Consider the following 44,536-nt stretch of genomic DNA (forward strand, 5'->3'; position numbering starts at 1 on the left):
ACGGGGGCGCCTCCGAGCGAACAACTCACACAGAGAGCTTTCGCGTGCCAAGGCGCGCCAACTTCGGGGGAGAGCAGCAATGAAAATGCGACGCTTGTGGGGAATCGGTGCGGGGCTGGTGTTGGCGCTGGGATCAGCGATCGCCGGTGCGGCGGACAAACCGGCGCTGAAGATCGGCTATGTGGATGGCTGGTCGGACAGCGTGGCCACCACCCATGTGGCCGCCGAGGTGATCCGGCAGAAACTCGGCTACGACGTCGAGCTGCTGCCGGTGGCGACCGGCATCATGTGGCAGGGTGTGGCCAAGGGCCAGCTGGACGCCATGCTTTCCGCCTGGCTGCCGGTCACCCACGGTTCCTACTATGAAAAGCTCAAGGACGAAGTGGTCGACCTCGGCGCCAATTTCAACGACGCCAAGATCGGCCTGATCGTTCCGGAATATGTCACGGCCAAGAGCATCGCCGACCTGCAAGGGCAGAAGGATGCCTTCCGCGGGCGCATCGTCGGTATCGACGCCGGCTCAGGGGTGATGCTCAAGACCGACCAGGCGATCAAGGACTACGGCCTGGACTACAAGCTGCAAGCCAGCTCCGGCAGCGCCATGACCGCCGAACTGGCGCGTTCGATCAACGCCAACAAACCGGTGGCGGTGACCGGCTGGATTCCGCACTGGATGTTCGCCAAGTGGAAGCTGCGCTTCCTCGAAGATCCGAAGGGCGTCTACGGCGATGCCGAACATGTCGACAGCATTGCCAACCCCGGCCTGGAAGCCAAGGCGCCACCGGTGGTGGCCTTCCTGCGCAAGTTCTCCTGGCAGCCGAGTGAGATCGGCGAGGTGATGCTGGCCATCGAGGAGGGCGCCAAGCCCGCCGAAGCGGCGCAGAAGTGGGTGCAGGCCAACCCCGAGCGCGTGCAGCAATGGTTGCAATGACCCGCTTCCGAGGCTGACGACGCCGCCCGATGCAATGTCGGGCGGCCGAGCGGAGGTGCTGCTCGAATTCCGGCTGTTCCTTCCATCGAACAGCAGGCTATGCTCCCTGGCTCGGTCCGTATCCAGGGAGCAATCCATGTATCTGCTTGCCGAGCAACACATCGACATCGAACGACCGGTCGCGGTCGCCTTCCAGTACATGACCAACCTGGAGCGATTTGGCGAATGGTTTCCCCAGGTGATCGCCATGCAGTCCGGCGACGACCTGCCCCATGGCCAGGTCGGCAAGCAGTACCTGGAAACCGTTGCCGTGCCCCTGCGCGGCCAGCGCCAGATACCGATCAGCGTGTGCGAGGTCCTGGCCAATCGGCGCTTCGCTAGCGAGGGTCGCTTCGCGCCGTTGCTGCCGCGGATGGAAATGGACTTCAGCGAGCGCGGTGCCGGTGCCTGCCGCGTGGTCTGGCGCATGTTCAGCCGCAACCGCAGCCCACTGGCGCGCCTCACCGTGCTGCCCCTGGCACGACGAGTGCTGGCGAGGCGAGCCGAGGTCGCTGCCCGACGCGTGAAGATCCAGCTCGAAACCCAGCCCTGACAAAGGAAACGCGATGCAACTCAATGACATTCCCTTCGGCACCACCGACTGGTCGGCCCTCGAGCCCAGCGAGCATCGCGGCGAGCGCGGCGTGGCGCTGTGGCGCACCTGCCAGTTCGGTGCGCTGCGGGTGCGCATGGTGGACTATTCGCCGGGTTACCTGGCCGATCACTGGTGCGTCAAGGGCCATATCCTGCTGTGCCTGGAAGGCGAGCTGCATACCGAACTGGCGGATGGCCGTCGCTTCGTGCTCACGCCGGGCATGAGCTACCAGGTGGCGGACAATGCCGAACCCCATCGCTCCTTCACCGAAGTGGGCGCCCGGCTGTTCGTGGTGGACTGACATGCTCTATCGCCTGGCCGCCGATAGCGTGGTGGTGCTTCATCTGCTGTTCATCCTGTTTGTCCTGCTCGGCGGCCTGCTGGTGCTGAAGTGGCCGCGCCTGGCCTGGTTGCACCTGCCGGCGGTTGCCTGGGGCGCGGCGGTGGAGCTGTTCCATCTCTACTGCCCGCTGACGCCGTGGGAAGTCAGCCTGCGCCAGGCCGCCGGGCAGGCCGGCTACGAGGGCGGTTTCATCGAGCACTACCTGATCCCGCTGATCTACCCGAGCGGGCTGACCCCACAGCTGCAGCTGTGGCTGGGGGCAGTGGTAATTGCGATCAACGGGCTTGCCTATCTCATGCTGGCGATCCTCTGGCGTCGCTCCCGGGGCTGAGCCCGAGCCCGGTTTGCCCCGATCATTCAGCGGCCTGATGGAGCCTCGGGGCGCGCTGTTCCTTCGCTACACTTCTCGCAACCTCACCGCATTAGAAGGCACAGCACGATGCAAAACCGCATGATGATTACCGGCGCCGGTTCCGGTCTGGGTCGCGAGATCGCCCTGCGCTGGGCGCGCGAAGGCTGGCGCCTGGCGCTGTCGGACGTCAACGAGCCGGGCCTGGCGGAAACCCTGAAGCTGGTGCGCGAGGCCGGTGGCGATGGCTTCACCCTGCGCTGCGACGTACGCGACTACAGCCAGCTCACCGCGCTGGCCCAGGCCTGCGAAGAGAAGTTCGGCGGCATCGACGTGATCGTCAACAACGCCGGGGTGGCCGCAGGTGGCTTCTTCTCCGAGTTGTCCCTGGAAGACTGGGATTGGCAGATCGCGATCAACCTGATGGGCGTGGTCAAGGGCTGCAAGGCCTTCCTGCCGTTGCTCGAGCGCAGCAAGGGCAAGATCGTCAACATCGCCTCCATGGCCGCACTGATGCAGGGTCCGGCGATGAGCAACTACAACGTCGCCAAGGCCGGCGTGGTGGCTCTGTCGGAAAGCCTGCTGGCCGAACTCAAGCAGCTCGAAGTGAGCGTGCACGTGGTCTGTCCGTCGTTCTTCCAGACCAACCTGCTGGATTCCTTCCGCGGACCGACCCCGGCGATGAAGGCCCACGTCGGCAAGCTGCTGGAGGGCTCGCCGATCAGCGCCACGGATATCGCCGACTACATGTACCAGCGCATCGCCGAAGGCGAGTTCATGATCCTGCCCCATGAGCAAGGTCGTGCCGCCTGGGCGCTCAAGCAGCAGAACCCGCAGGCGCTCTACGACGAGATGGCCGCCATGGCCGAGCGCATGCGCGCCAAGGCGGCCAAGCAGGGCTGATGCCTGACGCGGCACGCGTCTGTCGTGCCAACGGAGCGGGCGGGCCCGGAGCGCAGTGGCCGACGGCATGACCCGCCGGCTCCACGTGGCTTGCCCGCCTGCCTGCCAGCGGTTAGGGTGGTCCGCCCGGCCTGCCGCCGCCGTCCCTCTGGAATATGTCTGTGAAAGCCGTATCCCGGCCGTTGGCCATGCTGGCCCTGGTGTTGGCGGCGATCAATCTGCGCCCCGGCATCACCTCCCTGGCACCGTTGATCGAACGCATCGCCAGCGAGCTGGGCCTGGGCCGTGGCCTGATTGCCCTGAATACCGCCCTGCCGGTGCTGTGCATGGGCCTGCTGGCGCCGTTGGCGCCGCGGCTGGCGCTGCGCTTCGGCCTGGAGCGCACCGTCGCGCTGTGCCTGGCGTTGATCGGCGCGGCGCTGCTGGCGCGCCTGGCAGGCCAGCACAGCGTGGTGCTGATCGGCAGCGCGGTGCTGCTCGGTGCGGGGATCGCGGTGGCCGGCCCGCTGTTGTCAGGGTTCATCAAGCGGCATTTTGTCGAACGCATGGGCAGCGTGGTCGGCTGGTACTCCTTTAGCATGGCCATGGGCGGTGCCGGCGGTGCGGTACTGACGCTGCCCGCCAGCCGTCTGCTGGGTGGGCATTGGACCGCAGGGCTGGCCATCTGGGCGCTACCGGCGCTACTGGCGCTGCCGCTCTGGCTGCGGTTGCCGAACCGGCGCGAAAGCGCCGAGGACGCGACCGCTGGCGCCTTGCCCTGGCGCGAGCCGCGGGCCTGGCTGATCAGCTTTTTCTTCGCCATCCAGGCCGGGCTGTTCTATGCCCTGGCCACCTGGGTGGTGGCGCGTTACCACGAGGCGGGCTTGAGTCTGCTGCACAGCAATGCGCTGTTCAGCACCTCGATGCTGGTGGGCCTGCCGAGTTCGTTCCTGCTGCCCTGGTTGGCGCAGCGCTTCCATAATCGCTACGGTCTGCTGCTGTTCTGCGGGCTCTGCGCAGCCCTGTGCCTGGGCATGATCACCTTCGCGCCGAGGGTGCTGCCGGAGCTGTGGGCGGTGCTGGTCGGCGTCGGCCTGGGCGGCTCGTTCGCGCTGTCGCTGGTGCTGCCGCTGTACGAGGCGAAGACGCCGCTGGCGGTGAGCCGCTGGACCGCGATGATGCTCTGCGCCGGCTACAGCATGGCGTGCCTGACGCCGATCCTGACCGGCCTCGGGCGCGATCTGGCGGGCAGCTACCAGGTGCCGTTCATGGTGCTCACCGGCCTGGCGCTGGTGATGTGTGCCCTGGCCTGGCGTTTGCGTTCGCACTGAACGTTGTGCGGCGGATCACCCCCGCCGGTCGTAGAGGTTTCCCCGACGGTGCCCCTGTGTTAGAAGGCAGCCTGAGTTTTATGGAGTGCCCGCGTGGAGTCCGAATCCATCGTTTATGGCTGTATCCGCGATTGGCCCTCCGGCGATCCGGCAGAGCGCCGGTTGCGGCGGGGCACCAACCGCCAGGTGCTGGCTGCGTTGCCCGCAGGCGACGCCTGGCCCTTTCTTGGCCGCGAGATGTTTTCCTTCTGCGAGCAGAGCAGCGGCGGCCTGTATCGCACCCAGGTGATCCACTTCGGTGCCAGCTATCGCGTGGTGGAATACGAGTGGGCGCTGTGGGTCAAGGAGTTCGAGACCCTGCTCAAGCGGTTGTACTGGGCCAGCGCGGTGGTGCACCTGGAAACCGAACTGAACGGCACTCATACCTTTCGCTGGGAGTCGGAGAGCGGCTTCCACAGCCCCGCCGAGCACGATCTGCGGGTGCGCTGCGCCTGGGAACGCGAGGGTGGGCTGCACGTTTAGCCAGCGTGCCGCTACTCCAGCCACTCCTTCGGCACGTCATGCCTGGCCAGCAACTGGCATTGCTGGCTGTCTGGATCGAAGACGATCATCGCCTCGCCTTTCCCCAACGCCCTGCGGGCCTGGGCGATCCGGGTTTCCAGTGGGGTGTCGTCGCCATTGTCGGTGCCTTCGCGGGTGACGAAGTCTTCCAGCAGGCGGGTCAGGGTGTCGGCTTCGAGCATCTCGGGCGGAATCAGCATGGGTAGTCTCTGCGAAACGGCGGGCGATGCTAGCGTGCTGGCAGGGTTCTGGCCATCGCCGCCGGTTATTCCTGTTCGGCGGCCTGGCTGAGCAGGTAGCGGTCGAGCGTCTGGTAGAGCAGCTTGCAATCGAGCGGCTTGCCGAGGAAGTCGTCCATGCCGGCGTCGATGCCGCCCTGGCGGTGTTCGTCGAGGATGTGCGCGGTCAGCGCGATGATCGGCACCGGCGTCAGGTTGTGCCTCTGTTCCAGGCGGCGGATCTGCCTGGTCGCCTCGAAGCCGTCCATTTCCGGCATTTCGCAATCCATCAGGATCAGTTGCACGGCCGCCGGGGCACGCTCGTACTCGGCCACCGCGGCCTTGCCATCGGCCACCAGGCGCACGGTGTAGCCGCGCTTCTTGAGAAAGCCCTGTACCACCAACTGGTTCACCTGATTGTCTTCGGCGACCAGGATGCAGGGGCTGGCACCGCCGTCGCTGCGCATGTCGCCGGCGGGTGTCGGCGCGGTGCGCGGTGCCTCCGCGTAGAGCGTCAGCAGGGCCTGCCGTAGCGGCGTGACCGCCAGCGGCTGGGCCAGACTGTGCAGGCGCAGGTCCTCGGTGCCGGTCAGTTGCTGGCACTGTTCCGGCGGGCACAGCAGCAGCACCCGCTGGCGTGGCTGCAGGCGCGGGCGCAGGCTGTCCAGCCAGTGTTCGGCGCTGCCCGGCCAGGGCGACATCAGCACCAGCAGCGGCGGCGAGGTGAACTCGTCGAGCACGTCGAGCAACCGTTCGGGGTTCTGGCAGCGCTCGGTGCGCATGCCCCAGCGGGCAAGCATGTGGCTGAGAGCGTCCAGGCCGAGGCCGTCGAGCGAGCAGAGCAGGGCACTGCGGCCAGAAAGCAGTTGCAGCAGTTCGTCCGGCTGGTCGCCGGCGGTCTGCAGGGATATGTCGAAGGCGAAGCGGGTGCCTTGCCCTGGCGTGCTCTGTACTTCGATGCGACCTCCCATCATTTCCACCAACTCCTTGCTGATCGCCAGGCCCAGGCCACTGCCGCCGTAGCGGCGGGTGGTGCTGGAATCGCCCTGGGCGAAAGATTCGAACAGTTGCGCCAGCGCTTCGTCGCGAATGCCGATGCCGCTGTCACTGACCGCAAAGACCAGATGAGGTTCGCCGAGCGAGTTGTTGCGCCGGCACACGTTGAGCGATACGTAGCCCTCGGCGGTGAATTTCAGCGCGTTGCTGAGCAGGTTCATCAATACCTGCTTGAGCCGTGTCGGGTCGCCCTGAATGCGCCGGGGCACACCGCCCTCCAGGCTGATATGCAGGCGCAGCCGCTTGGCCAGGGCCTGGGCGGTGAACAGGGTGAGGGTGTCGGAGACCAGTTCCTCCAGATCGAACTCGATGTGTTCCAGGCTGAGCTTGCCGGACTCGATGCGCGCGTAGTCGAGGATGTCGTTGATTACCGCCATCAGCGCGCCGCCGGAGCTGGAAATGGTGTCGACGTAGAAGCGCTGGCTGCGGTCGAGCGGGGTTTCCCGAAGCAGTTGCAGCATGCCCAGCACGCCGTTCAGCGGGGTGCGGATCTCGTGGCTCATCTTGGCCAGGAAGCGGCCCTTGGCCTTGTTCTCGATGTGCGCCTGCTCGGCCGCCTGGCGCGAGCGGTAGCCTTCTTCCTTGAGCTGGTTGATGCGGTTGGCCAGGCCCATGGCCAGGGTGATCAGCTCGAAGGTGACGCCGACCTTGATCACCGTCGCGCCGTAGATGCCGAGGAAGTCGATGCCCAGCGAACCGGAGGTGGCGATGATGAAGGAAACCAGCAGCACGCCCCAGGCGAAGATGTAGTAGGAGCCGTAGCGCAGGCCCTTGCGCCAGATGTAGACGCCGCAGACCAGCAGGGTCAGGGACACCGCCAGCACCGTCAGGCTGGCCAGCATGTTCCACGCCTGCAGGCCGATCAGCGGCACCGATACCAGGCAGCCGAGCGCCGCCAGCATCATCAGGCGCAGTCCCATGTCCAGGCGGGGGAAGTGTTGGCGGGTGTGCAGGAAGTGGCGGCTGAACTGGGTGGCGCTGAGGCAGTGCAGGTACATCAGGATGTAGATGCTGACCGACTGGAAGGCCACGTGTTCGGGCAGCAGCTTGAACAGCAGGCCGTCGAAGCAGGCGGCGAACAGACCGATGTTCAGCGTGTAGTTCAGGTACCAGAAGTAGGCGGCTTCGCGTAGCGAAATGAACAGGAACAGGTTGTAGCAGAACATGGCGAACAGCACGCCATAGAACGCGCCCTGGATGCCCATCAGGTTTTCCTGGGCCGCCGCGCTGGCATCGTAGGTGCTGAAGAACAGCGGCATGAACACCGTGCTGGTGGTTTCCACCCGCAGCAGCAGGGTGTTCTCGCCGGGCGCCAGGCGCAACGGGAACCAGAAGTTGCGCACCTGCACCGGGCGCTGGGAGAAGGCGAAGCTGTCACCGCTCTCCAGTTGCTGCACCTGGCCGTCCGGGCCGATCAGGCGGACCTGTACATGGTCGAGCAGCGGGTAGTTGGCTTCCAGGTAGCCGGCCAGTTCATGGTCGCGGGTGTTGTTCAGGCGGACCTTGAACCACCAGACCGAGTCGTTCTTGCCGAGGTTGATGTGGTCGCCGTGGATGGCTTGGAAGGCGTCGTCCGGACGCGCCTGGACCTGGTCGAAACCGAGGTTGCCGTCGGCGTCTTCGAGGTATGCGACGTAGCTGCCGAGGGACAGGCGCAGATTGTCCTGGTCCAGCGTCGCGGACGGCAGCGCCCAGGCCGATCCGCTCAGCCAGAACAGCAGGAACGTCAGACAAGTGCGCAGCATCCGGCAGTCTCGGTGGTGTTTGCGGCCAGCCGCTCACTGGTTCGCTATTGGGTCACTTTGCCCGGATGCGCGCGGCCCTTCAAGCGTCGTTTTCCCGTTGTCCCAGCAGGCTGTCCACGGTCGGCACGCGGGTCTCGCTTTCCAGTTGGGCGTCGTGCTCCAGCTGGTGGCTGAAGCGGTCGAGGGAAGTCTGGTCGGATTGCGCATCGCTGGCGAACACCGGCGGGCTGAGCAGGTAGGCGCCGAGCAGCCGGGTCAGGGCGCCGAGGCTGTCCAGGTGGGTACGCTCGTAGCCGTGGGTGGCGTCGCAGCCGAAGGCCAGCAGCGCCGTGCGGATGTCGTGGCCGGCGGTGATCGCCGACTGGGCGTCGCTGTGGTAATAGCGAAACAGGTCGCGGCGCACCGGGATGTCCTGTTCGCCGGCCAGGCGCAGCAGGTGGCGCGACAGGTGGTAGTCGTAGGGGCCACCGGAATCCTGCAGGGCCACGCTGACGGCGTGCTCGCTGGATTGCTGGCCGGGCGCTACCGGGGCGATGTCGATGCCGACGAACTCGCTGACGTCCCAATGCAGGGCGGCGGCCGCACCGGAGCCGGTCTCCTCGGTGATGGTGAACAGCGGATGGCAGTCGATCGGCAGCTCCTCGCCGCTTTCCACCACGGATTTGAGCGCGGTGAGCAGGGCGGCGACGCCGGCCTTGTCGTCCAGGTGGCGAGCGCTGATATGGCCGCTCTCGGTGAATTCCGGCAGCGGATCGAAGGCGACGAAATCGCCCACCGCCACGCCCAGTACTTCGCTGTCGGCGCGACTGGCGGTGAGCGCGTCGAGGCGCAGTTCGACGTGGTCCCAGCTGATCGGCAGCTTGTCCACCTCGGTGTTGAACGCATGCCCGGAGGCCATCAGCGGCAGCACGCTGCCGCGCAGCACGCCGGTGTCGGTGAACACGCTGACCCGGCTGCCCTCGGCGAAGCGGCTCGACCAGCAGCCCACCGGCGCCAGCGCGAGGCGCCCATTGGGGTGGATCTCGCGGACGATGGCGCCGATGGTGTCCAGGTGCGCCGAAATCGCCCGGTCGGGGCTGCTGCGCCGGCCCTTGAGGGCGGCGCGAATGGTGCCGCGGCGGGTCAGTTCGAAGGGAATGCCCAGTTCTTCCAGGCGCTCGGCGACATAGCGCACGATGGTGTCGGTGAAGCCGGTGGGGCTGGGAATGGCGAGCATCTCCAGCAGCACGCGTTGCAGGTAGTGGAAGTCGGGATCGGGCAGTCTGGCCATGGGAACTCCGGAAAAAGCGAGTGGCGAGTCTGGTGCGCAGCAAATGGAAGGGGCGGCCTGTGGGTCCGCTCGTTGGGCTTCGTTCCTCCACCCTACCGACTGGCCCTGCCTGGCCCAGTCGGTAGGCTCCGAGCCCAGCGAGGGAGCGCGACGCGCTCCTGTCTCAACTGGGCGTATGACTCAACGGAAACAGCAGATCGATGAAGCGCTCGGCGGTCGGATGCGGCTCGTGGTTGGCCAGGCCGGCGCGCTCGTTGGCCTCGATGAACACGTAGTCTGGCTGGTCGGCGGACGGCACCAGCAGGTCCAGGCCGACCACCGGAATGCCCAGGGCGCGGGCGGCGCGCACGGCGGCATCCGCCAGGGTCGGGTGCAGGATGGCAGTCACGTCTTCCAGGGTGCCGCCGGTGTGCAGGTTGGCGGTGCGGCGCACGGCCAGGCGGGTGCCGGCCGGTAGCACGCTGTCATAGTCGTAGCCGGCATCGCGCAGGGTACGCTGGGTTTCGCCGTCCAGCGGGATCTTGCTCTCGCCGCCGGTGGCGGCCTGGCGGCGGCGGCTCTGGGCTTCGATCAGCGCGCCGATGCAATGCCGACCGTCGCCGACCACTTCGGCGGGGCGGCGAATGGCGGCGGCAACCACTTCGTAGCCGATCACCAGGATGCGCAGGTCGTGGCCCTCGTGAAAGCTTTCCAGCAGCACACGGCTGTCGAAACGGCGGGCGTGCTCCACCGCGGCTTCCATCTGCTGGGCATCGCGCAGGTCGACCGCCACGCCCTGGCCTTGCTCGCCGTTCACTGGCTTGACCACCACGCGGCCATGCTTGGCGAGAAATTCGGCATTGTCCTGCTCGCTGCCGGCCAGTTGCTGGGCGGGCAGCGCGATGCCCGCGCGGCTCAGGCAACGATGGGTGAGCTGCTTGTCCTGGCAGAGCGTCATGCTCACGGCGCTGGTCAGGTCCGACAGCGATTCGCGGCAACGCACCCGCCGACCACCCTGGATCAGGGTGAACAGTCCGGCCTTGGCGTCGTCCACCTGCACCTCGATGCCACGCCGGTTGGCTTCGTCGACGATGATGCGGGCATAGGGATTGAGCTCGGCCTCCGGCCCCGGGCCGAGGAACAACGGCTGGTTGATGCCGTTCTTGCGCTTGATGGTGAAGGTCTGCAGGTCGCGAAAGCCGAGCTTGGCGTAGAGCCGCTTGGCCTGTTTGTTGTCGTGCAGCACCGACAGGTCGAGATAGGCCAGGCCGCGACCCATGTAGTGCTCGATCAGGTGCCGCACCAGCGCTTCGCCGACGCCGGGCCGCGTGCATTGCGGGTCGACCGCCAGGCACCAGAGGCTGGAGCCGTTCTCCGGGTCCTGGTAGGCCTTGCGATGGTTGACGCCCATCACGCTGCCGATGATCTGGCCACTTTCCTCGTCCTCGGCCAGCCAGTACACCGGCCCGCCCAGGTGGTGCGGCGTGCAGCGTTCCGGATCGACCGGCAGCATGCCGCGGGTCTGGTAGAGGCGATTGATGGCATCCCAGTCGGCAGGGCTCTGGGCCCGGCGCACCCCGAAGCCGCGAAAGGTTCGCCGGGCCTGGCGATAGTCGCTGAACCACAGGCGCATCGTGTCGGACGGGTCGAGGAACAGCTGTTGCGGGGCCTGGGCCAGTACCTGATGCGGCGCCGCCACGTAGAGCGCGATGTCGCGCTCGCCGGGGGCCTCGTCCAGAAGGTCGGCGGCCAGGCCGGCCGGGTCGGGGTAGGTGTGGCCGATCAGCAGCCGCCCCCAACCGCACTGCAGCACCACCGGGGCTCGCTGCTCCTCGCGTCCATCCTCGGCGAAGCGAGCCTGCAAGCGTTGATAGGAGGGAGGTTGCCCGCGTAGCAGGCGTTGGCCGTAGGCTTGGGATTTCTGCATGACTTAGAGTCCCTGTTCGCTCATCCAGAGGTTGAGTGCCGCCAGTTGCCACAGTTTGGAACCGCGCAGCGGCGTGAGCTGACCGTCGGGATCGCTGAGCAGGCGGTCCACTTCGGTCGGGTTGAACAGGCCGCGGTCCTGGCTCGGGTCCAGCAGCAGGTCGCGTACCCAGTCGAGCGTGGCGCCTTGCAGATGCTTGAGGCCCGGGACCGGGAAATAGCCTTTCGGCCGGTCGATCACTTCCGCGGGAATGACCAGGCGTGCCGCTTCCTTGAGCACCTGCTTGCCGCCATCCGGCAGCTTGAAGCGCGCCGGAATGCGCGCCGACAATTCCACCAGGCGGTGGTCGAGGAAGGGCACCCGCGCCTCCAGCCCCCAGGCCATGGTCATGTTGTCCACCCGCTTGACCGGGTCGTCCACCAGCATCACCGTGCTGTCCAGGCGCAGGGCTTTGTCCACCGCGGCAACCGCGCCGGGCCGGTCGAAGTGCTCGCGCACGAACTCGCCGGCGTAGTCCTCACCGAGCCATTGCGGCTGCACGGTGGCGGCGTATTCCTCGGGGCTGCGGTCGAAGAAGGCGGCGCGATAGGCGGCATAGGGATCGGCCGCGCCATCCACCAGCGGATACCAGTGGTAGCCGGCGAACAGCTCGTCGGCGCCCTGGCCGCTCTGCACCACCTTGCAGTGCTTGGCGACTTCCCGCGACAGCAGGTAGAAGGCGATGCAGTCGTGGCTGACCATCGGCTCGCTCATGGCGCGGAAGGCCGCCGGCAGTTGCTCGAGGATCTCGCGCTCGTCGATGCGCAACTGATGGTGGCGGGTGTTGTAGCGCCGGGCGACCAGGTCGGAGTACTGGAACTCGTCGCCGCGCTCGCCGCCGGCGTCCTGGAAGCCGATGGAGAAGGTGGACAGCTGTTCCACCCCGGCTTCCCGCAGCAGGCCGACCAGCAGGCTCGAATCCACCCCGCCGGACAGCAGCACGCCGACTTCCACGGCGGCGCGCTGGCGTATCGACACCGCCTCGCGCATGCCGTCGAGCACGCGGTCGCGCCAGTCGGTCAGCTCGAAGGTCACCTCATCGCGGCGGGGGCCGAATTCCAGTTGCCACCAGGTGTGCTGTTCGCAGCGACCCTCGGCGTCCAGGCGCAGCCAGGTGGCCGGCGGCAGTTTCTCGACGCCCGCCAGCAGGGTGCGAGGCGCCGGCACCACCGCATGGAAGTTCAGGTAATGGTTGAGTGCCACCGGGTCGAGGGTGGTATCGATCTCGCCGCCCTGCAGCAAGGCCGGCAGGCTGGAGGCGAAGCGCAGGCGCTGCCCGGTGCGCGACAGGTACAACGGCTTGATGCCCAGGCGGTCGCGGGCGAGAAACAGCCGCTGCGTGTCGCGCTCCCAGATGGCCAGGGCGAACATGCCGTTGAGCTTCGGCAGCATCGCCTCGCCCCAGGCGTGATAGGCCTTGAGCAGCACCTCGGTGTCGCCGCCGGAAAAGAAGCGGTAGCCGAGCGCTTCCAGCTCGCCGCGCAGTTCCGGATAGTTGTAGATGGCGCCGTTGAAGACCATGGAGAGACCGAGATCGCTGTCGATCATCGGTTGGCCGGAGGCTTCGCAAAGATCCATGATCTTCAGCCGCCGGTGGCCGAGGGCAATGGGGCCCTGGCTGTGAAAGCCGTGGGCGTCCGGCCCGCGGGGGGCGAGGTGATGGGTGATGCGTTCAACCGCTGCCAGGTTGGCCGGTTGCTTATCGAAACGTAATTCTCCAGCTATGCCGCACATAGATTCCTTACCGGTGTTGCCGTTGGGGATCCGCGCTCGACATCGGCATCGGTACTCTGCTCAGACAGGGCCAGTGGATGTCGAGTCGGCTTTTAAAGAAAGCAAATAAATGCTTTGATGTCAAAGTTTTGCTATGAATCGGTTCCCAATAAATGTCAGAAAAATTACTTTCTACTGAAATTAATCAACCGTCCGTGGATGGCTTCGAAATGCCATTGTTCCAGGCCCTGCGTCGATTGCAGCAGGCCGGGGAAGTCAATGCCAAGCGCCTGGCCCGCTATGGAGGTTTGACACCCATGCAGCTATTAATTCTCCGGGTGTTGGCCAGCGAATCACGATTGACCGCCAGCGCCCTGAGCGGGCGGGTCAGCCTCAGTGCGGCGACCCTGTCCGGAATGCTCGATCGCCTGGAGGAGCGCGGCCTGCTGCAGCGCCAGCGCGACCATGAGGACCGCCGCCGTCAGTGGCTGCTACTCAGTGACGCCGGCCGCGCATTGCTGGACGATGCACCGCCGTTGCTGCCGCCGGAGTTCCGCGCGCGCTTCGCCGCCTTGCCCGACTGGGAACGCCACGGCCTCACCGCAGCGCTACTACGTGCCGCTGAGCTGTGCGGGGAGGCGGAGTAGGGGCATGGGAGCACCGGCATAGGCCATTCGCGCAATTCACAGCCACGCCGAGCGGCGGGGTGCGTCCGCCCTACGCCTGATCCGCAACAAGAATTTTCCTATCCCCTCAGCCGTTGCGAATCAGCTTACGCAGCATGAAGCGGTTGGGGTGGCAGGCCTCGGCGACCGTGCGTGGCAGGGGCAGCGGTTCGTCGTCCAGCCAGGCGGCCAGCAGTTCGCCCGACAACGGCGCGCTGATCAGGCCGCGCGAGCCGTGGCCGCTGTTCACATAGAGGCCGTCGAGCCAGGGGCAGGGCTGCTCCGGTACCTGGCGTGCGTCCTTGCCGAGCACTGCGTAGGCCTCGGCGAAGGCATCCGCATCGGCCAAAGGCCCGACGATGGGCAAGTAATCCGGGCTGGTACAGCGAAAAGCGGCCCGGCCTTCCAGAGTGGCGGGGTCCAGGTCGTCAGCGTGCAGGCGCTTGGCCAGATCGGTGGAGATTTCCCGTAGCAGCTCCAGGTTGCCGGCATGCTCGGCGGCGCTCGGGGTCAGGTCATCGCTGTCGAAGTCGAAGCTGGCGCCCAGCGTATGTTCGCCGTCGCGTGGCGGGGCGACGTAGCCTTCGGCGCAGACCACGGTGCGCAATTCGGCACTGCCAACGGTGGCCGGCAGGCGGCTGATCTGCCCGCGGATGCGCTTGAGCGGCAGCTCGGCGGCGGGGGGGAAACGCTTGATTTCGGCCGCCCCGGCCAATATCGCCACCGGTGCCTGGGCCAGCAGCGCTTCGCCGGCCCAGGCTTGCCAAAGACCCTCGGCTCGGCGCAGTTCCAGCGCCTCGCTATGGGCCAGCAGATGGATATTCGGATTGCTGGCCAGCCACCGGCACAGTGCCGGCGGATGCACCCAGCCGGCCTCCGGATAGAACAGCCCGCCGGCCGTCAGGCCGACACCGGCAGCGGCTTCGGCCTGTTCGCGGTCGAGCGGCTGCAGCAGGTCGTCAGGGAACGCCTCGGCCAGCTTCGCCTGGCGCTCTGCCTCCTTGGCGTCGAAGGCCAGTTGCAGCACGCCGCACGCCTGCCATTCCCTGCCTTGCTGCAAGTGTTCCAGCAGCCGGCGGGTATGGCCGAAGCCGCTGACGATCAACCGGGACAACGCCGTGCCATGGGCCGAGAGCTTGAGATAGAGCACGCCCTGCGGATTGCCGGATGCCTCCTCGGCCACCTGCCCGTGACGCTCCAGCAGTGTCACCCGCCAGCCACGGGCCGCCAGGCTGGCGGCGCTGGCGCAACCGGCAAGGCCGGCGCCGATCACCAGCGCCTCGCGGCGCTCGGGTCGCCAGGCGGGGCGGGCGAACCAGGGCTTGGCCTCTTCGGACGACGCTCCCTCGTAGCGACCGCGCAGAATCTCGCGCTTGTGGCCGAAGCCCGGCACCTTCTGCATGGCAAAACCGGCCTCGATCAACCCCCGGCGCACGAAACCGGCGCAAGTGAAGGTACCCAGGGTGGCGCCAGGGGCGGACAGCCGGGCCATTTGGTTGAACAGCGCGGGCGTCCACATCTCCGGGTTCTTCGCCGGGGCGAAGCCATCGAGGAACCACGCGTCGATGCGCGCATCCAGCTCCGGCAGGCACTCCAGCACATCCCCCACCAGCAGCGTCAGCACCACCCGCCCGCCGGCGAACAGCAGCCGCTGAAACCCTGGATGGATGGCGTGGTACTGCGCCAGCAACGGCTCGGCGAACGGTGCCAGCTCCGGCCACAGCGCCAGCGCGCGGACCATATCGGCGCGCGTCAGCGGAAACCTCTCCACGCTGACGAAATGCAGCCGCGCGCCCGCCGGCGCCACCTGCTCGAACAACTGCCAGGCGCAGAGAAAATTCAGGCCCGTGCCGAACCCCGTCTCGCCGATCACCAATCGTCCTTCCGCCGGCAACTCGGCGAAGCGCCGCGCCAGCTCGTTCTGCGCCAGGAACACATGGCGCGTCTCCTCCATGCCCGAAGCTCGGGAGAAATACACATCGCCAAAGCTGCGCGACAGCGGCTGGCCTTGCTCGTCCCAGTCGAGCTGGGCGTGGGGGGAGTCGGTCATGGAAGGAATACCAGGGTACCAGGGTGGAGCGGGGTGGCGATTGTAGCGTGGTGCGCTGAACCTGCCTGCCGAATTGTCGATGGGATCGAGGGGCGAGATACAGCAGGCATGCGGGTTGCCGGGCATCGTCGATGCCATTGGCATGGAGGATCTGTTGACTCATGCCGGTGCGTCTGGCGGGTTTCGTTGCACGGTTGGCTGCAAGCCCGGTCATAGAAAACGAGCAAAACAGATCTGGAGGATGTTGGATGACGAACCAGGAGCAACTGGCGCTGCTTGAAGAACTCTTGCTCGCCCGCGGCCCCGCTGGCCAGGAAGAAGAGGTCAGGGCAATCTGCCGGTGCCAACTGGAAAAATGCTGCGACCACGTCTGGCAGGACCCTGCGGCTAACCTCATCGGTCGCATCGAGGCGACTGGAGTCCCCCGCGACGAAGCGGAGTGCCGATCCACTCGCGTCATGGCTCATCAGGACGAGATCGCCATGGTGGTCAAGCGCATCGACGCCGACGGTCGCTTGCGCGTCGTGGTGCTGGGCGGGGCATTCCCGGTCAATTTCGGCATGTGTCCGGTAGACGTTCTTGGGGAAACGCAAACGGTTGCCGGAGCGTTGTCCTTCGGCACCATGCATGGCACGAGCGAATCGAGCCAGTCGATGCACGTACTCAAGGGCGATGTGCAATGGAACGATGTGCACGTCATCACCCGTTACAGCAAGGCGGAACTCGGCGAACTGGGCGTGCGCGCTGGCACCCGGGTGGTGCTGAGCCGGCATTGGCGCAAGCCATTCCCGATACGCGACTGCATCGCAGGTCACTTCCTCGACGATCGCGCGCCCGTCGTCGCCGCGCTCGTGGCCGCCAAACGCCTGGCCGAGCGGCGGGATGAACTGCGTGGCGACGTGCTGATCGTACTGACCACCAACGAAGAGGAAACCAACTCCGGCGCGCAGTACGCAGCCCGGACCCTGCCGGGCTCGCTGTGCATCGCGCTTGAAGTGGGCCCGATAGCCGCCGAGTACGACATTCGCCTGGCGCTCGATCCCATCGTGCTGACCGGTGACGAGAAAGGCTACTACTCCAAGCAGGTGTCCGATGGCCTGCTCAAAGCGGCCGCGCGCTGCGGCTATTGCCCACAACCCGCACTGATGCCCGGATTCGCCTCGGACGCCAGTGCGGTGCTCGGCTCGGGATCATCGCCCCGCGCGGGCTGCCTGGCTATTCCGACCGAGAACACGCACGGCTATGAAGTCATCATGCAAGAGGGTATGGAGGCGTGTGCCAGGACGCTGGTGGAATATTTGGTTTCGCGGGACAACTAAATGCTGCCTACAAGAGACCGTTCACCGAAACTGAAGAAGCCATACCTTCTGCGAAAGCGAAGTGTCCTGCCATTCGCGTAGCGGAAGTGTTCTAGCCGGCGCGGGCGGAGTCATTCATTGATGCTCGCCGAGGTGACCAAGAGCCGGTAGTTCTTTGCTAGAGACAGAGTAAGCAGTAACCGATAAAGACAGGATATACGCAATCGCGCGGAGGACAGTTATGGAGAGCCTTGCTAATTACTTGTCGGGAGAGTGCGTATGTGCTTTGTTAGATACCGCCCTCAGGATTTTGACTATCTCCTTATGCTCTAGTAGATCGGCTAGCTCGGTTGGTGTGTGGCCGTCTGAATCCTGCATGATTTCCGCGCCTAGCGATACGAGCAATGCCACTGCGTCGGTGTGATTTTGCTCAGTTGCACAATGCAGTGGAGTAAACCCAGTTTCTCCTCGCGCATTTATATCTGCGCCAGCCTCGATGAGAATTTTTATAGCCGCGCAATCGCCCCAGCAGCTAACGATGTGAAGAGGTGTGTCTCCCCAGCCGTTTTTGTAGTTAACCGACGTGGCTTTATGATAGTAATAGTCTGGTACTGATTCGACTGCACGGAGTATTTCTTCAAGGCTGCGCATAAGTCTCTCGTGGTTCTAAGATCAAGATAAGGAACGGGCTTTAGCCTGTCCCAGCGAGCGAAGCGAACGACTTGAGCCAGTTGCTAGGCTGTGCTCTATAGCGCTTCTACTCGGCCTCGATAGACTCAAGGCTCCTAGGGTATTTCTTTCGTCTAGACCATAGAGCAAATGCTGGCATTGCTGCGTAAAACAGACCAAGTGTCACATAGAAAGCCGGATGGTCGCTTATGGAATCACCACCTTGCGATAGAGAAAGGGAGCGCTGAATATAATTGCGAACCTCTTCTGGCAATAAGCCAAATATAGCAAGTGAAAGCCCTATGGCTATGGCTAGTAAAAGAATAAACCGATGGTTGTTAAGTATTTTCCCGATGCGCCCTTTTGATTTGAAGTTTTTTGCTTCATAAACTCTGCCGAGATCCGAAAAGCAATTTTTTAATCCTTTTATTGATCCTGTTATTCTTGGGTATCTTTTTTCGCTGTCGTGCAGAATTTCTAGAACGATGCCATCTTTTGGGTCAAGATAATCGAAGTGCAATGCCAGATGGTTTTGCTTTTCTTCGTCTTTTGTAGCATTGAAGTTATTCACGGGCTTGGTGCGCTTTAATATTTTGTAGCTGAGAATATTTGTGTTTTCAGGGAAAGCAATGGTTATAGGGTCTGACTTTACTACGCTACCCCCATCAAGTGTTTCAGTCCCGTCATTCCAAAAGATTAATTTTGTCTTGGTGAGTCGATCAACTTTTTTACCTTTATATGTTACCTCTACCTCGTCAGGTAGATTGTCTTCTTCTCGGCCGATTAGTTGCAATGAAGATTTCTGATAAACAGGTCTTGCAATACTTTTAGATATTCTGTAGGAAAATATCCCTATGGCACCTAATATGATGCCTATGAGACCTATCAGTGAGCCGACCCATCCTTGATTGAAAAAGCTTAGTATCTCTTGCATCTGTTATTTATACCCTTTAGTGGGTCTAGTTATAATTAGGCCCACTAAATGGGCATTGATTACCCCAAGATGGTCTCTAATTGCCATTGCTATAGCCTAAGCCCATGAAAAATATAACAGTATCGTGTTATGGGCTTGGCCGCGCAGGGTATTAGTTGCCTCTGAGTCGAACCAAAGCTAGCCGCCCCGCTGTGCTTTGTCAGCAGGGCAATAGCGATTTGTCTCTGTACGGTGCCGTTGGGGCGGCCTGTTCTTTGGGGGCGGAAGGAGCGCTCCCTCGCTTTAAGCCTAGGTAGGGCAACCACCGAAGGGTATCTCTGTGCTCGACCGCATCCTGCGACGGCATTCTTGCCTTTCTGTGACGCCACTTCCGCTAGGATGCACCTATCAATCCCAGGAGCCGCTTATGTTCGAATCCGCCGAAATCGGTCATTCCATCGACAAGGACACCTACGAAGCCGAGATACCGGCGCTGCGCGAGGCGTTGCTGGAGGCGCAGTACGAGTTGAAGCAGCAGGCGCGGTTTCCGGTGATCGTGTTGATCAACGGGGTGGAGGGCGCCGGCAAGGGGGAGACGATCAAGCTGCTCAACGAGTGGATGGACCCGCGGTTGATCCAGGTGAGCACGTTCGACCGGCAGACCGACGAGGAGCTGGCCCATCCGCCGGCGTGGCGCTACTGGCGGCAGTTGCCGCCGAAGGGGCGCATGGGCATTTTCTTCGGCAACTGGTACAGCCAGATGCTGCAGGCGCGGGTGCATGGGCGGATCAAGGATGCGGTGCTGGACCAGGCCATCGACGAGGCGCAGCGGTTGGAGCGCATGCTCTGCGACGAGGGCGCGTTGCTGTTCAAGTTCTGGTTCCACCTCTCCAAGCAGCATATGAAGGCGCGCCTGAAGACCCTGCAGGACGACCCGCTGCACAGCTGGCGCATCAGCCCGCTGGACTGGCAGCAGTCGAAGACCTACGACAAGTTCGTGCGCCACGGCGAGCGCATCCTGCGCCGTACCAGCCGCGACTATGCGCCCTGGTATGTGGTGGAGGGCGTGGATGAGCACTATCGCAGCCTGACGGTCGGCCGCATTCTGCTGGAGGGCATGCAGGAGGCGCTGCGCAGCGGCGAGCACCAGCAGCGCAGTGCCCACGCCGCGCCGCTGGTGGCGAGCCTGGACCATCGCGGGTTGCTCGGCAGCCTGGATTTGAGCCAGCGCCTGGAAAAGGATGCCTACAAGGAGCAACTGGCCGCCGAGCAGGCGCGCCTGGCCACGCTGCTGCGCGACAAGCGCATGCGCCGGCATGCGCTGGTGGCGGTGTTCGAAGGCAACGATGCGGCCGGCAAGGGCGGCGCCATTCGCCGGGTGGCGGCGGCGCTGGACCCGCGTCAGTACCGCATCGTGCCGATTGCCGCGCCCACCGAGGAAGAGCGTGCCCAGCCCTATCTCTGGCGCTTCTGGCGGCACATTCCGGCGCGCGGGCAGTTCACCGTGTTCGACCGCTCCTGGTATGGGCGGGTACTGGTGGAGCGGGTCGAGGGTTTTTGCAGTCAGGCCGACTGGCTGCGGGCCTATGGCGAGATCAACGATTTCGAGGAGCAGCTGACGCGCGCGGGCGTGGTGCTGGTGAAGTTCTGGCTGGCCATCGACCAGCAGACGCAGCTGGAGCGCTTCCAGGAGCGCGAGAAGATTCCCTTCAAGCGCTTCAAGATCAGCGAAGAGGACTGGCGCAATCGCGAGAAGTGGAACGACTACGCCGATGCGGTGGGCGATATGGTCGACCGCACCAGCACCGAGATCGCGCCCTGGACACTGGTGGAGGCCAACGACAAGCGCTTTGCCCGGGTGAAGGTGCTGCGCACGATCAACGAGGCGCTGGAGGCCGCGTTCGCCAGAGACTGAGTCCCGCGCACCTTCGTCTGTCTGAAGCAGCCGGCTGGCGGGCCGGCTTGCGCTTTCTGACAACCTGGTCAACTCTCAATTGCTATCGTGGCAATGGCGTTTTGCCTTGGGCGAAACGCCTGTCATCGAGCGATCCGCAGAGCAACCAGGGGACCGGAACGCCGTACCGGTCCGCCCGATCGACACGCTGCACCCGCCGGGGCGGCCATCAAGGAGGAAACGGCATGCTTAGGCAATTGAACATCGGTGTGCGGTTGGGCCTGGCGTTTCTGATTCCCGTGATGTTCCTGCTGGTCAACGGCCTCGTCGGCCTGCAGGCGCTGCGCGAGGTCAATGGAGGCCTGGAGGAGGTCTACCAGGATCGGGTCGTGCCGCTGCGCGGACTCAAGCTGATTGCCGACGACTATGCCGTCAATGTGATCGACGCGGTGAACAAGGCCAACGCCGGCGTGGTGGATGCCGAGTCGGCGCTGGCCGGTATCCGCCAGGCCGAACAACGCATCGCGACCGAATGGCAGGCCTACCGGGCGACTCGCCTGACCGCGGAGGAAGCCCGCCTGGTCGAGGAGGCCGAGCAACTGTTCGGTCCGGCCAATCGCGATATCCGGCGCGTCGGCGAGTGGCTGGCCGACCGCAATGGTCGTGTCGCCGGCCAACTGGGGGCCTTCGACGGCCCGCTCTATACCAGCATCGACCCCATCAGCGGCAAGATCGCCGAGCTGATCGATCTGCAGCTACGGGTGGCCAAGGAGCTTCGTGATGCGGCCCATGCGGACTTCGCCCGTACCCTCGCGGTGAGCATCGCCCTGAGTCTGGTGGCGCTCCTGGTTTCGGTACTTGTCGGGTTTCTCGTCAGTCGCTCCATCACCCGTCCCCTTGGCGTGGCCGTGCAGGTCGCTGAGCGTCTGGCCGACGGCGACCTGAACAGCGAGATCACGGTGACCAGCCGCGATGAGACCGGCCGCCTGCTGGGCGCCATGCAGCGCATGCTGGAGCGGCTGTCCCACACCATCGGCGAGGTACGCAACGCTGCCGGCATGCTCGGCAGCGCCGCCGAGCAGGTCAGCGCCACTACCCAGGCGCTCAGCCAGGCTGCCAGCGAGCAGGCCGCCAGCGTCGAGCAGACCAGCGCCGCGGTCGCCCAGGCGGCCGCTTCCATTGGCCAGAACAGCGACAACGCCAAGCTCACTAACGGACTGGCCACCCAGGCCGCCAGCCAGGCCAGCGAAAGCGGCACGGCCATGCGCGATACGGTAATCGCGATGCGGAGCATTGCCGAACGCATCGGCATCATCGATGACATTGCCTACCAGACCAACCTGCTGGCGCTCAATGCCGCCATCGAGGCCGCGCGGGCGGGCGACCACGGCAAAGGCTTCGCAGTGGTTGCCGACGAGGTGCGCAAACTGGCCGAACGCAGCCAGGTGGCGGCCCGCGAGATCGGGGACCTGGCCAGTGGCAGCGTGGCCACCGCCGAGCGCGCCGGGACGCTGTTGCAGGAAATGCTGCCGAGCATCCACAGGACTTCCGACCTGGTGCAGGAGATTTCCGCCGCCTCGGCGGAACAGGCCGGTGGAGCGTCGCAGATCAGCGGTGCCGTGGAGCAACTCAACCAGGCCATCCAGCAGAACGCCTCGGCCTCGGAGGAACTGGCCGCCACGGCCGAGGAAATGAGCAGCCAGGCCGAGGAGTTGCAGCGGTTGATCGGCTTCTTCCGCCTGGGACCCACGGCTGAGAGGCAGCCCGAAGCCGGCAGGGGCGGACAGCCTTCGTTGCTGCAACTGAAGGTGTTGCGGGCCGGTTAGCCGCCGTTCTGCAGGCACTCGAGGCCGACGAAATCCAGGCGTACCTCGTTCAGGCGTTGCAGCAGGCGCTTGCGTTGCTGGTCGTTGGCCATGTCCATCAGGTCCACCAGCAGGTCGATGGCGGCATCCTCGGCATGTGTGAAGGCGGCGCGGTATTCCTCGGTCCACAGTCGTTCGCGATCCTGTAGCAAGCGAGCGATGCGCTCCGGGAAGGCGGCCGTGCCTCGCTCGGCAAGGGCTTGGCGCAGTTCCGCTTGCCAACGGGCACGGTTCTCCAGTTGCAGGCGATTCTGCTCGCCGAGGCTGCGCGACCAGGCCGCGATGCGCTGGCGTTGCGCCGGCGTGAGGCGTCCCAGCCAGGGCGACAGGCGCTTTTCCATGCGCGCGGCGCGTTCGTCGACCTGTTTTTCCAGGGCTGGCGCCAGCAGCTTCTCGCGGCGCTGGCGCATGTCCTTGTCCAGCGCTTCGCCCAGTTCGCGCACCTGGCGGTCGGTGAGCTCGCGCAGCAGCTTGACCGTGGAAGGGGTGATCTCCTCGGCGATCTGGTCGATGGCAGCCTTGGCCTCGTCGAGTCGCTTCTGCAGGCCCTCATGGGTCACGCGGCGGTTGCCCACCATGTCCTGTACGCGCCCGAGCCAGTCGAGGTACTTCGGCATCTGGGTGCGGCAATGCCAACTCAGATGTTCGCTGAGCAGCAGGTCGAAGTCCCGCTGCTGTTCGGTGGTCATGTCCAGATAGTCGTTCAACGACCAGTGGATCAGCACGTCGAGATTGCGATAAGCCAACCCCAGCCGGGTGCAGGCGCCAAGCGAGAGCGCCAGGATCAGGAGCAACAGTACGAACATGCCGCGTGGGCGAGGGGACTTCTGCATGGGCGGTGCCTCTGCCTTGTCATGTCTTAATAGAGGCGAATGGCCGGCGGTGGTTCGCTGGCGGCAACCGACCGCTGGCCCGAGCAAAGCGCCATGGCCGCTGTCGACTCCATACAACGCGCGAACGAACACCGCTCCAACCAGTCGTGCCGCGTGGCGCCGGAGCGTTTGTCGGTTTGCGCGGGACTCGGCTCAAGACAGAGGAGCAAGCGCTATGAAACCTCAAGTGATCCATATTTCCGGCGATCAGCTGCCCGCCGTCTGGCGGCCGGCGTGGGAAGCCTGCTGGGCGGTGGTACTGGATGGCACCCTGGTGGCTGGCCCCTTCGCCACCGAGGCCGAAGCTCGAATGGCGGCGGAACGACCGCGCTCTTGAGTGTGAGGCTTGGGCGTTGGGCGGGTTGCTGCGGGCTGCCGGGCTGGCGGCAAGATGCAGTCCACCGGCAGCGCTGACGCTTCGTGCGAGCGCCCTGGGCCCCGGCGTTAGGGGATGGGCACCTGCCTAATGGCCGGCAAGGCGCTTGTCGTGGCCTCGTCCTGCCGGCGAAGGCGATGGCCAGTAGCTCGAAGCAGCAGGCGTGTCGACCGCAAGCGCTGCGAGGTCGTGGTCGTTACCAGTTCTTGTCCCGGTAGCCCTTGAGACAGGCGCGGACTTCGTCGTCGATCAGGTTGTCCGGCTTGATGCACTCGTTCAGTGTGCGGGGGCTGTCGCTGTGCTGGCCCGGTTTGGCACCGTCGACCACCGGCTGGCGCCAGCCCAGTTGCACCTGCAGCTCGTGCCAATGACGCTGCACCTGCAGGTTGATCTCCGCCTGCTGCATGGCATACCAGGCCCCGCCGGCCAGCAACGCGACGAGCACCAGGCAGGTGCCGAGCCGGCGTCCCCAGGTGCGCCAGTCCGGTCGCCAGCGGCGGCGTTCGGGCGCTGCACTTGCCTGGTTCTGTTGCTTGACCTGTTCCCAATACCAGTCGCGGTCTCTATCGGACATGTGGCGCTACTCCGGGGTGCTATGCGCTCAATCTACCCCCCGCCGCGCTACTCGTCATTGGGAATGGGGTCCGGATTGCGATCCATGCCCACCAGCAGCAGGGTGGCGATCACACCGATCAGCAGGCCGACCCAGGGCTCGAAGAAGGCCAGCGAGGCGCCGATCAGCACCACGGTGCCGCGCGAGGTGTTTTCCCGCGGGATGGACATGGCGATGTAGGCGCAGGCGAAGCCGGTGAGGATCAGCGTCAGCGACAGGGCGATGCCCAGCAGCGGCTTGAGCCCGGTCAGCAGCGGCAGGCAGAGGAACAGCAGCGGCAGGCCCATCATGTAGTAGGACGCCAGGCCGCTGTGCAGGCTGTCCATGGTCTTGGCGCCCTGTTTCCAGCGTTGCACGACGATGACGTGCACGCCGGTCCAGAGCGCGCCCTGGGTGGGAAAGAAGGGCGCGACCACGGCCATGGCGGCATTGCGAATGGCCAGCGACAGGTGCGAGCGATTCGGGTCGATATCGATGTGCTCGTCCTGGCGGGTCTGCAAGCCTTCGCGCAGCACCTCGTTGCCGGTCACCAGATCCCCGAACAGGATGATGTAGGTGATCAGCGCCAGCGGAATGCCCTGGATGAACATCTGCGCGCTGGGCCAGCCGATGGCCAGCGGCGATACCTTGTCCCAGGCCGCACCCAGCGGCGGCAGCAGGAAGCCCCACTGGATGTCGTAGGCCACCTCGCCCACCAGCGGTCCGACCACGGCGGCGGCGAGAAACCCTGGCAGCAGGCCCAGAGCGCCGAGGATGAAGAAGAAGCGGTACCTGGCCTTGAGCTTCTGCATCGGCAGGGAAAAGGTGAACACCAGGCAGATGGCGCAGGCCACCGCGGTGGCGATCGGCTGTTGCAGCAGGAAGCGCTCGGCGTCGTCGATGAACACGCGCTTCAGTGCGGCGATGGCGGCACCGAGGATGATGCCCGCCTTGAGCGTGTCCGGCAGCCACTCCATGAACTTGCGGCCGAGCCCGGTGATGCCGAGGGCGAACACCAGCAGGGCGAAGTTCAGGGTCAGTGCGGTCATGGCCTGGAAGCGTTCGCTGGGCTGCTCGTAGCCACCGATGACGAAGCTCAGCACCAGCGGCAGTGCCGGTGTGATCCAGCCGGGCGCATAGGGCTCGCCGAAGACGATGACCGCGGAGGCAATCAGCGCCGAGTGGATCAGCGAAATGGCCACCGCTTCCTCGAAGCTGAGACCGAAGAACCCCATCATCACCGGCACCAGCGCCAGCCCGGTGGCGGCGGCGACGAACAGCCCCTGGAGGAATTCCGGCCAGTACAGGCGCGAGTGATAGAAGGGAAGGCGAAAGGTGAACGGTCCCCAGCGCCAGCCGGGTTGTTCTCTGTGGGACATGGCTGCTGTCTCCTGCTTGATTGTTGTTATGGTTCGGCCGACCCTCCGGGCATGGCCGGCGCTGCCGCGCCAGGTTCGGCGCGTGCTCGACAGTGCCAGCCAATGTAGACGTTCGCCGCCAGTCCGCGCCCATCAGCCATCGGCTGAATGATGCGCTATCAGTCAGTGGGTGGCGGCGGGCGGCGGAGGCCGTACTGCGTCAGCAGGGCCTGCCAGTCGCGGTCTTGCGGCAGGTCGGCGACCGCCTGCTGGAGAAACTCCCTGGCCTCCGTCGGCAGGCTGGGCTGCATCAGCAATTGCCGGGCATAGCGGCTGAGCGGGGTCGGGGAAATGTACAGGCGGTCGTCCAGGTGCCTCTGCTTGGCATAGAAGCGCGTGGCGGAATGCGGGATGAGGATGATGTCGATTCGCCCGGATAGCAGCTTGTCCAAGTTCTGTTCGTCCCGCGGCACGTCCTCGCGATGGATCAGCCCCTTGGCCAGGTCATCCTCCAGGGGTGGGTAGCGGTGCCCGAGCACGCCTCCCAGCGTTCGGCCGTGCAGCGACGCCGGGCCGTGATAGTCGAATGGTTTGTCCGGGCGGGAGAGAAAGTCCTGGCGGTCATGCAGCAGCGGCGACGTCCAGCGATACTGGTCCCTGCTCTGCGGGCCGAAGAAATCCGGGTTGACCCAGAGCACCAAGCCGATGCGGCCGCTGTCGAGATACATGTCCAGGCGCTTGCGGGGCACATAGGAGAGACGGAAGTGGAAGCGACCGCGATTCTCCGGATGGCGGTTGAGCCAATCGATGAAGTCGTAGGACAGGCCCCGGTGCGTCTCGCGTTCGAGAATGAACGGCGGTGCCAGGTGATAGGTCCATGCGGTCAGTTCCTGCTGGGCATGTCCCGTCAGCGGGAGAAGGCACAGTAGCAGCGGTAAAACGCCTTTGCGCATGCAGGCTCGTCATGGGTGCGGTGGATGAATCTAAAGCCTAGTCCCTCGGCTGGCGAGCATCTGGAAAGCGTCCCGCCATTGTGATGATGGTCTCTTCGAGACCGTGGCGGACGGTCGATGGCCTGCCGCGAAGGAGAGCATAGAGCATGAATGACACGATTCGAGGGTGGACCCTGGGCCTAGGGCTGCTGGCCTGGCAGGTGCAGGCCGAGGCGCTGCAACTCGACAGCGAGCAGGGAACGATCAGCGTCGACGAGGTGGTCGCCGGCCTGGAACATCCCTGGGCGGTGGCGTTTTTGCCGGCCGGCGGCATATTGATCACCGAGCGCCCCGGTCGCTTGCGGCGCTTCGATGCCATGTCTGGACTTTCCGCGCCTCTCGGTGGTCTGCCGCCGGTCTACGATCAGGGGCAGGGTGGGTTGCTGGATGTGGTGCTGTCCCCCGATTTCGCCGAGGATCGCCTGGTCTACCTGTCCTATGCCGAGGCGGGAGCCGAGGGTCGCGCCGGTACGGCAGTGGGGCGCGGAACGCTGCCGGCCGCGGGTGATCGTCTGGAGGACTTCCGGGTCATCTTTCGCCAGCTTCCCAAGCTGTCCACCGGCCATCATTTCGGCTCGCGGCTGGTATTCGACCGCTCCGGCCACCTGTTCGTCGCTCTGGGCGAGAACAACCAGCGCGCCACCGCCCAGGCGCTGGATAAATTGCAAGGCAAGGTGGTGCGGCTGTTGCCGGATGGCCGGGTGCCGGCGGACAACCCCTTCGTCGACCGCCCCGATGCGCGTCCGGAGATCTGGTCCTACGGCCATCGCAACCAGCAGGGCGCTGCCCTCAATCCATGGACCGGTGCGCTCTGGACCCACGAGCATGGTCCGCGTGGCGGCGACGAAATCAACCTGCCGCAAGCCGGCAAGAACTACGGCTGGCCGCTGGCGACCCATGGCATCGACTATTCCGGCCAACCGATTCCCGAGGCCAGGGGCGAGTGGGTTCCCGGCACCGAGCGGCCGCACTACGTCTGGGAGAAGTCGCCGGCGATCAGCGGCATGGCCTTCTACGACCATGGGCGATTCCCCGGCTGGCAGCACAACCTGTTCGTCGGCGCACTGGCCGGCCAGGCGCTGATCCGCTTGCAACTGGACGGCGATAATGTGGTGCACGAGGAACGACTGCTCGAGTCCCTGGGCGAGCGCATCCGCGATGTGGCCGTCGGCCCGGACGGGTTTCTCTATGTGCTGACGGACGAGGCCAATGGGCGATTGCTGAAACTGGGGCTGAAGTAGCCCGCATCTCGCCTGGCCAGATTGCGCGCGCAGCCGGGGCCAACCCCGGCTAGAATGCGCGCCAGCCAATCAGGGGAGCGCACATGGCAGTCATCGGCCGTTTCAACAGCATGCAGATCGTCAAACACACCGACTTCGGACTGTATCTGGATGGCGGCGCGGACGGCGAAATCCTCCTGCCCAAGCGCTACATCCCCAAGGACTCGCCCTGCGAGGTGGAAGACTGGCTGAACGTGTTCATCTATCTGGACAGCGACGACCGTCTCATCGCCACCACCCAGAAGCCCAAGGCCCAGGTTGGCGAGTTCGCCAGCCTCAAGGTGGCGGAGATCAACCGCGTCGGGCTGTTTCTCGACTGGGGGCTGCCCAAGGACCTGCTGCTGCCCCATTCGGAAGAGAAGCGTCCGCTGCAGGTGGGCGATTACTGCGTGGTCTACGTCTACCTGGACAAGCGCACCCGCCGCATCACCGCCACCGCGCGGCTGGATCGACACCTCGACAACGTTCCGGCCGCCTATCAGGTCGGCCAGCAGGTCGACCTGCTGGTGGTGGAGCCCACCGATCTCGGCTTCAAGGCCATCATCGACGGCAAGCACTGGGGGCTCATCCACAAGAACGAGATATTCAAGTTCCTGCGCGGTGGCATGCGCGAGACTGGCTACATCCGTGAACTGCGCGCCGACGGCAAGATCAGCCTGAGCCTGCAGCCCATCGGCGCCCAGGCGGCCAGCGGCCTGGCCGAACAGATTCTCGCCGCGCTGCGCGACAACGGTGGCACCCTGGCGCTCAGCGACAAGAGCCCACCCGAGCTGATCAGCAAGCGCTTCGGGGTGAGCAAGGGCAACTTCAAGAAGACCATCGGCACCCTCTACAAACAGGGCTTGATCCGCATTCACGAAGATCGCATCGAACTGGTCTAGCGCAGGCTATCCAGCTTACCCTTTTGTGAGCGTGCAAGCAGTCTAGCTCGGGGTTGTGGCTATAGCCGCCGCCCCTCGAGCCAGGAGCTGCTCCGTGACGTTTTGCCGTGCTTGTCTCGCGTGTTCCCTGTCCATTCTGGCGGCCGATAGCGCTCTTGCTTCCAGCCTCGACCAGCGCGTCGACCTGGCCCTTTCGCTCACCGCGACGCTGGCGGTGGGTTATCTCACTGGCGAGTCCCATGAGTACGTATATGACCATGGCGCCAAGCTCAGTCAGCTCAACTGGAAAATCGACAATGCAGCCATTCTCAAGGGCGACCTCGATTGTCGGGTACTACCTTGGCTCAATCTCGGCGTGGCCGGCTGGAGCAGGGTGGATTCCGGCAACAGCACCATGGACGACTATGACTGGACCGACCCCAGCCGCTCGGAGTGGACCGACTGGTCTCATCATCCGGATACGAAGTTGCTGCGGGCCTATCAGGCGGAAGCCGATTTCACCGCTTGGGTGTTCGAGACGCCGAGATACCGCGTGGGCGTGCTCGCGGGTTACCAGCGCAATGTATTCAAGTGGCGGGCGCAGGGCGGCCGCTATATCTACAGCGAGGCAGACTTCCGCGACACCATCGGCTTGTTCGAGCCCGGGCAGGCGCTGATCACGTATGAGCAGGAGTTCGAGGCGCCCTACCTGGGTGTGGTCGGTAACCTTCGGTTCGGTGATTGGGCGTTCAATGCGCAGCTCAAGGGAAGCCGCTGGGTAAAGGCACGAGATCGGATAACCATCACCTGCGCATTCTGGTGTTCAAGGACACCGGGGAGGGCGCGCGACTCTACAGTGCCTCCCTCGAGGCGGCCTACGGGTTCATGAAAACGCCGCCGCCGAGCTTGCTGTCGTACACCAAGGGTAAGGCCAGATGGTCGCCTATGACGGCGATACTGGCGCGGACATGAGCGAGGAAGATGCCGCGGGCCCGGATAATCGCAGCGTGCAAGCCAGCCTGGGTCTGCGATACCGCTTCAACTGAGACGCGGCCTTGCACGCTGCCCCGGCGAATACCGGGGCAGAGTGCAGCTTGCCGGTTCCGGTACTAGATGGTGCGCTTGAACTGGTGCCACTTCTGCTGCCAGAACACCATCCAGTAAGGCGCCGCCGAACCGGTGCCCGCCAGTTCCAGACGCGGATGGTGGCTCACCACGCGATCCAGCAAGGCCTCTTGCGGCGGCTCCACGTCGACGAAGAATACATGCTTGCCTTCGCGCAGCTTCTGCTGGAAGCGGCGGAAATAGTTGTTCGGCGTCTGGAAGCCGAAGAAGCCGCCTTCCCAGACGGAAAAGCCGAACAGCACGATGGCCAGGAAGACGAAAGGCGTCCAGCCGGCCAGGGTTTCGGTCCAGCCGCTGTAGTAGGCGATGGCCAGCGATAAAGCCGCCAGGATCAGGCCGACGATGATGCCTCGGGCGCCGGAATGCACCACGTCGGTCTTCATGAACGACGGAACGCTGTTCAGATGGTGCTGTTCGATATCCGCATCCCTCTCGCTGAGCACGTGGATCTGCTCGGTGGAGATGCCGCTGGCTTCCAGTTCCCTTTCTACGCTTTCGAGTTCGTCCAGATCGTCGCTGATGTAGTAATGCCGGTTCATGTGTCACCTCCGGTACAGAGTTGCCGATCCCCCTTATGCCCTAGATCAATGGTGAATTTCGCCGAATAGGCGGCGAAGCGGTAAACAAACGCTGGTTATTAGAACGAGAGTATAGCAGCGCCCCGGCACCGCCCCGTGGCGGTGCCGGCTTTGCATAGTGACCTCGCAGGGCATCAATCCTTCCCGCCCCAGACCTCTTCCAGGCGACGATCGCGGCCGCAGCCGGCGCGGTAGTACAGGTAGCGCAGCGGATTGCGGCTAGCGTAGTCCTGGTGGTAGTCCTCGGCGGGATAGAAGGTGGACGCCGGCAGTATGTCCGTGGCGATCGGCCGATCGAAGCGCTTCGATGCTTCCAGCGCCGCCTTGGATTGCTCGGCGACGCGCCGCTCCTCCTGGTTGGCATAGAAGATCGCGCTGCGGTATTGCGGGCCCCGGTCGCAGAACTGGCCCTTGGCATTGAGCGGGTCGATGGTATGCCAGAAGGCGTCCACTAGCTGGGCGTAGCTGGTCTTGCTGGGGTCATAGCGCACCAGCACCGACTCGATGTGGCCGGTGGTGCCCGAAGAGACCTGTTCATAGCTGGGGTTGGCCAGGTCACCGCCGGTGTAGCCGGAGGTGGTGGAGAGCACGCCGGGCATCTTGTCGAAGTCCGACTCGGTGCACCAGAAGCACCCGCCGGCGAAGATCGCCTGGGCCGTTGGCGTTTCGTCGGCCCAGGCGTGACCGGCCAGCAGGCCGAACAAGAGCAGGGCCAGGGTGCCGCATCGCAGGCGTAACGTCAGGTAGCGCATGATCAACTCCGTAGTTCAGGCAGGGGCTCGCTCTGCGGCACGAAGCGCAGGGCCAGGCCGTTATTGCACCAGCGCTCGCCGCGTGGTGGCGGGCCATCGTCGAAGACATGGCCCTGGTGCCCGCCGCAGCGGGCGCAGTGGTACTCCGTGCGCGGAAAGATCAGTTTGAAGTCGCGCTTGGTCGCTACGTGGCCGGCGATGGGTTGGGTAAAGCTGGGCCAGCCGGTGCCGCTTTCATATTTGTGCTGGCTTTCGAACAGGGGAAGAAAGCAGGCTGCGCAGACGAAGGTTCCGGCGCGTTTCTCCCTGTTCAACGGGCTGCTGCGCGCCGGTTCGGTCGCTTCCTCGAAGAGCACGGCGTAGGCATCGGGGTCCAGCAGGGCGCGCCATTCGGTGTCGGTCTTTTTCAGCGCGGCGATTGCTTTGCCGGGATCGCCGGAGCTATCAGCCGCCCAGGCCCCGAGCAAGGGCAGGGCGGGAAGCAGGGCGAGGCCCCGGAGAAGATTGCGGCGGTGCATGTCGGTCTCCCATGAGTGCAAGGACAGTCAACAGACTAGCCACTATGCCCGGCGTTACAGAATGGCGGGACAAATTAACGACGTCATATAAATGGCGATATTTGGCAACTTATACCTTTGCCGGTTCTTGAACCAACAGGCACTTCTTATTGCTAGCCGATCACAAAACGCAATTTCAACCGATATTGTGTGCGCCGGTTATCGCCGCTCTTCGATAAAGCCACTAACAATGCCCCCATCGAGAGTGGCACTAGCCAATTACAAGAGGCATACATGCAAACTAAAAATAAAATTGCACTGGCCGGTGGTTGCGTACTTGTTGGCGCGATGTCGGCGATTGTCCTGGTCAATAGTTCATTGTTCGACGCGAACAACGAGGCGGCTGCCGAAACAACTCAGGCAACCGGCCATTCCGTTCAGCAGTCCCTGACGACGTCCGCACCGAAGCAGTCGACGGTTGCTGCCCAAGCGAACAAGCCGGCCGTTGGCGCATCCGCTGGACCGCATGTCGACAGCCTTCTGCAACTGCCCGACAGCAATCCGGACTACGCCACCCTGGGTGATCGGGCCAATGAAATCTCCGCTCGGCGCAACGGCCAGCCGGTGGATATCAAGGCGCTGCAGGCCGCCATTGCTCAGGATTCCGCCTGGCGCCCGCTGGATAGCGCCCCGGCCGGCTTGCAGCTCTCGCTGGAAGATCAACTCGACGGCCGTGAGTTCATCCAGATCAACCCGATGAAGATCGAGTCGCTGGTGCCTGGCGATACCTTCGAAATGGATATCGCCCAGCTCAATCGCAGTTTTACCGCGGTCATCGACGATGTTCAGGTGGGCGACAGCAACAACGTCACCTGGGTCGGCCACCTGAAAGACCTGGAAAACGATTCCCGCGTGGTATTCACCCGTGGAGAAAACCTGATAGTTGGCGGTATGACGACGCCGAACGGGCACTTCGAAATGGAAACCCGTGGTGAATATGGCTGGATCGCCAATAGTGCGACCTTGTTCAAGTCGCCCGATGTTCTTGTGAAAGTTCCCGCCGATGAGTTGGCCAAGACTCCGGCAACTTTGCCGGGCAGCCCGGAAGTTGAGGGCACCTTGTAGAACCGAGCGCTCGACTGGCCGTTTTACCGTCAGGTGGCCGTAACGCTTATCGATAAATCCTTCCAATAAAAAAGGAAACTTTCCCGATGTCCTGTATTCAGGCGAACGCTACTCTTTTGTCCCGGCTGAAGCGCTGGGCCGGCGGCGCGGCCCTCGGCCTGGCGCCACTGGTCACCCACGCGGCCACCGTCGACGTGCTGTTCCTCTATGACAGCTACTCCAATCAGCATTTCAGCGGGCAGACCAGTACGGCCTTGCAAAGCTGGGTGACCCAGGCAAACGGCATGTACCGCGACAGCAAAGTGGACATTCAGCTGCGCATGGTGGGGGCGCTGCCGTCGGAGATGGCCGGCGCCGACATGGGGCAGGTGCTGGGCAACTTGCGCACCAATAGCTGGGTGGCGCAGAAGCGCAACGAGCTGGGTGCCGACTTCGTGGTGCAGGTGCATGCCAAGGGTGCCTGCGGCATCGGCTATGTCGCCGTGCATCGGGACTGGGCGTTCAACGTCACCGGGCCGACCTGCGGTGCCCAGGTGCTCGCCCATGAACTGGGCCACAACATGGGCCTGACCCATTCGCGGGCCCAGGGTGACCAAAGCGGCGCGCGCTATCGCTACGGCATCGGTCATGGCGTCTACGGTTCATTCGCCACCATCATGGCCTATCCGCAGGTGTTCAATGCGCCCTGGCTGTCCAAGTTCTCCAGCCCCAACCTGACCTGCAACGGCCTGCCCTGCGGCGTGCCGGCCGGACAGGCCAACGAGGCGGACTCCGCCCGAGCCCTGCAGAACGTCGCCACTGAAATTGCCAACTTCATGCCGACCCGCACCAACGGCGGCGACAACGGCAACAACAATGGCAACAACGGCGGGGAGGCCGGCACCAATGTCGGTACCTACCTGGTTCGCGCCAAGCAGAGCGGTCGTTGCGTGGATGTCACCGGGGGCTCCAGTGCCGACGGCGCCAATGTCATCCAGTGGACTTGCCACAGCGGCAACAACCAGCGCTGGACGTTGTTCCAGATGAGCGATGGCTATTACCAGCTGAAATCGAAGCTGAGCGGCAAGTGCCTGGAAGTGGCCGGCGGCTCGACCTCGAACGGCGCCAATGTGCAGCAGTGGTCCTGCAACGGTGGCAACAACCAGCGCTGGAAGTTCGACTGGCTGGGCGACAGCTACATGCTGACCAACAAGCAGAGCGGCAAGGTGCTGGACATCACCCCCGACCCTTACCTGAACGGCCAGAACGTGCGCCAGTGGGCCTGGGTGAACGCCACCAACCAACGCTTCACCGTGCAGCGCGTCGAATGATCTGATGCGGCATGAAAAAGGCGCGCCCATTGCGATGGGCGCGCCTTTTTTGGTTTCTGGGGTAAAGAAAGCCCGCGGGGCGAAGGTGACCCCGCGTTGTCGGGCTCGATGTTCGGCGGTTACTTGCCGAGGCGGATCTGTCGGTTGCTCGTCCAGACCTGGCCGCTGACGCCCTTGGCGATCTGCTGGATCTCGCCACCGTCCTGCAGGAAGGCGGCGACGCGAGCCTCGAGGGACTCACTGGTTACCACTGCCGGTTCTGGTTTGCTCTTGGTGCTGGAGCCTTTAACGCGCATGGCAACGTCCTCCGTTAGTGACTGCCACGGGGCAACAGACGCCCCGGTAAGGTCCCGTTCGGGCATGAACGCCCGCTGCGGGCCGAGCCTGCTGGATGGCGTCGACCGGCTGCCGGACGTATATCCGGTGACAGGCTCGAACGCCTCCTCCGGCGCCGTCGGAATCGATCCGGGGCGCATTGCGGGCCGTCAACGCTGCGCCTGCACTGGGCGGGGCGACGGCCTGCAGGCAAAGACGGGCAACTGCATCTGCCCGGAATTGCGCAAAGCAAAAAACCGGCCTTTGGGCCGGTTTCTTCGACGCGGTGGGTGATCAGATCACCTGCACGTCATCCGCTTGCATGCCTTTCTGACCCTTCACGGCCATGAAGGAGACCTTCTGGCCTTCCTGCAGGCTCTTGAAGCCGGTGCTTTGGATCGAGCGGTAGTGAACGAAGAGATCGGGACCGCTTTCGGGAGTGATGAAGCCGAAGCCCTTCTCATCGTTGAACCACTTGACGGTGCCGGTTTGGCGAGTAGACATGACTGTCTCCTTGAACAAAGTAAACGCGGCATGGAACAGCCCAGGCCGTGACTGAGTGCAAAGAACAGGAAACCGAGGGAATGAATGGACCGGGGATCTAAACAGGTCGATTTACGGTGACACATGCAACACAGTGCGACCACTGTACGCTTGATCCTGTGATTCACCTAACGTTTTCTGCGCCCTGGCCCAAATGGGGTTGCGGGCGCAGGGCCTGGTCCCGGCGTTCAGCGATTGCTCTTGGCGTTGCATACACTGCGGATTTTCTGCACCGCGGCGCTATGCTCGACGCCGGGCAGATGGTCCAGCAGGCACTGGTAATAGTTCTTCTCGCGGGTGAACAGGAAGGAGCCCTGGTTGTGCAGCTTGTCGCAGGCCTGTTCAATCAGATAGACGGCCTGGCCCTCCTTGGCGTCTTTCTGGTGCTCGAGAATGCATTCCTGGTATGCCTCGCGGTCGGCGAGCGCGGGTGTGCTGAGCAGGGCGATAAGCCAGAGGTAGCGGGTCATGGGAACTGCCGTGGCGATTTCGATAGGGTGTTGGGGCGAGTTTAGGTAGCTTGGACGACGCAGGCCAGGGGGCCGTTCCCGCTTCCTTCGCAACCCCGTCGAGGAACTGTGCCGGGCAGTCGACTGGTTAACATTTTTCGCGCAAAGCACGGGTGACCGATGACAGTGAACGGTAGGCGGTCGCATCATGCGCGACTGTCGTGAAGGTCATAGAGAAACGGGAAATGACGCTCACCGAGGATATTCTGGTTTACGCCTCGCAGACCGATGCCGGGCGGACTCGCGATCACAACGAGGACGCGCTGCTGTGCTGCGCGGAGCCGAAGCTGTGGGCGGTCGCCGATGGCATGGGTGGACACCAGCGCGGCGAGGTGGCTAGCGCCATTGCTCTGGCCAGCCTGCGCGAGGCGGTTGGCCAGGGCGAGAGCCTGCGCACGGCGATCCACATGGCGAACGTCGCGGTCATCGCCGCTGGCGAGCAGGACCCCGACAGCCGTGGCATGGGCACCACGCTGGTGGCGGTGCGCTTCACCGATGCCTCGGCTTTCGAGCTGGCCTGGGTCGGCGATAGCCGCGCCTACCGGGTCGGCGCCGAGCGCATCGAGCGACTGAGCCATGACCATAGCTGGGTGCAGAGCATGGTCGACGCCGGAGAAATGAGCGAGGAGGAGGCTCGCCGGCATCCGCGCCGCAACATCGTCCTGCAATGCCTCGGCCAGGCGGGCCAGGCGCTGGAGCCTGGCCAGCTGCACGGCACGCTGGAGGCCGACGAACTGCTGCTGCTGTGCAGCGACGGCCTGACCAACGAGCTGACCGATGCACAGATCCAGCAGGTGTGTGCCTCGGCCGCTACTCTGGAGGAGTTGGTGGCGCAACTGATCGAACAGGCCAATTGCATGGGCGGCAACGACAACATTTCCTGCATCGTGCTGGGGCGTCTGGCCGCCGAGCAACCGACGACGGTGGAAGCCCGCCCGCGTGGCTTTTTCAGTCGACTGCTGAGCCCGCGCAAGTCATGAACAGCGGCACGCCAATCACCTTGAACGATGCCTTTCCCGAGATTCCCGGCTACAGCGTGCACGCCCGGCTGGGCAAGGGAGGCATGGCCGAGGTTTACCTGGCCACCCAGCAGTCGCTGAACCGCAAGGTGGCAGTGAAGGTCCTGAGCAAGGCCGACGACGAAGCGTACAGCAAGCGCTTCATCAAGGAGGGGCATATCGTCGCGGCCCTGCGCCATCCCTCTATCATCACCATCCACGATATCGGCCGCCTCGCCGACGGCCGTCATTACCTGGCCATGGAGTTCGTCTCCGGCGGCGATCTGGCGCGATACAAGGGCGAGGTGTTCGAGCCGCGGCGGGCGCTGGAGATCACCCGGCAGGTCGCCGGCGGCCTGGCGGTCGTGCACGAAAAGGGCCTGGTGCACCGCGATATCAAGCCCGCCAATATCCTCTTCCGCGACGACGGCACGGCGGTGATCACCGATTTCGGCGTAGCCAAGGAAGTGGAGGTGGACAACGAACTCACCCAGTTCGGCATCGCCGTCGGCAGCCCGGCCTACAGCAGCCCCGAGCAGGCGCAGTGCCAGCCGCTGGATGCGCGCAGCGATATCTACAGCCTCGGCGTGATCCTGCTGGAAATGCTCACCGGAGCCAATCCGTTCCGCGGGGGCAACTACACGCATACGGTGATGAATCACCTGCAGATGGCCGTACCGCGCCTGCCTCGGCCGCTGGGGCACTATCAGCACCTGCTCGACTGCATGTTGGCGAAGAACCCGGACGAGCGTTTCGCCGACTGCCAGGCCTTGCTCGCCAGCCTCGACGAACTGCACGAACCGGACGATCTGGACAGCACGCGCATCGCCCCGGCGCCACAACTGGCCCCGCGCCAGCCCGGCCGGCACCGCCGCTCGCTGTTGTCATGGGTGCTGGTCGGCGTGCTGCTGCTGGGCGTTGCGGTGGCGGGCGGCTACCAGATTCAGCGGCACCTGAAGGTCGTCGACCTGCTCGAGCGTGGCGAGCAACGCCTGGCTGAAGGCAAGCTGCTGGAGCCGCCGCAGGACAATGCCGATCACTTCTTTCGCGAGGCACTGGCCCTCGACGAGCACAATGCCCGGGCCCTGGAAGGTCTGCAGCGCGTGCTGCAGGCGCGCATCGTCGACTACCTGCTGCTGGCGGGCCAGCGCTTGGCGGAAGGGCGCCTGCTGCTGCCCGAAGAAGACAGTGCGGTGTACTACTATCGGCGGGTGCTCGGCTGGGAGCCGCAGAACGAGCAAGCGTTGCTCGGCCTGCAACAGGTGGCCCAGCGTTTTGCCGCGATGAGCGAGGAGGCCTTCGCCCATCGGCGGTTCGCCCAGGCGCTGGAATACATCGAGCGGGGACTGGACGTGCAGCCGGACGATCCGACGCTGCTGCAGATGTATGCAGACCATGACCGGCGGGTCGAGGCGGCGAAGGCGGCACAAGCCGCCAGGGCGAGTAGCACGCGCCGTGGCAGCGGCTCGGGCTCCAGCCAGGAGCGGCAGAACCCGGTCAAACGGCTGTGGAACCGAATTTTCAACTAGTGCAGGTGGATGCCGAACATGCTCAGGATTCACTTCATGGACAATCGCCAGGCCCCCATCTGGCTGGTCGACGAACGCTTCACCATAGGCCAGGACAGCCGCAACAACTTGGTGTTGCCCGACCCCGGCATCACGGCCTTCCACGCGGAGATTCGCCAGGAACATGGCCTCTACTACCTGACGGACTGCGGCAGTCAGGCCGGCACCTACGTCAACGACGAGCGGGTCGGCGCGCGCTACCAACTGAGGGCCAATGATCGCTTGCGCCTCGGCGCGCTCGAACTGCTGCTGGTCGACCCGGCCAAGACGCGCGCGAAGACCGAAACCTCGACGCGCTGGTTCCTGCAGGTGACCAAGGGCGAGAACCAAGGCAAGAAGTACCACGTCAGTGGCTCGATGACCTTCGGTCGCTCGGTGAAGTGCGAGCTGTGCTTCAGCGATGCCGAACTGTCGCGGCGGCACTGCGAGTTCTTCCTCAAGGACAACATCCTGGAGGTGAAGGACCTGGCCTCCGCCAACGGCGTCTACGTCAACCAGCAGAAGGTCGGCACCGCGGTGCTGCAGCCGGGCGACCAGTTGCAGATGGGCTCGGTGACCTTGCTGGTGATCGGTCCCAAGGTGGACGTGGCGCAGAGTGAGGACGAGGATGCCACGGTGTTCGTCCGTGCGGTCGATCTGCCCAAGCCTGCGAAAGCGCCGGCCGCGAACCGGCCCGCCGCGATCAACCCGTTGCGTGCAGCGGCGATGGCCAATGGCGCGAAGCCTGCGGCGCCGGCCGCTGCCGCCAAGCCGTCGCTCAATCGACTGCTGTGGCTGGCGACAGCCATGGCGCTGGCGGTGGGTGTGGCTCTGGCGGTCACGGCATTGCTCTGATCTAGCGGGCGAACCACGGGGCCAGCAGCGGCACGCCGAGCGCCAGCCATAGCAAGCCGGGCAGCAGCACGAAGCAGAGCAGGTTGTTCAGTGCCCAGCTCAGGCGGGTCTCTCCGGGGTACTGTTTGTGGATATGGGCGAAGCTCTTGCCGCTCAGCGCCTCATGCCCGCCCCAAGCCATGAGGGCGAATGCCAGTGCGTGGGGTATCAACCCCCAGAAGCTGTGGCGCGCGGCGAAAGCGGCCGCCAGCAAAACCGAGAACACCACCAGGATGGCGGCATAGGGAAACGACGGACCGAGCGCGACGGCGTGTTCTTCCTGGCTGCGCATGGTGGTTGGTGCGGGGGCGCGTCGCCGCGCCCCCGCAGCGCTCCGGTCAGGCGTTCGGCGCGTGGCTGCCGAGCAGCGAATGGCCGGACTTCTTGTCGCGCTTGGCCATGCGCTTCTCATGGGCGGTCTTCTGCGGCTTTTTCTTCGCCTCTTTTCGGGTTTCCATCGACTTGCTCATGATCGTTGCCTCATGTGGGAAGTTGTCGGGTGTTCGTCGTGCCTGGATACCTGTCTGCCATTCCCCCTCCCAAGCTGCATGAGCCTGCATGGATGTGTGAGGTTAAGCGTAGCTCGCCGGTGGCAACTTGCCGGCGGCGGTTCATGGGCAGAGCAAACGTCGACTGCCTTGGGAGGGCGCCGTGACAGTGGAGTGTACGGGCGGAGCCGAGCCCGGGCGGGCACTGGCCGATGGACGAAACGTGTTGGCCGAGGTAAGGCGCGAACGATTCGAAAGGCTGGAAAGCCGCAGTGCGACGGCTTAGCGTGCAGACCCTGGCGGGGGTGCTCCGGCTGCGGCGCGCGGAATGGCTTGGCGTATGTGGCAGGGGGGGCGAGCAGGCGCTGGAAAGTCGTCCAGCGCCAACTGCATCAGTCCTGGGCGGGGGTGGAGAAGACCTCGACCTGGCCGAACGGCGCGCTGTGCATGTCGGTTTTCACCGCCATCAGCGGGGAATTGTTGACCCACAGGTTATCCAGCACGATGGTCTTGCCGAGGTCGTCGTTGTCGGCCGCCACCAGCAGGTAATAGGTGCCGTCTTCCGGGGCTACGCCTTCCCAACCCAGGCTCATCAGGCCGACCACCGCGGAGCCGCGGGACGGCTTGCTGGCGATCACCGTGCCGTAGCTGTCGAGCAGCAGGGCGCGCGGCTTGAGGGCGAACTTGCTGAAGCCCAGGCACTTGTTGTTGCACAGCGAGTTCACGTTGAGCACGTAGGGCTCGCCTTTCTTCAACTGCAGGGAGAACACCCGGTAGTTGGAAATCGAGGTGCCGAAGTCCATGCGCGGCTGCTCGGCGCCAATCGCCCATTTGCGCGGGGTGGCTTCCGGGATCAGCGGCAATGGAATCGGCCGGGTATTGTGCAGGGCTTCGAGATTGGTGCTGGCAACGGGGCCACTACCTTCCCGCACGGAACGCTCGTAGTCGGCTTGTGGGTCGCTGGCGCAGGCAGCGAGCAGCAGACTGGCGGTAAGCGCGACGATCATGCGCAACATAAAAACTCCTTGAAGACAGCATCCTTGTGTGCGAACCGGTGCCTCCCGGCACGGTGGGGCGGCATTCTACCTGCTTGACGCTTGCTCCGGGCGACCGATGGGGCCGTTCGTCGGACCAGTCGACCGGCGCAGGCCGATTTTCGCTGCCAGGAGGCCGCTCTTGCGCATGCACGGTGGCGTGGGCCGCCGGCGGCTGTTCGCTCAGGGCGCTGCCGGCGCAGGCAGATACTCGCCTCGTTGCGAGGCTTGCATGTAGCGCTCGTATCGACCGCTTTCCCGGAGCGTTCTCAGGCCGCGGTTGAAGCGTTCGAGCAGGCGCGGGCTGTCGGCCCTCTGGCGAGACAGGATCAGATGGTATTCCGTGCGGTTGTACGGGCGGGGGTGATGGGTGATCTGAAGGCGTTCCTGCGCGCTGAACATCGGCGAGTTCAACAGGGTGTAGCCCACGTCCAGGTCGGCGGGAAAGATTCGAAAGCGCCTGGCCAGCAGCTTCTTGAAGTTATCCGCATCGCTTGCCGCCCGCTCGATGACGATGCCCGGCACATTCTCGAAGAGGTATTCATAGCCCAGGGTGCCGCCGATCCTGAAGCCGACCAGGTCGTCGAACGAGTGCCATTCGAACGGATCGCGTTTGAGGTGGAAGAAGACGGTCTTGCCCTCCAGCACCACATCGCTGAAGTAGAAGTCGGCGTCCCGTTCCTCGCTGTAGCTCCAGACGATGGAGCCATTGGTCTTGCCGCTCTGGGCGTCGGCATAGGCGCGTTTCCACGGGTGGAAGCGATAGCTGACGTGAACGCCTTCCAGCGCGAACGCTTCGCTGACGATGTGCGAGATGACGCCGTAGTGCTTCAGATGCTCGGACTGATAGGGCAGCCATTCCCCGTTGGTCAGCACCACTTCCTCGGCGTGGGCGCAGACAGCTGCTACCAGGCCGCAGCCGGCGAGAATTCTACGTAGGCGATTCATGCGTTACTTCTTCGTCTTCCGTCCCTCCCTGACGACTGTCCTGCTAGCCCTGTAAGAAAAGTGCCTGCGTTCGGTGGGCATGCATGCACCGAGCACGGTGGCGAATGCGACCCCGGCCGCTTCCTCGCCGGTCCTTGCCTCGGCTGATTGTCGCCGGACGATTTCTCCTACAGGCCCTAGTGAGCTTAGCCAATTGGTCGCTCATGGCGAGGTGCCATCGCCTGGCGCCCGGCTGCTAAGGCTTGTCGCTCTTGAGCAGGTCGCCAAGGTTGGCGAAGGCCTTGAAGGTGGTCTTCGGGGCCTGGTCGCCCCCAGGCTTGGCTTCGGCAAAGTACTGGTTGTCCGTGTAGCGCGAGTGTTCGTTGTCATGGCAATAGAGGCACAGCAGCTCCCAGTTGGAGCCGTCCTCCGGGTTGTTGTCGTGGTTGTGATCCTTGTGGTGCACGGTCAGTTCGCTCAGGCGTTTGCCGGAAAACTCGCGTCCGCAGCGACCGCAGACCCAGGGATACATCTTCAGTGCCTTCTCCCGATAGCCTTGTTCGCGCTGGCTGTAGGGAATGTTCGGTTTGTTCGTGCTCATGGGGAAACCTGCCAGGTGTGGATAACGCGAGTATGGCCCGGCGAGCCGCCGGCGTCAGCGCAGAACGGGAGCCTCGTCGCCCAGGCACAGGCTGAGCTGTTCGCCCGTCTGCGCGTCGAAGGAACAGGACGGCAACCGGGTCTGGTAGACCCCTCGGGCGATCAGCAGCAAGGCCAGCAGGCAGACCGTCGCCAGGCCGCTGGCGAGGGTCCAGCGCAGCATGCCCGGCGTGCCTCGTGCACGGCGCGGCCAGAGCAGGCTGGCGAGGATCGGCAGGATGCTGCCCAAGACAACCCCGCCCAGCTCATGGCGCTGCGGCGCAAAGATCAGGTTGCCGTCGCCGTCGTCGGGGTACTGCAGCCACTGTTGCAGGGCAACGCCAGCCAACAGCAGGCAGGTCAGGCCGAAGAATACGCGAGCGCCGCTCAGCCCCAGCAGCCAGGCTACGCCCAGCGCCACCAGCGCCACCAGCGCTGGCAGGCCCAGCGCGAGCCCCAGCAGGGCGCCCATGCCGCCGAGCAAGGTCCCGCCGACCTCCCGCACCCGTAGGCCATACAGCCCGCCGAACAGGGCCAGGCCAGCGAGGATCGGCAGGCAGAACAGGCTCAGCGCATGCCAGGGCCAGCGAACGTTCGCCTCGCTGCCGCGCATGTCGATCGCTCAGCCGGCCAAGCCCACGTAGACGTTCTGCACGTCGTCGTGGGCGTCGATGGCATCGAGGAAGGCTTCGACCTCTTCCAGTTGAGCATCGGTCAGGGTGCTGACGGGGTTCTTCGGCCGATAGCCCAACTGTGCCGACAGCACGGTAAAGCCGTAGGTGGGCAGCGCACGGCACACCGCATCCATGTCGGTTGCGTCGCTGAGGAACAGCGTCGCGCCGTCTTCGGCCGGTTCGAAGTCCTGGGCACCGGCCTCGATGGCCGCCAGTTCCGGGTCGGCATCGGCTGTGCTCGGCGTGGCCTCGATCATGCCGCAGTAATCGAAGTCCCAGGCGACCGAGCCGGAGGCACCCAACTGGCCCTTGCGGAACAGCACGCGGATTTCGGCGACGGTGCGATTGACGTTGTCGGTCAGGCATTCGACGATCACCGGCACCTGGTGAGGAGCGAAGCCCTCATAGGTGGTGCGCTCGAAGTTGACGCTGTCGCCGAGCAGGCCGGCGCCCTTCTTGATGGCACGTTCCAAGGTTTCGCGGGGCATCGACGCCTTCTTCGCCTGCTCCACCACCAGGCGCAGACGGGGGTTCATGTCTGGATCGGCGCCGGCACGGGCGGCGATCATGATCTCCTTCGATAGCTTGCCGAAGATCCGGCCCTTGGCATTCGCTGCCGCTTCTTTATGTTTGGCTTTCCATTGAGCGCCCATCGGGTTTCTCTTGTTCTGGTGGGAGAGGGAGCCATGTCTCGCCTCGAACGAGGCGGCATTGGCGGCAAGCTGCGGATTCTAATCGGTTCGCTCGCGGCTGGAAGCCATCGTTTTCGCCACCTGTCCACAGGCGGGCCAGCAGGGGGCTCCAGCCCGCTCAGACCGGCGATGCGATGACCCAGGCGGGCAGATACAGGGCGACTATCAGCATGGCTGCCAGCCCCCAACTCAGCACGGACGCCAGCAGCAAACCGGTATGGGCAGAGCGCGTGCGCAGGACCAGCCACGACAGCAGCCATAGCATCTGATGCAGCCAACAGGCGACGCCCACCCAGGCGACCGCCCCGGTGTGATTCATCAACAGCCCGGTCAGCGCCGGTAGCGTCATGCCGAGGCTGGCGAACAGCTCGCGAAAGGCCGGCAGGCTGCTCCAGACCGCCTGGCCCAGCGCCGCCAACAGCATCAACGAGAGCAGATGCAGTGCGATGCGCAGCCAGGGGCGGGATGTCGGCGCAGTAGCCTGATGGGCATGGGTTTCCATGAAAGGGGCTCCAGGGACAGGGGCGAGTCGACGGTCGCCGCCCGTAGACGGACGGGACTTCCGGGTGGCGCGATGTGCTATACCATCGGGAGGGTACCAGCGCACGAGGACGAAGGCTGGTACCACTTCGAATCCGCTGCATGCAGCGGCCATGTCCAGGCCGATCCATCGCGGCCTCGTTGACGAAGCGGAAGCGTTGCGCCGGCGTGATGGAAGGCTCCCGACAGCGAGGTTCCGACCATGAGCACGATGCAATGCACCTACCGCGACCACATCATCTGCGCTGAAGTCCTGCAATACGCCGATAACCCCACACCCTGGGCGGGTGGTTGCCGCATCACCGACCCCAGCGGACACACCACCCGGCGCCTGCCGCTACCACTCGATCATGCCTTCATGTCCGACTTGGAAAAAGCCCAGCACGCCTCCATCGCCCACGGTAAATGGCTGATCGACCAGAGCCTTGACCATGGCAGGCAACTGTTCACTCAGGCAGCTTGAAGTCTCCCGAGAGCACGCCGGCGCAATGCCGTGCGTGCTTCTATTCTTCCGGTCTTCGCTTATCTCCAGCTCGCCGGGACGGCTGGTTGAAAGGAGTCTGCAGTGATCGTCGGGTTTCGGCCAAAAGCGGACTTCAAGGATCTCCGCTCCTGCAGCGGAACAAGGCCGATAACAATGATGATCTTCGCGATCGCTTGAACGCTTGGCCCCCGCTGCGCGAACTA

At 64.4% G+C, this 44,536-nt stretch carries 46 protein-coding genes; 21 read left to right on the plus strand and 25 right to left on the minus strand.

Annotated features, from left to right (window positions below):
• Positions 1–79: 79 nt before the first annotated feature.
• From ACWKV7_RS14480 to ACWKV7_RS14510, 7 genes are all read left to right on the plus strand, one after another.
• The gene (locus ACWKV7_RS14480) at positions 80–931 is read left to right on the plus strand and encodes a glycine betaine ABC transporter substrate-binding protein (protein WP_483858385.1); all 852 of its coding nucleotides are present in this window, start codon (positions 80–82) and stop codon (positions 929–931) included.
• Positions 932–1,067: 136 nt separating this feature from the next.
• Entirely contained in the window at positions 1,068–1,523 is a 456-nt protein-coding gene (locus tag ACWKV7_RS14485) for an SRPBCC family protein (RefSeq protein ID WP_483858386.1), read from the plus strand.
• Between the two features lie 13 nt (positions 1,524–1,536).
• Entirely contained in the window at positions 1,537–1,866 is a 330-nt protein-coding gene (locus ACWKV7_RS14490; RefSeq protein ID WP_483858387.1) for a DHCW motif cupin fold protein, read from the plus strand.
• Position 1,867: 1 nt separating this feature from the next.
• On the plus strand, positions 1,868–2,239 hold the full coding sequence (locus tag ACWKV7_RS14495; RefSeq protein WP_483858388.1) for a DUF2784 domain-containing protein: 372 nt from the start codon (positions 1,868–1,870) through the stop codon (positions 2,237–2,239).
• Between the two features lie 108 nt (positions 2,240–2,347).
• On the plus strand, positions 2,348–3,160 hold the full coding sequence (locus tag ACWKV7_RS14500; protein ID WP_483858389.1) for an SDR family oxidoreductase: 813 nt from the start codon (positions 2,348–2,350) through the stop codon (positions 3,158–3,160).
• Between the two features lie 161 nt (positions 3,161–3,321).
• Complete coding sequence (locus ACWKV7_RS14505) at positions 3,322–4,470, plus strand: MFS transporter (RefSeq protein WP_483858390.1); 1,149 nt, start codon at positions 3,322–3,324, stop codon at positions 4,468–4,470.
• Positions 4,471–4,563: 93 nt separating this feature from the next.
• Complete coding sequence (locus tag ACWKV7_RS14510) at positions 4,564–4,992, plus strand: hypothetical protein (protein WP_483858391.1); 429 nt, start codon at positions 4,564–4,566, stop codon at positions 4,990–4,992.
• An 11-nt stretch (positions 4,993–5,003) separates the two neighbouring features.
• Here ACWKV7_RS14510 and ACWKV7_RS14515 read toward each other — a convergent pair whose 3' ends face one another.
• The 5 genes from ACWKV7_RS14515 to ACWKV7_RS14535 form a co-directional block, all read right to left on the minus strand.
• Positions 5,004–5,231, minus strand: coding sequence for a YheU family protein (locus ACWKV7_RS14515; protein WP_483858392.1), 228 nt, complete (start codon positions 5,229–5,231; stop codon positions 5,004–5,006).
• A gap of 65 nt (positions 5,232–5,296) precedes the next feature.
• Entirely contained in the window at positions 5,297–8,050 is a 2,754-nt protein-coding gene (locus tag ACWKV7_RS14520; protein WP_483858393.1) for a hybrid sensor histidine kinase/response regulator, read from the minus strand.
• 79 nt (positions 8,051–8,129) lie between these two features.
• Positions 8,130–9,320, minus strand: coding sequence for an osmoprotectant NAGGN system M42 family peptidase (locus ACWKV7_RS14525; protein ID WP_483858394.1), 1,191 nt, complete (start codon positions 9,318–9,320; stop codon positions 8,130–8,132).
• Between the two features lie 163 nt (positions 9,321–9,483).
• Positions 9,484–11,226, minus strand: coding sequence for an N-acetylglutaminylglutamine synthetase (ngg, locus tag ACWKV7_RS14530; RefSeq protein ID WP_483858395.1), 1,743 nt, complete (start codon positions 11,224–11,226; stop codon positions 9,484–9,486).
• A gap of 3 nt (positions 11,227–11,229) precedes the next feature.
• Entirely contained in the window at positions 11,230–12,999 is a 1,770-nt protein-coding gene (locus ACWKV7_RS14535; RefSeq protein ID WP_483858396.1) for an N-acetylglutaminylglutamine amidotransferase, read from the minus strand.
• A 152-nt stretch (positions 13,000–13,151) separates the two neighbouring features.
• Here ACWKV7_RS14535 and ACWKV7_RS14540 point away from each other — a divergent pair, with 152 nt between their 5' ends.
• Complete coding sequence (locus ACWKV7_RS14540; RefSeq protein WP_483858397.1) at positions 13,152–13,625, plus strand: MarR family winged helix-turn-helix transcriptional regulator; 474 nt, start codon at positions 13,152–13,154, stop codon at positions 13,623–13,625.
• Positions 13,626–13,731: 106 nt separating this feature from the next.
• On the opposite strand, the gene mnmC is transcribed toward ACWKV7_RS14540, so the two are convergent.
• Positions 13,732–15,693: a bifunctional tRNA (5-methylaminomethyl-2-thiouridine)(34)-methyltransferase MnmC2/FAD-dependent 5-carboxymethylaminomethyl-2-thiouridine(34) oxidoreductase MnmC1 gene (gene mnmC, locus ACWKV7_RS14545; RefSeq protein WP_483858398.1), complete on the minus strand. Its 1,962-nt coding sequence runs from the start codon at positions 15,691–15,693 to the stop codon at positions 13,732–13,734.
• A 248-nt stretch (positions 15,694–15,941) separates the two neighbouring features.
• Between mnmC and ACWKV7_RS14550 the strand changes: the two genes are divergently transcribed.
• Complete coding sequence (locus ACWKV7_RS14550) at positions 15,942–17,012, plus strand: zinc-binding metallopeptidase family protein (RefSeq protein WP_483858399.1); 1,071 nt, start codon at positions 15,942–15,944, stop codon at positions 17,010–17,012.
• Positions 17,013–17,249: 237 nt separating this feature from the next.
• Here the strand turns inward: ACWKV7_RS14550 and ACWKV7_RS14555 are convergent, their stop codons facing one another.
• Positions 17,250–17,642, minus strand: coding sequence for an ankyrin repeat domain-containing protein (locus ACWKV7_RS14555; protein ID WP_483858400.1), 393 nt, complete (start codon positions 17,640–17,642; stop codon positions 17,250–17,252).
• A 106-nt stretch (positions 17,643–17,748) separates the two neighbouring features.
• A complete protein-coding gene (locus tag ACWKV7_RS14560; RefSeq protein ID WP_483858401.1) occupies positions 17,749–18,594 on the minus strand; it encodes a hypothetical protein in 846 nt (281 codons plus the stop codon).
• A 406-nt stretch (positions 18,595–19,000) separates the two neighbouring features.
• Here ACWKV7_RS14560 and pap point away from each other — a divergent pair, with 406 nt between their 5' ends.
• Positions 19,001–20,488: a polyphosphate:AMP phosphotransferase gene (gene pap, locus ACWKV7_RS14565; RefSeq protein ID WP_483858402.1), complete on the plus strand. Its 1,488-nt coding sequence runs from the start codon at positions 19,001–19,003 to the stop codon at positions 20,486–20,488.
• Positions 20,489–20,712: 224 nt separating this feature from the next.
• A complete protein-coding gene (locus ACWKV7_RS14575; protein ID WP_487249215.1) occupies positions 20,713–22,293 on the plus strand; it encodes a methyl-accepting chemotaxis protein in 1,581 nt (526 codons plus the stop codon).
• On the opposite strand, the gene ACWKV7_RS14580 is transcribed toward ACWKV7_RS14575, so the two are convergent.
• Positions 22,290–23,165 (minus strand): DUF6279 family lipoprotein, encoded by an 876-nt coding sequence (locus ACWKV7_RS14580; RefSeq protein WP_483858403.1) that lies wholly within the window; start codon positions 23,163–23,165, stop codon positions 22,290–22,292. The two genes, ACWKV7_RS14575 and ACWKV7_RS14580, sit on opposite strands and share 4 nt — an antisense overlap.
• Positions 23,166–23,379: 214 nt before the next feature.
• Here ACWKV7_RS14580 and ACWKV7_RS14585 point away from each other — a divergent pair, with 214 nt between their 5' ends.
• On the plus strand, positions 23,380–23,541 hold the full coding sequence (locus tag ACWKV7_RS14585; RefSeq protein ID WP_483858404.1) for a hypothetical protein: 162 nt from the start codon (positions 23,380–23,382) through the stop codon (positions 23,539–23,541).
• Between the two features lie 235 nt (positions 23,542–23,776).
• On the opposite strand, the gene ACWKV7_RS14590 is transcribed toward ACWKV7_RS14585, so the two are convergent.
• The 3 genes from ACWKV7_RS14590 to ACWKV7_RS14600 all read right to left on the minus strand — a co-directional run bounded on the left by ACWKV7_RS14590 (position 23,777) and on the right by ACWKV7_RS14600 (position 26,483).
• Positions 23,777–24,154: a hypothetical protein gene (locus ACWKV7_RS14590; RefSeq protein WP_483858405.1), complete on the minus strand. Its 378-nt coding sequence runs from the start codon at positions 24,152–24,154 to the stop codon at positions 23,777–23,779.
• 47 nt (positions 24,155–24,201) lie between these two features.
• Entirely contained in the window at positions 24,202–25,551 is a 1,350-nt protein-coding gene (locus ACWKV7_RS14595) for a hypothetical protein (protein WP_483858406.1), read from the minus strand.
• Between the two features lie 158 nt (positions 25,552–25,709).
• Complete coding sequence (locus ACWKV7_RS14600) at positions 25,710–26,483, minus strand: substrate-binding periplasmic protein (protein ID WP_483858407.1); 774 nt, start codon at positions 26,481–26,483, stop codon at positions 25,710–25,712.
• Between the two features lie 146 nt (positions 26,484–26,629).
• Here ACWKV7_RS14600 and ACWKV7_RS14605 point away from each other — a divergent pair, with 146 nt between their 5' ends.
• The 3 genes from ACWKV7_RS14605 (at position 26,630) to ACWKV7_RS14615 (ending at position 29,551) form a co-directional block, all read left to right on the plus strand.
• A complete protein-coding gene (locus ACWKV7_RS14605; protein WP_483858408.1) occupies positions 26,630–27,763 on the plus strand; it encodes a PQQ-dependent sugar dehydrogenase in 1,134 nt (377 codons plus the stop codon).
• A gap of 83 nt (positions 27,764–27,846) precedes the next feature.
• A complete protein-coding gene (locus ACWKV7_RS14610; protein ID WP_483858409.1) occupies positions 27,847–28,683 on the plus strand; it encodes a CvfB family protein in 837 nt (278 codons plus the stop codon).
• Between the two features lie 94 nt (positions 28,684–28,777).
• Positions 28,778–29,551 (plus strand): omptin family outer membrane protease, encoded by a 774-nt coding sequence (locus tag ACWKV7_RS14615; protein ID WP_483858410.1) that lies wholly within the window; start codon positions 28,778–28,780, stop codon positions 29,549–29,551.
• Between the two features lie 220 nt (positions 29,552–29,771).
• Here the strand turns inward: ACWKV7_RS14615 and ACWKV7_RS14620 are convergent, their stop codons facing one another.
• From ACWKV7_RS14620 to msrB, 3 genes are all read right to left on the minus strand, one after another.
• Complete coding sequence (locus tag ACWKV7_RS14620) at positions 29,772–30,326, minus strand: magnesium transporter (RefSeq protein WP_483858411.1); 555 nt, start codon at positions 30,324–30,326, stop codon at positions 29,772–29,774.
• Positions 30,327–30,499: 173 nt separating this feature from the next.
• Entirely contained in the window at positions 30,500–31,117 is a 618-nt protein-coding gene (msrA, locus tag ACWKV7_RS14625; protein WP_483858412.1) for a peptide-methionine (S)-S-oxide reductase MsrA, read from the minus strand.
• Positions 31,118–31,119: 2 nt separating this feature from the next.
• Positions 31,120–31,635 (minus strand): peptide-methionine (R)-S-oxide reductase MsrB, encoded by a 516-nt coding sequence (gene msrB / locus ACWKV7_RS14630; RefSeq protein ID WP_483858413.1) that lies wholly within the window; start codon positions 31,633–31,635, stop codon positions 31,120–31,122.
• 273 nt (positions 31,636–31,908) lie between these two features.
• Here msrB and ACWKV7_RS14635 point away from each other — a divergent pair, with 273 nt between their 5' ends.
• Positions 31,909–32,739, plus strand: coding sequence for a hypothetical protein (locus ACWKV7_RS14635; protein WP_483858414.1), 831 nt, complete (start codon positions 31,909–31,911; stop codon positions 32,737–32,739).
• An 86-nt stretch (positions 32,740–32,825) separates the two neighbouring features.
• Complete coding sequence (locus ACWKV7_RS14640) at positions 32,826–34,049, plus strand: RICIN domain-containing protein (protein WP_483858415.1); 1,224 nt, start codon at positions 32,826–32,828, stop codon at positions 34,047–34,049.
• A gap of 119 nt (positions 34,050–34,168) precedes the next feature.
• Here ACWKV7_RS14640 and ACWKV7_RS14645 read toward each other — a convergent pair whose 3' ends face one another.
• From ACWKV7_RS14645 to ACWKV7_RS14655, 3 genes are all read right to left on the minus strand, one after another.
• Positions 34,169–34,345 (minus strand): hypothetical protein, encoded by a 177-nt coding sequence (locus ACWKV7_RS14645; RefSeq protein ID WP_483858416.1) that lies wholly within the window; start codon positions 34,343–34,345, stop codon positions 34,169–34,171.
• 313 nt (positions 34,346–34,658) lie between these two features.
• Positions 34,659–34,868 carry a cold-shock protein gene (locus ACWKV7_RS14650; protein WP_483858417.1) on the minus strand — a complete coding sequence of 70 codons (210 nt, stop codon included), beginning with the start codon at positions 34,866–34,868 and terminating at the stop codon, positions 34,659–34,661.
• Between the two features lie 227 nt (positions 34,869–35,095).
• Positions 35,096–35,377: a VF_A0006 family four-cysteine protein gene (locus tag ACWKV7_RS14655; protein ID WP_483858418.1), complete on the minus strand. Its 282-nt coding sequence runs from the start codon at positions 35,375–35,377 to the stop codon at positions 35,096–35,098.
• Between the two features lie 224 nt (positions 35,378–35,601).
• Here ACWKV7_RS14655 and ACWKV7_RS14660 point away from each other — a divergent pair, with 224 nt between their 5' ends.
• The 3 genes from ACWKV7_RS14660 to ACWKV7_RS14670 are packed head-to-tail and all read left to right on the plus strand — an operon-like array spanning position 35,602 to position 38,816.
• Complete coding sequence (locus ACWKV7_RS14660) at positions 35,602–36,396, plus strand: PP2C family protein-serine/threonine phosphatase (protein ID WP_483858419.1); 795 nt, start codon at positions 35,602–35,604, stop codon at positions 36,394–36,396.
• The gene (locus ACWKV7_RS14665) at positions 36,393–37,943 is read left to right on the plus strand and encodes a serine/threonine-protein kinase (protein ID WP_483858420.1); all 1,551 of its coding nucleotides are present in this window, start codon (positions 36,393–36,395) and stop codon (positions 37,941–37,943) included. The genes ACWKV7_RS14660 and ACWKV7_RS14665 overlap by 4 nt, the downstream gene beginning before the upstream one ends.
• An 18-nt stretch (positions 37,944–37,961) precedes the next feature.
• The gene (locus ACWKV7_RS14670) at positions 37,962–38,816 is read left to right on the plus strand and encodes an FHA domain-containing protein (protein WP_483858421.1); all 855 of its coding nucleotides are present in this window, start codon (positions 37,962–37,964) and stop codon (positions 38,814–38,816) included.
• 1 nt (position 38,817) lies between these two features.
• Here the strand turns inward: ACWKV7_RS14670 and ACWKV7_RS14675 are convergent, their stop codons facing one another.
• The 7 genes from ACWKV7_RS14675 to ACWKV7_RS14705 form a co-directional block, all read right to left on the minus strand.
• Positions 38,818–39,147, minus strand: a complete 330-nt coding sequence (locus tag ACWKV7_RS14675; protein WP_483858422.1) for a hypothetical protein — start codon at positions 39,145–39,147, stop codon at positions 38,818–38,820.
• A 588-nt stretch (positions 39,148–39,735) separates the two neighbouring features.
• Positions 39,736–40,359, minus strand: coding sequence for a hypothetical protein (locus tag ACWKV7_RS14680; RefSeq protein WP_483858423.1), 624 nt, complete (start codon positions 40,357–40,359; stop codon positions 39,736–39,738).
• Positions 40,360–40,560: 201 nt separating this feature from the next.
• Positions 40,561–41,325 (minus strand): substrate-binding periplasmic protein, encoded by a 765-nt coding sequence (locus tag ACWKV7_RS14685; protein ID WP_483858424.1) that lies wholly within the window; start codon positions 41,323–41,325, stop codon positions 40,561–40,563.
• A 235-nt stretch (positions 41,326–41,560) separates the two neighbouring features.
• A complete protein-coding gene (locus ACWKV7_RS14690; RefSeq protein WP_483858425.1) occupies positions 41,561–41,905 on the minus strand; it encodes a YajD family HNH nuclease in 345 nt (114 codons plus the stop codon).
• Positions 41,906–41,959: 54 nt separating this feature from the next.
• Complete coding sequence (locus ACWKV7_RS14695) at positions 41,960–42,556, minus strand: hypothetical protein (RefSeq protein WP_483858426.1); 597 nt, start codon at positions 42,554–42,556, stop codon at positions 41,960–41,962.
• 9 nt (positions 42,557–42,565) lie between these two features.
• Positions 42,566–43,270, minus strand: coding sequence for a YebC/PmpR family DNA-binding transcriptional regulator (locus ACWKV7_RS14700; protein ID WP_483858427.1), 705 nt, complete (start codon positions 43,268–43,270; stop codon positions 42,566–42,568).
• 157 nt (positions 43,271–43,427) lie between these two features.
• Complete coding sequence (locus ACWKV7_RS14705) at positions 43,428–43,811, minus strand: hypothetical protein (RefSeq protein ID WP_483858428.1); 384 nt, start codon at positions 43,809–43,811, stop codon at positions 43,428–43,430.
• 240 nt (positions 43,812–44,051) lie between these two features.
• On the opposite strand from ACWKV7_RS14705, the gene ACWKV7_RS14710 reads away from it, so the two are divergent.
• Positions 44,052–44,312, plus strand: a complete 261-nt coding sequence (locus ACWKV7_RS14710; protein WP_483858429.1) for a hypothetical protein — start codon at positions 44,052–44,054, stop codon at positions 44,310–44,312.
• Positions 44,313–44,536: the final 224 nt, after the last annotated feature.

This window comes from Zestomonas ipomoeae (genome assembly GCF_057128665.1).

Excerpts from the sequence above, each read along its gene's own strand:
- ACWKV7_RS14480 (WP_483858385.1), top strand. The coding sequence starts at position 80 with ATGAAAATGCGACGCTTGTGGGGAATCGGTGCGGGGCTGGTGTTGGCG.
- ACWKV7_RS14485 (WP_483858386.1), top strand. The coding sequence starts at position 1,068 with ATGTATCTGCTTGCCGAGCAACACATCGACATCGAACGACCGGTCGCG.
- ACWKV7_RS14490 (WP_483858387.1), top strand. The coding sequence starts at position 1,537 with ATGCAACTCAATGACATTCCCTTCGGCACCACCGACTGGTCGGCCCTC.
- ACWKV7_RS14495 (WP_483858388.1), top strand. The coding sequence starts at position 1,868 with ATGCTCTATCGCCTGGCCGCCGATAGCGTGGTGGTGCTTCATCTGCTG.
- ACWKV7_RS14500 (WP_483858389.1), top strand. The coding sequence starts at position 2,348 with ATGCAAAACCGCATGATGATTACCGGCGCCGGTTCCGGTCTGGGTCGC.
- ACWKV7_RS14515 (WP_483858392.1), bottom strand. The coding sequence starts at position 5,231 with ATGCTGATTCCGCCCGAGATGCTCGAAGCCGACACCCTGACCCGCCTG.
- ACWKV7_RS14520 (WP_483858393.1), bottom strand. The coding sequence starts at position 8,050 with ATGCTGCGCACTTGTCTGACGTTCCTGCTGTTCTGGCTGAGCGGATCG.
- ACWKV7_RS14525 (WP_483858394.1), bottom strand. The coding sequence starts at position 9,320 with ATGGCCAGACTGCCCGATCCCGACTTCCACTACCTGCAACGCGTGCTG.
- ngg (WP_483858395.1), bottom strand. The coding sequence starts at position 11,226 with ATGCAGAAATCCCAAGCCTACGGCCAACGCCTGCTACGCGGGCAACCT.
- ACWKV7_RS14535 (WP_483858396.1), bottom strand. The coding sequence starts at position 12,999 with ATGTGCGGCATAGCTGGAGAATTACGTTTCGATAAGCAACCGGCCAAC.
- ACWKV7_RS14540 (WP_483858397.1), top strand. The coding sequence starts at position 13,152 with ATGTCAGAAAAATTACTTTCTACTGAAATTAATCAACCGTCCGTGGAT.
- mnmC (WP_483858398.1), bottom strand. The coding sequence starts at position 15,693 with ATGACCGACTCCCCCCACGCCCAGCTCGACTGGGACGAGCAAGGCCAG.
- ACWKV7_RS14550 (WP_483858399.1), top strand. The coding sequence starts at position 15,942 with ATGACGAACCAGGAGCAACTGGCGCTGCTTGAAGAACTCTTGCTCGCC.
- ACWKV7_RS14555 (WP_483858400.1), bottom strand. The coding sequence starts at position 17,642 with ATGCGCAGCCTTGAAGAAATACTCCGTGCAGTCGAATCAGTACCAGAC.
- ACWKV7_RS14560 (WP_483858401.1), bottom strand. The coding sequence starts at position 18,594 with ATGCAAGAGATACTAAGCTTTTTCAATCAAGGATGGGTCGGCTCACTG.
- pap (WP_483858402.1), top strand. The coding sequence starts at position 19,001 with ATGTTCGAATCCGCCGAAATCGGTCATTCCATCGACAAGGACACCTAC.
- ACWKV7_RS14575 (WP_487249215.1), top strand. The coding sequence starts at position 20,713 with ATGCTTAGGCAATTGAACATCGGTGTGCGGTTGGGCCTGGCGTTTCTG.
- ACWKV7_RS14580 (WP_483858403.1), bottom strand. The coding sequence starts at position 23,165 with ATGCAGAAGTCCCCTCGCCCACGCGGCATGTTCGTACTGTTGCTCCTG.
- ACWKV7_RS14585 (WP_483858404.1), top strand. The coding sequence starts at position 23,380 with ATGAAACCTCAAGTGATCCATATTTCCGGCGATCAGCTGCCCGCCGTC.
- ACWKV7_RS14590 (WP_483858405.1), bottom strand. The coding sequence starts at position 24,154 with ATGTCCGATAGAGACCGCGACTGGTATTGGGAACAGGTCAAGCAACAG.
- ACWKV7_RS14595 (WP_483858406.1), bottom strand. The coding sequence starts at position 25,551 with ATGTCCCACAGAGAACAACCCGGCTGGCGCTGGGGACCGTTCACCTTT.
- ACWKV7_RS14600 (WP_483858407.1), bottom strand. The coding sequence starts at position 26,483 with ATGCGCAAAGGCGTTTTACCGCTGCTACTGTGCCTTCTCCCGCTGACG.
- ACWKV7_RS14605 (WP_483858408.1), top strand. The coding sequence starts at position 26,630 with ATGAATGACACGATTCGAGGGTGGACCCTGGGCCTAGGGCTGCTGGCC.
- ACWKV7_RS14610 (WP_483858409.1), top strand. The coding sequence starts at position 27,847 with ATGGCAGTCATCGGCCGTTTCAACAGCATGCAGATCGTCAAACACACC.
- ACWKV7_RS14620 (WP_483858411.1), bottom strand. The coding sequence starts at position 30,326 with ATGAACCGGCATTACTACATCAGCGACGATCTGGACGAACTCGAAAGC.
- msrA (WP_483858412.1), bottom strand. The coding sequence starts at position 31,117 with ATGCGCTACCTGACGTTACGCCTGCGATGCGGCACCCTGGCCCTGCTC.
- msrB (WP_483858413.1), bottom strand. The coding sequence starts at position 31,635 with ATGCACCGCCGCAATCTTCTCCGGGGCCTCGCCCTGCTTCCCGCCCTG.
- ACWKV7_RS14635 (WP_483858414.1), top strand. The coding sequence starts at position 31,909 with ATGCAAACTAAAAATAAAATTGCACTGGCCGGTGGTTGCGTACTTGTT.
- ACWKV7_RS14640 (WP_483858415.1), top strand. The coding sequence starts at position 32,826 with ATGTCCTGTATTCAGGCGAACGCTACTCTTTTGTCCCGGCTGAAGCGC.
- ACWKV7_RS14645 (WP_483858416.1), bottom strand. The coding sequence starts at position 34,345 with ATGCGCGTTAAAGGCTCCAGCACCAAGAGCAAACCAGAACCGGCAGTG.
- ACWKV7_RS14650 (WP_483858417.1), bottom strand. The coding sequence starts at position 34,868 with ATGTCTACTCGCCAAACCGGCACCGTCAAGTGGTTCAACGATGAGAAG.
- ACWKV7_RS14655 (WP_483858418.1), bottom strand. The coding sequence starts at position 35,377 with ATGACCCGCTACCTCTGGCTTATCGCCCTGCTCAGCACACCCGCGCTC.
- ACWKV7_RS14660 (WP_483858419.1), top strand. The coding sequence starts at position 35,602 with ATGACGCTCACCGAGGATATTCTGGTTTACGCCTCGCAGACCGATGCC.
- ACWKV7_RS14665 (WP_483858420.1), top strand. The coding sequence starts at position 36,393 with ATGAACAGCGGCACGCCAATCACCTTGAACGATGCCTTTCCCGAGATT.
- ACWKV7_RS14670 (WP_483858421.1), top strand. The coding sequence starts at position 37,962 with ATGCTCAGGATTCACTTCATGGACAATCGCCAGGCCCCCATCTGGCTG.
- ACWKV7_RS14675 (WP_483858422.1), bottom strand. The coding sequence starts at position 39,147 with ATGCGCAGCCAGGAAGAACACGCCGTCGCGCTCGGTCCGTCGTTTCCC.
- ACWKV7_RS14680 (WP_483858423.1), bottom strand. The coding sequence starts at position 40,359 with ATGTTGCGCATGATCGTCGCGCTTACCGCCAGTCTGCTGCTCGCTGCC.
- ACWKV7_RS14685 (WP_483858424.1), bottom strand. The coding sequence starts at position 41,325 with ATGAATCGCCTACGTAGAATTCTCGCCGGCTGCGGCCTGGTAGCAGCT.
- ACWKV7_RS14690 (WP_483858425.1), bottom strand. The coding sequence starts at position 41,905 with ATGAGCACGAACAAACCGAACATTCCCTACAGCCAGCGCGAACAAGGC.
- ACWKV7_RS14695 (WP_483858426.1), bottom strand. The coding sequence starts at position 42,556 with ATGCGCGGCAGCGAGGCGAACGTTCGCTGGCCCTGGCATGCGCTGAGC.
- ACWKV7_RS14700 (WP_483858427.1), bottom strand. The coding sequence starts at position 43,270 with ATGGGCGCTCAATGGAAAGCCAAACATAAAGAAGCGGCAGCGAATGCC.
- ACWKV7_RS14705 (WP_483858428.1), bottom strand. The coding sequence starts at position 43,811 with ATGGAAACCCATGCCCATCAGGCTACTGCGCCGACATCCCGCCCCTGG.
- ACWKV7_RS14710 (WP_483858429.1), top strand. The coding sequence starts at position 44,052 with ATGAGCACGATGCAATGCACCTACCGCGACCACATCATCTGCGCTGAA.